Origin of the sequence: Pantoea sp. App145 (genome assembly GCF_047947045.1) — a bacterium.
Taxonomy (GTDB): Bacteria; Pseudomonadota; Gammaproteobacteria; order Enterobacterales; family Enterobacteriaceae; genus Pantoea.
In genome coordinates this window covers 807,220-864,890 of sequence record NZ_CP133290.1, presented here as the reverse complement: position 1 = coordinate 864,890, position 57,671 = coordinate 807,220, and the positions used below count along the sequence as shown (strand labels likewise).

The window sequence follows — 57,671 nt, the reverse complement described above, 5'->3', positions numbered from 1 at the left end:
GAACCGTAAGGATCCTGGAACACCATTTGTACCTTGCGGCACAGATTCCGTGCGATGCGATGGGCCAGTGGCTGGTCATCAATCATCAACTCGCCCTGCCAGTGGGTGAACAACCCGGCGAGGCATTTCAGCACCGTAGTTTTCCCGGAGCCGGATTCGCCCACCAGGCCAAAAATCTCCCCGGCACGTACCGCCAGGTTGACGTCGAACAGCACCTGATGGCGCTGCTCATCTTCGCCAAAACTGAGGTTGAGATTACGTACCCCGATCATCTGTTTCATGTCTCTCTCCTTAAGGTTGCAGCCAGCTGTCCTGGCGCTGCAGTACTGGCAGACGCGGGCGACGCTGGTCCATATCGGGTAACGCAGCCAGCAGGCCCTGGGTATAGGGATGCTGAGCCTGGCCCAGCTCCGCAGCGGCTAATGACTCGACCACGCGACCGGCGTACATCACCAGCACCCGGTCACAAAAGTGGCGCACCAGGTTGATGTCGTGGCTGATAAAAATCAGCCCCAGCCCACGTTGTTTCACCTGCTCATCCAGCAATGTCAGTACCTGCAGCCGCACCGACACATCCAGCGCCGAAGTCGGTTCATCGGCAATCACCAGCTCGGGATCGGTGATCAGCATCATGGCGATCATTATGCGTTGCCCCTGGCCACCGGAGATTTCGTGTGGATAGAGCTGATAAACCCGTTCGGGATCGCGGATGCGCACCACATCGAGCATCGCCAGCGCCCGTTGTCGCGCTTCATCGCGCTGTCCGGGGTGGTGGCTGCGCCACGCCTCAGCAATCTGTTCGCCGATACGCACCACCGGATTGAGCGAATATTTCGGGTCCTGCATGATCATCGAAATACGTTTGCCACGAATGGCGCGCATCTCAGCCGGGGTGGCACTTAACAGGTCCATCCCGGCAAACTGCATACACCGGGCGGTGACCTGCGCGCTACGCGGGTGCAGTTGCAGCAGGGCGCGCCCCACGGTGGATTTGCCGGATCCCGATTCGCCAACAATCGCCAGTTTTTCCTGGCCGAGCTGAAAAGAGACGCCGCGTACCGCCGGGGTGCTGTGGCGTCCATTGACGAAGCTGACCTGCAAATCCTGCACATCAAGCAAGGGTTGGGGGTTATTCGCTACGGGGATCGAGGATGTCACGCAGGCCATCTCCTAAGAAGTTAAACGCCAGACTATTCACCAGAATCGCCAGACCTGGCACCGTCACCACCCACCAGCACTCCAGCATGTAGCTGCGGCCGCTGGCGATCATCGCCCCCCATTCGGGATCCGGTGGCTGCGCCCCGAGACCGAGGAAACCCAACCCGGCAGCGGTCAGGATGATGCCCGCCATATTCATGGTGATGCGGATAATCACCGATGGCAGACACAGCGGGACAATATGCTTCCAGATTACGCGCACAGGGGAAGCGCCCTGCAAACGTACGGCCGAGATAAAATCCGCCTGACGCAGCGACAACGCCTCGGCCCGGGCCAGACGCGCAATCGGCGGCCAGGCGGTCAGGGTGATGGCGATGACCACATGCTCCAGCCCGGGACCGAGCGCCGCAACAAACGCCAGTGCCAGCACCAGGCTGGGGAAGGAGATAAAAATATCGGTGACGCGCATCAGTACGCTATCGACCTTACCGCCGAAATACCCGGCAGTAACGCCGAGCAGCAGGCCAATCGGCCCCACGGTGACCGATACCAGCAACACGATATACAGGGTGATGCGCGCCCCCCACACCAGGCGGCTGAAAATATCACGACCAAATTCGTCGGTGCCAAACCAGTGTTGGGCGCCGGGCGGACTCAGGGCGTTATTCAGGTCCTGAATCAGCGGATGATAAGGTGCAATCCACGGTGCAAACAGCGCCGTCACCAACAGCAGCAGGATGATCGCGCCGCCGATGGCGGTCAGCGGATTACAGGCCATACGCCAGACAAACTGGCCGGTACGGGCTGCCAGACGGCGGCAGCGTTCCAGGCGCTCGCGCGTGGCGCTGGCATAAGGTGTCTCCAGCGAAATCGTCATACTTTGGTCCTCGGGTCGAATACCTGATAAAGGAGGTCAGAAACCAGGTTGAGCAGGACAAAAATCAGGCCGACCACCAGCACGCAGCCCATTACCGCATTCATATCGCCCAGCATCAGGCTGCCGGTGAGATAGGAACCAAATCCCGGCCAGGAAAATACCGTTTCAATCAGCACCGCGCCTTCCAGCAGTGAACCGTAAGCCAGCGCCACCACCGTCAGCAGCTGGACCAGAATGTTGCGAAAGGCGTGTTGCCAGATAACCTGCCACTCGGTCAACCCTTTGACACGCGCGGTCAGAATGAACTCCTGTGACAGCTGCGCCAGCATAAAGCTGCGCGTCATGCGGCTGATGTAAGCCAGCGAGTGGAAGCCGAGCAGCGAGGCGGGCAAAATCAGGTGATTTAGCGCGTTGGCAAAGACCGAGCCGTTACCGGCCAGCAAAGCATCCACCAGCAGCAAACCGGTACGGCGCGGTACCACGCCATCGAGACTGAAATCCACCCGTCCGGCCCCCCCGACCCAGCCGAGATGCGCATAAAACAGCAACAGGCCGACCATGCCAACCCAGAAGATCGGTGTGGAATAACCGGCGAGGCTGATGATGCGCACCATATAATCCACCAGGCCGTTGCGGCGTGCCGCCGCCCAGACGCCGAGTGGCACACCCAGTCCGGTGCCAATCACAATTGCCAGCGTGGCCAGTTCCACCGTGGCCGGGAAGACACGCAGGATATCGTTGATCACCGGTTGCCCGGTCAGCAGCGCCTGGCCGAGATTGCCGTGCAGCAGACCGTTAAGGTAGATACCAAACTGTACCCACAGCGGTTTATCAAAACCGAGCTGGTGATAAACCTGCTGATAAGTGGCGTGATCGGCGTCCGGGCCGACAATCGCGAGCACGGGATCGACTGGCATCACCCGGCCAATAAAAAAAGTCAGCAGCAGCAGCCCCGTGAGGGTGATCAGCACCTGCCATCCACGGCTGCGCAGTTTGCGCCAGTGGCTTCGCGTCAGTTTCATTGCCCACCTCCCGCCAGGCTGTCCGGCGTTTTCCATACGTCACGTAAGAAGGTGGTCGCCGAGGGATGCGGCACATAATCCTGCACCCGGTTGTTGACCACCACTGAATCAACCATCTGGGAAATCGGCATCAGAGCCGGGATCAATTGGTCGTAACGGCGCTGGATTGCGAAGTAATCCTGCTGCTGACGTGCGCTGTCGCGTTCCAGTAGCGCCTGATCGATCATCTGATTCAGCTGCGCATCGTAGAAACTGGTGCGCCAGCCCTGAAAGTTGGTCAGTCGGGCGCTGTCGGCGTTATTCGGGTTGTACACCAGCGAACGCAGGCTGGAGTGGGGATGGGGTTCCACGCCGCTGCCACCACGCCCGACCAGCAGGTTGAACTGCCGTTCGCGCATCGCTCCGTAGATCTGGTTACCGGTACCGGTAATGATTTTGGCGCGGATGCCGCCCTGCATCAGGGTGGATTGAATGGCGATGGCGATATTGAGAAACGGCTGGTCAGCCAATACGCGCAGCGTGGTATCAAAGCCGTGGGGATAACCGGCTTCCGCCAGTAAGGCTTTGGCGCGTGGGATATCCAGTTTGTAGCCGGGGTCTGGCAGAGTGGCGGGCATACCGGCCTGAATCGGGCGTTGATGCAGCTCGCCATAACCGGCCATCAGGGTGTGATTGATCCCCTGATAATCCACCAGGTAACGCACCGCCTCACGCACTTTGGCGTTGGCGAAGTGGTCATCCTTCATACTCATCGCCAGATAATAAAGGGTGCCTTTTGGCACGGCATCGATGGTGAGGTCCGGGTCGTGACGCAGCGCTTTGACATCGGGGAACGCCATATTGCTGGCAATATCGATATCACCTTTTTCCATCATCAGCCGCAGGGTTTGCGACTCCTGTAAATGACGGAACACCACGCGAGCAAGCTTCGGCGCACCGCGCCAGTAGTTCTCCGCGCGATTCATACGCAGTACGTCTTTCGCCTGCCAGACATCAAGACGGAATGGGCCGGAACCGGCTTCGTGGGTGGTCAGCCAGCGATTGCCCCAGTCACCGTTGCTGGCATGGGCCTGCACGGTTTTGCTGTCGAGCACCACCATGCTGCCCAGTGCCGCCAGCGAATAAAGCACCAGTCGCGGATCGTTGGCTTTGGGCAGGCGAATCTGCACGGTACCTGCATCCGGGGCGCTAATCAGCTGGTCCACATTGTCTTTGTTAAAACCGTAGGATTTCCACACTGAGGCTTGCGCCAGATTCAGGTGCAGCACGCGACGCATCGACCACACCACGTCGGCACTGGAGAGCGGGTTACCGGAATGAAAGGTGACATTGTCACGCAGATGGAAGGTGAGTTGCATATTATCCGGGCTGATTTCCCAGCGTTGCGCCAGCGCCGGACGGACGTTGGTCAACTGATGCGGGTCCAGCTCGACCAGGCCGTCATACAGGTTAACCACAATACCCACCACTTCATTGCCGGTCATGGCGGCGGGATCGAGGGTCAGCAGGTTGTTCATATTCATCCCGACGATCAGTTGATCGTCGGGTGTGGCAGCCAGTCCGGCGGGGCTGGCCGTCAGCAGCAGCAACGCGACGCAGCACGTTGTGCAACGGGTAAAGAGGTTCATAAGCAAAGTCCAGCAGGTCAGAGGTTTATTGTTGTTTGCCGTACTGCTTGTGTCGGGTATTACCAGCGATTCAGGGTATGGGTTTCAATCCAACTAAAGTTAATGTCTTCGCCCAGCCCGGGACGGGTCGGCAGATGGACAAAACCGTCGCTGTCCATCGGGTCTGTCAGGCTGTGGAGATAGGCCGGGGGCTGTTCATAATCGAGGAAAGGATGCAGCAGGCCGCGCTCATACCAGCGACAGTTACGGATGGCACCCACCACGGCGAGGCTGGCGGCCCCATTGCCGTGCACTTCGCAATCCATACCGAAGGCTTCGGCGAGGCTGGCGACTTTGAGTGTGGCGGAAATCCCACCGACGCCGTTGGCACCGGCACGTAAAATGTCACAGGCACCAGCCTGTACCCAGTCGGCGCGGCTATGGTGTTTACCACCGAGGCTTTCCGGGCCGAGCACATCAATGCTCAGGTTATTCGCCAGCCAGGCATAGGACGCCATACTTTCTTCTTCCATCGGCTCCTCAAACCAGGTGAAGTTGAGTTTTTCCAGCGCCTTGCCGATGGTGAGGGCGTCGCTGCGGCTATACCAGTGGTAGCCATCCAGCATCAGGGCGATATCCGGTCCCACCGCTTCACGCACGGCGGCGCAGGCTTTGATATCCATCGCCGGGCTGGGGGCAAACGACACCGGTGGCATCCAGGTATGCAGCTTGATGGCACGATAACCACGCGTCACCAGCTGTTCGGCAAAACGGGCGTAATCATCCGGGGTCGATAATCCCCCCTTCAGCTCATCGCCGCACATGGTGCTGCCATAGGCGGGAATTTTATCCCGATAACCACCCAGCAGCTTGTGTACCGGTTGTTGAAGTTTACGACCGATCAGATCCCACAACGCCTGCTCCACCGCCGACAGTGCACGTTCCGTCAGTTGATGGGCGCTGCCGCGTTGCCAGTGCACCAAATCCTGCCACAGCCGCTCACGATCAAAGGCATTTTGCCCGAGTAAAACCTTGCGAAAGAAAGCATTCACCACATGGGGACGGATCACCTCCGCTGGCGCAAAAGCGTAGCCACAATGGCCGTCCTCGCTGGTCAGGGTCAGTAACGCCAGCTGAGCGTCACTTTCTGCGCCGGGATGCGAATGCCCGGCGCTGTCGGATACGCGGCGTGTAGGGTAGGTAAACAGGGTGACATCAATGGCGCTGATCTTCACGGCAACTCCTCCGGTAAACACATGTCCATGCCCGGGAGCGGGCGTTATCAATAAATTAAAACGGTGTTTCATTTCGTAATTTAGTCTTCACCTTTTGTTAACGCATTAGCCAAAGCGCGGATTATTCCGGCGATAAATTGGGCAATTGCATGGCGGGCTGTGAGCGTTTTCACGAAAGGAGGGCGTTTTGTGAGCGGTGACACAGCGGGCGGAATGTAAAAAAATGTGTCGCCAAGGGCTTTTCATTTTGTTGCCGCCAGGTAATAGTGACGCCGCGAAATGCATTAATAATAATCATTATCATTTGTAGGGTTAGATCACATGAAGAAATGGATGTTAGCGCTGGGGTTGCTGACGGTTGCCTGTGGTGCATCCGCCAAAGTCATTACCGATGTGGCCGAGCGGCAGGTCGAGGTGGCACAGGAGTCAAAACGTATCATTCTGGGTGAAGGGCGGCAGATGTACCTGCTGGCAGCCTTCGACACCCAGGCACCGTTCCAGCGTGTGGTTGGCTGGCGTGATGATTTCCACAAAGCGGATTACGACGGCTACATGGCGTATGAAAAACGTTATCCGCAGATTAAGCAGTTGCCGACCTTTGGTGGAGCTAAGGATGGCACTTTTAATGTTGAGCAGGCGCTGACGCTGAAACCCGATTTGGTGCTGATGAATCTCGAATCGAAAGCGGCGACTGACGAAGGTAAATTGATCGAGAAGTTGCAGGCGGTGGGGATTCCGGTGGTGTTTATCGATTTCCGCGAGAAACCGATGGAACATGCCGAGCAAAGCATCCGCATTATGGGTGAGCTGGTCAACAATCCGCAGCGCGCAGAGCAGATTATTGCATTTCGTCGCGCTGCCATTGCTCAGGTGACCGACCGCCTGAAAAATTTTAACGGCAAGCAGCCAAAAGTGATGATTGATCGTGCTGGTGGTTATACCGATGAATGCTGCATGTCATTCGGTAACGAGAACTTCGGCCAGATGGTCGAGCTGGCGGGGGGACGGAATATCGCGAAGGATCTGATTCCTGGCACCTTTGGCACCCTGAATCCGGAGCAGATTATTGCCAGCCAGCCGGATGTGGTGGTGGTCACCGGTGCTAACTGGAAAAACTACAACACCGTCGGCAAATGGGTCGGCGTGGGACCGGGTGCCGATACCCAGGAGGCCGAAGCGCGCCTGCGTACCCTGATGATGCGTGATGCGTTTAAAACCCTGCCGGTGGCGCATAACGGCAATGCCCATGCGATCTGGCATCAGTTTTACGACAGCCCATATCAGTTTGTCGCCATTCAGGCGCTGGCAAAATGGCTGCACCCGGAATTGTTTGCCGATCTCGATCCGGACGCCACTTTCCGCGAGTTCCATGAAAAGTTCCTGCCACTGCCTTATCAGCCAGGTTACTGGGTGACACTGCCCGCGGATCGTTCCTGATAAATCGCAGGCAATAAAAAAGGATTTGGCAGCAACGCCAAATCCTTTTTTTCTGTTCACACATCGGCTGGTAACCGGGTGGTGAACGGGGTGCTCAGCACTCCTCACAAAACGAATCATAAAATGTGCAGAGAAAGATTTCAAGTTTGGCTCAACTACTGTATGGTTGTACAGGTGTTGAGTGTCGGGCGTCGCTTCATTGTTTTCTGATGACTCCCAGGGGCGCGGATTGTCAAATCCCGGCAGGTACCAGGTGGTGCTGGCCTGTGGCTTTCACAATGAGCGCCGCTCAGCACTCCTCACAGATGTGCTCAGGCGTTCGGCGGGTGGAGTCAAAGTCCCGGATGCCGGAAGGCGCGCTCCTGCAGAGGAGAAGGAAAGTGATGGAACTGATTAGATTGCTGCTGGATTTAGTCCGCGTCATCTTGCAGATCATCGTTGCCCTTTTGCAACTGACCGGTCAGGCACACTGATCGGAACTTGAATCAAGGCGGAGCTAACCACTCCGCCTTTTTTCGTGGCTACGCCAGCAGGGCAGCGGCGGCGGCCAGCAACCGGCGATCGTCGCCTGCGACAAATTGCAATTCGATCCCGACCGGAATGCCATCCGGTGTCTGCGCCAGCGGCAGACTAATACCTGGCAGGCCCACCACAGTTGCCGGTTCGCAATTTGCAATCAATTGGCGAAACAGCGCGTTGGCCTGTGCAATTCGCGGCGGCAACAGTGGCACGCTGGGGAAGATCAGGCCATCGAGCTGATGCTGATGAAAAACCGCCTGATAGCGTGCGGTGAGCAATGGTTTCCAGTGGCTTAAGGCTTCCTGATATTGTTCAGCGCTGACGGTGGCGGCATCCGTAAGCAACGCCTGGACATCCGGGCTTTTTACCGCCTGTTTAAGTTGCTCAAAACTGTACTGGCTGCCGCGTTGTTGCAGATAATGTGGCAGATCGCGCAGCATTTCATAGGAGGCCATTGGATAGCCGGCTTTCACCGCCAGTTCCGCCACGTCGGCGATTTCCACCTCAATCAGCGTGACGCCGCGTTCACGCAGGCGCTGCAAGACCGGCTCCGCTGCCTGCACCACCGCAGGTTCACAACCGGACCAGAAATGCGCGCGCGGTACCCCTAACCGCAAACCATCAAATGTTACGGCGGGGAGTTCAGTCTCACCGCTAATGGCGGCATCAAGCGCGATCACCTCGTCGATGCGTTGCGCCAGAATTCCAGCGGTATCGCGACTGGCCGAAATGGGCGCGATGCCCTGTTGCGAATAGCGCAACAGTGAAGGGCGAAAACCGATCAAACCGCAAAATGAAGCGGGCAGCCGGACAGAGGCCCCGGTATCGGTGCCGATGCTGGCAGAGACGATCCCTGCCGCCACGGCAGCCGCGCTGCCACTGGAGGAGCCACCCACCACGCGCCCGGAGAGAAAAGGGTGTAGCACATCCCCCTGAGCAGCGTTCAGCCCGCTGGTGCCGGAAGCCAGCTCATGCATACTGGCTTTACCGATAATAATGGCCCCTGCCTGTTGCAGGCGGGTGATGATCTCTGCGTTGCGGCTGACGTTTTCCTCCGCCAGCAATGCGGTGCCGATACTGGTCGGCATCCCTGCCACATCAATATTGTCTTTGACCACCAGAGGCAAACCGGCGAGCGGTGCTGTGCCGGTGCTTAACGCGGCAGCCGCTGCCAAAGCAGGCTCCGTCGCCAGCCAGCTCAGGCTATTAAGATGGCGTTGTTTATAAGCCTGCAACAACGCCCGATGCAGTCGTTCACCGGATTGCGCCATGATTTACCCCATCGCCTGCGGGCGTTCGCTGCCTTTTATCGTGGCGCGATGCATCACGCGGCGGTAAGCAACATCATCATAAGGGGTGGCCTGATGCATGGTGCAGCGGTTATCCCATATCAGCAGATCGTGAGCCTGCCATTTATGGCGGTAGGTAAAGGTTTCACTGATGGCGTGGGCGTTAAGGCGCGCCAGCAGCGCCTCGCTTTCTTCCGGCTCCAGGCCGACGATCTCTTTCACGATGTCCTGCCCGACAAACAGCGATGGGCGTCCCGTCTCCTGATGGCGGCGCACCAGCGGGTGGACGACATCCGGGGTCGCCGCTTTTTGCTCGGTGCTGAGTGGTTCACGGTCGGCAAAGGCTTTAGCGTAGTAGGTAGAATACGAATGCACGGCGCTCAGCGGCTGAATCAGGCGTTTGGTGTCGTCATCCAGTGCGTCATAAGCGGCAAACATCGAGGAAAATAGCGTATCAGCCCCCACCGGCGGCACTTCCACCGCGTGCAGCACCGAGCCAAAGCAGGGCACTTCGTAGTAGGACCAGTCAGAGTGCCAGTTCCAGCCCTCTTTATGGTTGCCAATGGGTTTGCCGTCCTGTTTCACGTTCGATAACACATACAACTCAGGGTATGGCGTGGTCAGAAACTGGCTCAGCACATGCACCTGAAGTTCACCGAATTCACGCGCAAACGCGACATGCTGTGCTTCAGTCACTGGCTGGTTACGCAACAGCAGCACGGAGTGGGTATTGAGCGCGGTGCGAAGTGCAGCAAATGTCGCCGGATCAATGGGTTGTGTCGCATCGATGTTCAGCACTTCCATGCCGATATGATCTGTTAACGGGCGTAACTCTAACATCGGTAGCCTCCTGAATGTTTACTGACGATAGCTGGGATCGAGTTTGTCCAGCAGACGGATAAAAGCGGGCCACTCGCGCTCACCACGCAGGCGGATATCCCCTTCACATTGATTAAACTGACGGGCGGCTTTCTCGGATACTGCTTCCGGTGGCAGCAGCAATTTGCTGCCGCTGCCCTGTGCCATCAACTGAATGCGCGAAGCGCGTTCAAAGTAGTAAGCGAGCATAAAGGCTTCCGGAATGGTGCGACCGGCCGCAAGGATACCGTGGTTGCGCAGCACCATCACCTGATGCGGACCCAGGTCACGCACCAGCCGGGCGCGTTCGTCGGTGTCCAGCGCCACGCCTTCATAGGCGTGATAGCCGAGGCGATTCCAGAAATGCATCGCGAACTGGCTCACCGGCTGTAAGCCTTCTTCCAGCGCGGAAACTGCCGTGGCAGCGTCAGAGTGGGTATGCAATACGCAGATGGCGTCTTCACGGGCCGCGTGGATAGCGCTGTGGATGACAAACCCGGCGCGGTTGACCTCATAGTCACTCGGTTCCAGCGCATTGCCTTCCAGATCGATTTTGATCAGGCTGGAAGCGGTGATCTCCGGGAAAAACAGGCCATACGGGTTGATCAGAAAGTGGTGTTCCGGCCCCGGCAGGCGCACAGAAATGTGGTTGTAAATCAGGTCATCCATGCCGAAATGCGCCACCAGCCGATAACAGGCGGCAAGCTGAATACGAAGTTGCTGTTCGGTTTGCGTCATGATTATTTCCACCAGATAAAGGTTGTGTCGATCCAGGCCAGCAGGCCATACAGCGCGATGCTGACCAGTGAAGAAACCACCACGGCCGCCCACACGGTCAGCAGATCCACCTGCTGAGTGGACTGGAAGATGGTCCAGCCGATGCCCTGATATGCCCCCAACATCTCAGCAACGATGGCCACGATGATGCTGCGCACCAGGCCAACACGCAGCCCGCTGACAATGTTGGGTAAGGCGGCAGGCAGTTGCAGCTTGCGCATGATGGTGACGCGGCTGGCACCGAAGCTGCGCATCAGGTTGATCATCTGCGGGTCAGCCTGTTTCAGCCCATGCAGGCTGTTGACCAGAATCACAAAGCTGACGGCCAGCACCACCAGCACGATTTTTGACATGGCCCCCATGCCAAACCAGATCAGCGCCAGCGGGATCCAGGCCACGGTAGGCACTGAGTTAATCGCCACCGCCAGCGGCATCAGAATGGCCTCCAGTGGGCGGAAAACCGTCATCAGCATCGCCAGCAGCAATCCGGCCAGCAGGCCCAGCGCGAAGCCGCTGAGTGCTTCCAGCAGGGTCCAGCCCATCGATAACCACAGGCTGCTGCCGCTGCTGATGATTGCCAGCACGATGCTGTGCAGCGAAGGCAAAACAAACGGTTGAATATCAAACAGCCAGATACTGCCTTCCCACAGCAGGATCAGGCTCAGCACGCCGCATATTGGCGGCAGAAGTTGGCGTATCACGGCTATTTTCCCCACCATGCTAATTTTCTCTCACAGCGCTCCACCACGGCATACAGCAGCGCCCCTGTCAGCCCGCAAATGACGATTAACGTCCACATGCGCACCACATCTTCGTTGTACATTGACTGGATCAGCAGTACGCCCAGTCCAACGGTGTCGCCAAACCACTCGCCGACTATCGCGCCGACCAGGCTCAGGGAAATGCCCAGCTTGAGGGCGACGAAAATCGAGGGGGCAGCAGCGGGGAAGTGCAGTACCAGAAAACGTTTCATTCCACTGGCCCCGAAGCTGCGCAGCAGGCTGATATGCAGCGGGTCCACCATTTGCAGCCCGCGTTTGGTATTGAGCGTGACCGGCAGAAAGGTCAGGTAAAAGGCAATCATCACCTTGGCAAACAGCGTATTGCCGAACCAGATCACCACCAGCGCGCCAAAGGCGATCACCGGTACGGTTTGCGAAACGACAAACAGCGGAAACCAGGCGCGATCGATCCAGCTGACGTAGAAAAACAGGATGCCGCAAGCCACGCCAAATGCGGTGCCGAGCGCAAAGCCCAGTAGCGTCTCCAGCGCGGTGCGCCCGGTGCTGGCCAGCAACTGCGCTGCATTCGCCTGGATATCCTGCGCCACCATCAGAATGGACGGCAGGTAGCGCGGGCTGATGGAGAACAGCGTGACGCTGCCCTGCCAGAACAGCAGCACCAGTAGCACCGTGACCAGCAGCGGATGAGTCAGCAGGCGCTTCGTCATGATTGCCCCTCAAGCTGGGTAAAGCGGAACGACTTCATGCTTTCTTCTTCGATCGCATCGAGCAGGCGCTTTTTGATGGCGATAAATTCAGCAGAAGTCACGATATCCGCGGTACGTGGGCGAGGCAGGTCGATCGGTTCGATGCATTTGATGGTGCCAGGGCGCGCGCTCATCACCACCACTTTGCTGCCAAGAAAGATCGCTTCGTCAATATCGTGGGTGATAAACAGAATGGTGCGGCGATGCTGTTCCCACAGCTGGAGCAGCCAGCGCTGCATCAGCGTGCGCGTCAGCGCATCCAGCGCGCCAAATGGCTCATCCAGCAGCATCAAATCGCGCTGAAACAGGAAGGTACGCATCAGGGCGACACGTTGTCGCATGCCGCCGGATAACTGATGGGGGTAGCTCTGTTCAAAACCGCTCAGACCGAAGCTGGGAAACAGCGCCTCGGCCCGTTTGCGCGCGTCCTTACGCGCAATGCCTTCACATTCCAGTGCCAGAATGGCGTTATCCATAATGGTGCGCCACGGCAGCAGCAGATCGCGTTGTGGCATAAACGACACTTTGCCCAGCAACTCGCCATCCTGCTGTGACTGGCCTTTAAACAGGATGGCACCGTCGTTGTCCGGATTGATCAGGCCAGCGATCATGTTAAACAGCGTCGATTTGCCGCAGCCGGAAGGACCAACCAACGTGACAAACTCCCCTTCATTCACCGTCAGGTTGACGCCAGAGACGGCGACCACCGGCTTCTGCGCATCGCCAAAGCGTTTCCATAAATTATCCAGCTGCAACAGGGGCAGTGAGTTTTTGGGTGCAACGGTCATCAGGCTTCTCCGCGCGGGCTTTAGTTGAGGGTTTTGTCTGCTGCCGGGACTTTCTGCCAGAAACTCAGATCAAAGGTTTGATTCACGTCCACCGGCTGCTTCAGCGCGCCGTATTGCACCAGCAGTTTCATCATCTTCTCTGCCTTCGGCATATCGACGTAGCCCAGTCCCGGTGAACCCTGCGGGTACATCAGTGAGGCGATGGTATCGAGCATCGCCACCTGGTGTTTACGGTCGAGACTCGGGTTGGTTTTCATCAGGATATCGATGGTTTCAGCGCGGTGGGTGAGTGCGTATTTCCAACCTTCCAGCGTGGCATCCACAAACGCCTGAACTTTTGCCGGATCTTTTTCCACCATGGCTTTTGAGGTGATCAGCGCATCCTGCTGAGTGGTGACGCCGACATCGTCCGGCGAGATCAGCTTCAGATTGGTCACGCCTTTCTCTTTCAGCGTGTTGTATTCGTTGTACAGGGTGACGGTGGCGACATCGACCTGCTTATCAATAAACGGGTTAAGCGACACTGATTGCGGCAGCAGGGTGATATCGTCTTTCTTCAGGCCAGCGGCACCCAGCGAGGCCAGCAGGGGATACTGCACCCCGGTAAACCACACTGACACCTTCTTACCTTTAAAATCTTTGAAACTGTTGATACCGGAATCTGCATAGGTGACAAAGGCAAACGGGGTGCGCTGCTGCGACATCGCCAGCGCGACAATAGGCAGGCCTTTTTCCCGTGCCGCCAGTACGCTCTCCATGCCGCCCGCCAGGCCGAAGGTATCGGCACCGGAAGCGACTAAAGTCTCAACGTTGATGTTCGGGCCACCGGGATTGATGGTGACATCCAGCCCTTGTTGTTGATAAAAGCCTTTTTCTTTTGCGACATAAAAACCGGCGAACTGTGCCTGCGCCAGCCATTTCAGGCGGACTGAAACTTTCTCCGTGGCAGCCTGCGCGGCGCTGGCGAGCAACGCGGTGCAGAGTAATCCGGTCAGACAACGGCGGGCGAACGGTGAGGTGAATCCTGGCATTGGTTTATCCTCTGGTCTCGGGTGTCAAATAGCCTGGTCATGTCTTAGGTACTTAATCTATGTATACATCTCATCGCTTATAAAATTACGGTGATGCATTACCGGACTTGCAGGATGTGTGCCAGCTTCGATAAAGGTCATTGACCCGCGCCAGAAATCAGCGACAATACGCATTATGTAGTGACGGAATGGATGTATACCTAAAGTAATTTAAGGTATGCAAAAAGGATCATATCAGTGCAACCTGACGAGCAAAAAGCACCATGAGTGAGCAAAAAAGTCTCTCCCGCTTAGCGGGAACATCGCTGGCGGATGGCCTGAAGCAGAGCCTGGAAAAAGAGATCGCCAGCGGTGTGCTGGAACCCGGTAAGCGTCTGGACGAAAAGGAAATTGCCGCACGCTTTGATGTCTCACGCACCCCGGTACGTGAGGCTTTTCGCCTGCTGGCAGCGGATGGGCTGGTGGATCTGAATGGCCGCCAGGGCGTGATGGTCCGGGCGCTCGGCATGAATACGCTGCTGGAGATGTTTCAGGTGATGGCTGAGCTGGAGGGACTCTGCGCCCGACTGGCAGCGCGGCGGATCGCGCCGGATCAGTTGCACCAGCTACGCCAGATCCATCAACAGATGGCAGATCAGGGCACCTCGATCTCACCCGCCGCGTTCTATGAAATGAACCTCAGCTTTCATGAGGCAATCTATGCCTTTGCCCGTAATGAGTTTTTAGCGGAGGAGACGCGTGCGTTGCGTAATCGTGTGGGCGTGTATCGCCGTCGGGTCACCTTTCATCCGGGCCGGGTGAATAAGACACTGGAGGAGCACGGTGCGATTGTCGAAGCCATTGCACGCAACGATGCTGATGCTGCGCACGATGCGATGCGTAAGCATCTGACTTTACTGGGTGACGATTTGGTGGATTTTATCGCGGGTTTCGCCGGATAAATAAATTTGCTTTCCTGGTATGCAAATTGCTTTGTTTTGTATACCTAACACGGAGAGCACAACATGAAACTGAATCTGAATGGCAAAAGCGCGCTGATCACTGGCGCATCAAAAGGGATTGGTGAAGCGACAGCACGGGTGCTGGCTGCGGAAGGCTGCACCTTACATCTGGCGGCGCGCAATGGCGCGGCGATGCGCGATTTGCAGCAGGCGTTAATAGCGGAATATGGCGTCAGCGTCTCGGTGTATGAAAAAGATCTCAGCTCCACAACGGCGATGGAGTCGCTGGCGGCAGAAGTCGGGGCCATCGATATTCTGGTCAACAACGCCGGTGATATTCCCGCCGGATCGCTGGATATCGTTGATGATCAGGCCTGGCGCGCCGGTTTTGATCTCAAGGTCTTCGGCTATATCTCGCTGTGCCGTCTTTATTATCCGCAAATGAAAGCCGCCAAAAGTGGCGTGATCATCAATGTGATTGGCAACTCCGGCGAGAACTGGGACGCCAGCTACATTGCTGGCAGCACCGGCAACGCAGCACTGATGTCGTTTACCAAAGCGCTGGGTGGCCGCAGTCTTGATGACGGCATCCGGGTTATCGGCATCAACCCAGGTCCGGTAGCGACCGATCGCATGCTGAAAATCATGAAGCGCAAAGCGATTGATATGCTGGGTGACGAAGCGCGCTGGGAGGAGCTGTTCGCGCTCTATCCGGGCAAGCGTCCGGCGACTTCAGAAGAAGTGGCGGACCTGGTGGCGTTTATGTCTTCCGATCGCGCCGGTTATATCAGCGGCACCAATATCACTATCGACGGCGGCATTGCTGCGCGTGGATCGGTCATCTAACCGGGAGCGCAGCATGTCAGATATCTATACCCGTAACGCCTGGTTTGATCAGTTATTTGCCACCGAAGGGCTGATCTGGATGGGGCAAAATACCAACCATTTACCTGCACATCCGACGGTGCTGGCGGCGCTGCAAGCGTCGGTGGCGGCCGCCGAGTTTAACGCCTATGCGCCGCCGCTCGGTTTTGAATCGCTGCGTCGCGCCATTGTCAATGACATTGGTGTCGCCGGTGTCGAAGCGATGGTAACCGATGGCGGCGTGAATGCGTTGGCGACGCTGTGCCGTGCGCGCTGCCGTCCCGGCACCACCTTCGTCACCACCGACCCCAGCTGGAAATGGCCATGCCAGTTTGCGCAGCAGATGGGATCGCAGGTGATTCAAATCCCTATCTGGAATGCGGCTTGTGATTATCGCCTGACCCCGGAAGCACTGGCGGCGGTGGTGGATGACAACACCGCCCTGATTTATCTCGTCGATCCGAATAACCCGTTGGGTATTCACTACAGCCGTGAAGAGTTGCAGGCGTTTATCGCCATTGCCCGTCGCCACAATGTACTGCTGATTCATGACTGCACTTATCGCGATTTCGCCCCGGACCATGTTGCTGCGCTGGGACTGGATAGCGAGCAGGTGGTGATGTCGGTGAGCTTCTCGAAATGGCTGGGACTGGCAGGGTTGCGCGTCGGCGCGTTGATCGCCGCACCGCAATTGCTGGCAGAGCTGGCTCCGTACAACGGCGGCGTGCTGGGGGCCAGCGTACCGGCACAACGTGCGGCCGAAGCCGGGCTTCAGGTGAAAGAGGAATGGATGGCCTGCTTACTGGCGGCCGATCACCACAATAAGGCGTTGATTGCTGAAGCGGTCAGGGCAGTACCCGGTTTGTCGCTGCCGGTATATCCCTCCGGTGGCAACTTCCTGGTGATCGATGTCACCGGTGCAGACATTCGCCCGGAAGCGCTGGTGGAGTGCTATCTGCAACAGGGCATTCAGATCCGTCACGGCGGTTATCACACTGCAACCTTTGGCGATCGCTTTATCAAAGTCAGCACCACGGTTCCCGCTGCCTGGGCAGAGAAGTTTGCTGCACTGTTGCCGGAAATGGTGGTGCAGGCCGCGCAACAGCAGGAATTCCGTCAACCCTTCTGAGGATCGAACCATGTTTATCACCACCAATGATGACGTTCAGCTGTGGGTTGAAAGTACCGGTACTGGCCTGCCGATTCTTTTTATCCACGAATTTGGCGGCAACTACGATAGCTGGCAGCCGCAAATCCATGCCTTCAGCCGTCGTTATCAGTGCATCACTTATGCGGCACGTGGCTATCCGCCTTCTTCGGTGCCGATGCAGTTAGAGGCCTACTCACAACAACGTGCGGTGGAAGACGCGCTGGCGGTGCTCGATGGTCTGGGTATTGAGCAGGCACACATTGTCGGTTTATCGATGGGCGGGTTTGCGGCGCTGCATTTTGGTCTGAATGCGCCTGAGCGTGCGCTGTCGCTGACCATAGCCGGGGCGGGTTACGGTTGTGAGCCGGAAACCGAAGCCTATTTTCGTCAGGTCTCGCTCCAGGTGGGGGAAAACTTTGCCAGCCAGGGCGCTAAAAAGTTTGCGCCGACCTATGCGCTGGGTGCCAGCCGTGTGCAGTTCCAGAATAAAGATCCGCTGGGCTGGCAGCGTTTTGCCGATCGGCTGGCAGAGCATGACTCGCTCGGGGCATCGCTCACCATGCGCGGGGTGCAGGCGCGTCGTCCGGCCTTTTACCAGCTGGAGGCACAGATTCAGGCGTTGCAGTTGCCCGTCCTGATTATGGTGGGGGACGAGGACGACCACTGCCTGCAACCAGGCCTGTACCTGAAAAAGCATCTGCCCGCTGCCGGGCTGGCGATCCTGCCGAAAACCGGCCACACCCTCAACCTGGAAGAACCGCAGCTGTTTAATCAACTGCTGGCGGAGTTTTTTGCCCAGGTGGAGAGCGGCAACTGGGGCGAGCGCGATCCGCGCGCCAATCCGGCGCAGATTATGCGTACCGACTGATACCGGCTGGCAGGAGAGATGATGAAAATTGCGGGTGAACGCCTGTGGCAGCGGTTGATGCAAATGGCACAAATCGGGGCCATTCCCGGTGAGGGCGTCAATCGTCAGGCACTGAGCAGGGAAGAGGAGGAGAGCTGGCAGCTGATGCAGCACTGGGCGCAGGAAAGCCAGCTGGAAATCTGCGGCGATGCGGCAGGAAATTTGTTTGTGACTTTACCGGGGGTTGACCGCCAGGCAGCGCCTTTGCTGTTGGGCAGTCATCTTGATAGTCAGCCCACGGGTGGACGCTTTGATGGCGTTTACGGCGTGCTGGCAGCGCTGGAAGTGCTGACGGTACTGCGCGAAAGCGGCTGGCAACCGCGCTGTGATGTGGTAGCCGTCTCCTGGATGAATGAGGAAGGGTCGCGCTTTGCACCCGGTATGATGGGTTCCTCCTGGTTCGCCGGGGCGCGTGATCTGGCGGCGATTCACGCCGTCGCCGACGCCAGTGGGGTGACGGTGGGTGAGGCGCTGGCGGCCATCCGGCAAAGGATGCCGTTGTCGGTCTGGCGCGGCAGCTGGCCCCCTGCGGCTTACCTCGAAGCGCATATCGAGCAGGCAACCGTACTGGAAAAAACCGGAGCCACCATCGGCGTGGTGAGCGGGATTCAGGGAAAAGTCACCTGGCAAGTGACGTTACACGGCGAACGCGGCCATGCGGGTACCGTCCCGATGAAAGAACGGCGTGATGTGCTGCGCAGTTTTACCCGCATTGCTCAGCAACTTTATCAGGTAACTGGCGACGCCGATCCTGAGGTGATGTTTACCATCGGGCGGGTCGAGATGCAGCCCAATGCGCCCTCGGTGATCCCGGATAACCTGACGTTTCGCATCGACTTGCGTCATCCACAGGAACCGATGCTGACAGCGCTGGCAGCGCAAATCGAACAGATCATGAATGCGCTGGCGGCACCCTGCCTGGTGGTAATCTCCCGGCTGAGCGAAGCTGCGCCAAATACCTTTGATCCCCGCTTGCAGCAGATGATCGCCGGGTCTGCCCGCGAGCGGGGCTATCCGGCCATGCCGTTGCTCTCAGCGGCCGGTCATGATGCGCGCTATCTGGCGGCCATTTGTCCCGCGGCAATGATCTTTATTCCTTGCCGGGCGGGGATCAGTCATGCCCCCGAGGAGTGGTCTGAGCCAGAACAGGTGTGTGCCGGGGCACAGGTGTTGCTGGATGTGGCGGTGAAGTGGCTAGGGGGATAACACAGGCCAATTACGGCACGGACCGGTAGCGGCGCGATTTATCGCGCAGTTTTTGCGACTGCATATTGAAAAGAGCGCGAAAAATCGCGCCGCTACGGCTATCCTGTGGATTCTTCACGCAATTTGTACCTGAACAGGATGCCGCAGGAATGTCCCACCCCTCGTCGCAAACCCCCTCAACAGCAGGCAGTCCGCTCTGGCTGGCGCTGCTGGTGGCGCTGACCTTTTTTATGGAAAACCTCGATGCCACGGTGATTGTCACCGCGATACCGCAAATGGCCCATGAGTTTGCCGTTGGCCCGGTGGCGCTCAACGTCGGCATCAGCGCCTATTTGTTAGCGGTGGCGATATTTATCCCGATCAGCGGCTGGCTGGCGGGACGCATCGGGGCGCGTAATCTGTTTGCTGCCGCCATTCTGTTGTTTACCCTGGCGTCGGTGTTGTGCGGCGTCAGCGACAATCTGCCATTCTTCACCTTTAGCCGGGTGTTGCAGGGGATCGGTGGTGCCTTGATGGTGCCGGTTGGGCGTATGGTGGTGCTGGGTGTCACGGCGAAAAAACACATGGTGAAAACTATCGCGGTGATTACCTGGCCTGGCCTGATTGCGCCGGTGCTGGGGCCGCCGTTGGGTGGTTTTATCGTCACTTATGGTCATTGGTCGTGGATCTTCTGGCTGAATATCCCGTTAGGCATACTGGCGCTGCTGGCCACCTTCAGGCTGGTACCGAAAACCCATAACACCTCAGCGCGACCGTTTGATGGCCTCGGCTTTGTTTATACCGCTTTAGCCTGTGTTGCACTGGTCACCGGGCTGGAATTGCTGGGACACAGCGAGCTGACCAGCGGATTGTTGCTGATGGCGGTGGGTATCGTCAGTGCGGTACTGACCTACCGCCACAGCCTGCACCATCCGGCACCGTTGTTGCCTTTCGGCACGCTGTCGATTCCAACCTTCCGCAGTACGGCGATTGCCGGATCGTATTTCCGTGCCTCCATCAACGCCATTCCCTTCCTGCTGCCGCTGCTGTTTCAGTTGAGTTTTGGCTGGAGTGCGGTGCAGGCAGGATCGATGGTGTTGTGGGTATTTGCCGGTAATCTGGCGATGAAGCCTGCCACCACCTGGCTGATGAATCGTTTTGGTTTCCGCCGCATCCTGCTGTGGAATGGCTTGATTAGTCTGCTGGCGATTCTCAGCTGTGTGCTGCTCAGCCCCTCACTTAGCTATTTCGCCATCGCCACCATTCTGTTTATTGGTGGCCTGACGCGCTCGCTGCAGTTCAGTTGCTATAACAGCCTCGGATTCGCCGATGTACCGCAGGAAAAGATGGCGGATGCGTCGGTAATTTTCAGTATCTTCTTCCAGTTCAGCATGAGTGCCGGGATCGCGATTGCCGCGCTGCTGATGCGTATCTCAATGGGATGGCGGGAGAGTAGCGTGCCAGGCCAGGCGGATGTGAATGTGGCTTTTATCGGCGTGTCATTGCTGGTGGCCTGTTCGCTGTTCAATGTCTATCGGCTGGAAAAGAATGCCGGGCAGCAACTGCTGAAACAGTAAAAGAATCGCACCCGGTTGTTGCGGCGCGATTCTTTTTCACAGATTAAAATCCGCTATCAGATGATTAAAACACCAGCTGCACTTTGGCGGCCCGCTCTTTATCGGCGGCCAGATCCAGCGCGCTAACCGCTTCCGTCATTGCAATTTCGGCGGTGAGCAGTGGCAGTGGCTTTATTTTGCCTGATTCCAGCCAGCGCACGGCAGTAGTGAACTCACCGGTAAAGCGGAAAGAACCGCGCAGCTGAACTTCTTTGACCAGCAGTGGGCCGACAGGGTAATTCACTTCAGGGGTGCCCATTCCGAGCTGGACTATGATGCCGCCGGGCCGGGTAAAGCTGACGGCAGATGCGACGGCCGTGGCTGCGCCGGAGGCCTCAAAGCAGACATCAAAGGCACCGCCATTTTCCGTCCAGCCAGCGGTGATGTCCGTTACGCGCGGATCTGCCGTCAGCGAAGCCCCCATTTGCAGTGCCAGCTCGCGACAACGTTCACTGATGTCGGTCGCCATCACCTCGGTCGCACCTGAGGCCAGTGCCGCAGCAATCACCAGACAACCGATCGGACCCGCACCGGTGACCAGCACCCGTTTGCCGGTCAGGTCGCCCGCCTGCCGCACCGCATGGATACACACCGCCAGCGGTTCCGCAAATGCGATGACCTTCGCCGCCACGCTGGCGTCGTAAGGCACACACTGCACCGGATTGACGGCAACATATTCAGCAAATCCCCCATTCACATGGGGAAAAAACTGCGCGCTGCCCATAAAACGCATCGAACGGCACAGATTCTGTTTACCCTCCAGACAAAATGCACATTGCTGGCAGGGCTGCGAGGGGTTGATCGCCACGCGCTGGCCCGGCTGTAAACCACTACCCGCAGGTGCCTGATCGATAATGCCGACAAATTCATGCCCCAGCACCATCGGTGCTTTCAACACTGACATCCCTGCGCGACCATGCTGATAATAATGGATATCTGAACCGCAAATCCCGCCACGTTCAACACGTACCAGTACCTGATCGTCATGCCACTCAATAGCACGGTTTTCACAGTGCACCTGATGTGCGGCGCTGACGACAACCGCTTTAACTGTTTTCTGCTGCATCATGCTTCTCTCTGTACGTTGGATTGGGTATCAAAATGTTCTTCTGCCTTGTCCTGCGATTGTTCGGCGGGCGGCGTCAGTACCTCAATTCTTCCGACCAGCAGCAGATAAGCGAGAAAGCCGCACAGCGCAACGGCGGCGATATACCACATCGCGTATTGGAAATTCTGGGTCCGCTGCAGAATGACGCCAATGATGATGGGACTCACAATGCCGGAGAGATTGCCGAAGATATTCAGGAAGCCGCCAATGGTGCCGATCAGGTGCCGGGGAATGACATCGCTACACACCACCCAGCCAAGATTAGAAAACGCGTTGGCAAAGAAGGCGATAGACAAAATGGCGATGGCGATCACCGGCTGATCCTGAAAGAAGTTCACCAGGGCGATAGAGCAGGTCAGCAGCATACCGGCCATCACCGGTAGTTTGCGCGAGAAGGTACGGGAGTGGCCGCGTTTCAGCAGCATATCGCTCAGCGTCCCCCCGCACAGCACACCGGCCATTGCCATCAGATATGGGAACATGGCACCGATACCGGCTTTATCAATCGACAGGTGCAGCCCTTTCTCCAGATAAACGATAAACCACGTCAGGAAAAAGTAGAGGGTTGAGGAGGCGGCAAACTGGGCAATAAACAGCCCCCAGGTGATACGCTGACGCAGAATATAACGCACCGATTGCCAGTTAACGCTGGGGTTTGGACTTAGCTGACCAGAGGAACCATAACCACCCCCCTGACGAATCACTTCCAGTTCCGCCTGGTTAACACGGACGCTGTGCTGCGGATCGCGATAGGCGATCAGCCAGTAAATGCCAAACACGATACCGATCAGTCCCGAGATATAGAACGACATCTCCCATCCCCACTGGCTGACGATAAATGACAGCGCCGGAGTCAGCAGTGCCAGGCCAATATATTGCGCGCTGGAATACGTGGCCGTGGCGCGGGCACGTTCATGATCGGGAAACCAGGTGGCAATGATTTTGGTATTGGAGGGAAAAGAGGGCGCTTCCGCAACACCAATCAGGGCACGGCAGACCAGTAACATCATAAATGATGCGGTGGCTGTGGTGAAAAAGTGATGAGACGCCAGCCCCATTAACAGTGTGAAGAGGCTCCATAGCACAATGGCGCTGCCGTACAGCCAGCGTGAACCAATGCGGTCGAGCAGGTAGCCGACCGGGATCTGACTCATGGCATAGAACCAGGTAAACATGGAAAACAACAATCCCAGCTGGGTGGCTGACAGGAAGAATTCTCCCTGGATGTGAGAGCCGGCAACGGACAGGTTGGCACGGTCCATATAGTTAATGGCAGTGACAACAAATAGCATTGCCAGAACAGAAAGTCGGGTACGGGTCGGTTTCATATTCAGCCTTTACCGTGAATGGTTTTTATCGGTGAAGTGACGAGGGGTTTATAACGTGGCCAGCCAGCCACCATCCACGTAGATCATCTGGCCGTTAACATAATCGGAGGCGGCAGAAGCCAGATACACTGCGGTGCCCACCAGTTCTTCTGGCTTGCCCCAGCGGCCGGAAGGGTTGCTGCTGCACACCCACTTGTTGAATTCTTCGTTATCGACCAATGCCGCGTTCATATCGGTGAGGATGTAGCCCGGCCCGATACCGTTGGTCTGAATATTGAATGCCGCCCATTCGGCCGCCATGGATTTCGTCAGCAGTTTGATGCCCCCTTTGGCGGCGGTGTAAGGCGCAACCGTGGCGCGTGCCGCTTCACTGGTCAGAGAGCCGATATTGATGATTTTGCCACCGCGATTGCGAGCCACCATACGACGGGCCGCTGCGCGAGCGACCAGGAAAGCACTGGTCAAATTGACATCCAGTACGCGCTGCCAGTCAGCCAGCGCCAGCTCCAGCATCGGTTTGCGGAACTGGATGCCAGCGTTGTTGATGACGATATCAACGGCAATCTGTTCGGCATCCAGCCGGGCGAAAACCGCGTCAATTTCTGCTTCATTGGCCACGTTAAACAGAAATCCGCGTGCCTCGTAGCCCTGTGCCTTCAGAGATTCCAGCGCATGATGCATATGTTCTTCACGGGTGCCATTGAGGATGACGCTGGCACCCGCCTGGGCGAGCCCCTGTGCGTAGGCAAATCCCAGACCGCGGGTAGAGCCGGTGATCAGCGCCGTTTTGCCGCTGAGGTTAAATAAGCTTTGCATAGAAATTTATCCCCTGATGTAACATGACTAACAAGTTGTATGGTGACGTTGTACGTTAAGCGATAATCGACAGCAATTCCGATGGCGAGTAATTGCAGGATGAGTCACATTTTTGCTGAGTCATATTGAGGGTGTGAAACAAAGTTTTCTGTTTAATTTATTGAAATAAATCATAAAATAGTTGATTTAATAAAATGCTATGCCGAAGGGGGAATAATTTTTCCTTGTCAGGCGGGCGCTGAAACGTTAAAACCTGACACATGTAGGACAAGTGAGAGCGCCCGGTGAGTCTTGAAAGTATCCAAAAACATAATGTCGTTGACGTTATTTATGAGCAGATGAAGCAAAACATTCAGAACGGCGTCTGGGAGTCCGGCTGTAAGCTGCCTTCTGAGGCGGAGCTGACCGCAACATTCCAGGTGAGCCGGGTCAGTGTCAGGAGCGCGGTGCAGAAACTGCGTGATCTGGGTGTGGTGGTGACGCATCAGGGAAAGGGAACGTATGTGACCCGCGATCTGGCGCGCTATGATGCCTTCAGTGACAACGCGCCCATCCTGCATCTGTCACAGGAAGAGTTCGACGATATGCGGGTGTTCCGCCAGACTGTCGAGTTCCGCTGTATGGAGTTGGCGGTAAAGAACGCCACCGATGAAGATGTCCAGGCGCTGGAAAAGGCGCTGAATCGGATGCTGATTAGTCGCGACGATTATAAAAAATACTCACTGGCTGATTATGACTTTCATCTGGCGATTGTTAAGGCATCCCACAACAAAGTCTTTATTCACGTGATGGAATCCCTGAAAGGGATCTACGTGCATTATCTTGAGGAACTGAACCGGGTGCTGGGCATTACGATTGAAAGCGTAGAGGCCCATATCAAGGTGTTTATGGCGCTTAAAAATCGCGATGCTGCATTGGCGACGGAGACACTAAACAGCGCCATGACGCATAACGTGCATGCCATCGAAGACGTGCGTCACAACGCTTAAAAAAAGCCCATCGCGGGCTTTTTAATTCATTCAACATGTAGGACATCATACAGGATAAGTGAGGATTTCATGAGTGAGCTGAAAATTACTGACGTCAAAACCATACTCACGGCTCCCGGTGGCATTGATCTGGTGGTGGTGAAAATCGAAACCAGCGAACCGGGACTGTACGGCCTTGGTTGCGCGACCTTCACCCAGCGTATATATGCCGTGGCCGCCGCTATCGAGAGTTACATCAAGCCTTTTTTGCTTGGCAAAGACCCGTCGCGTATTGAAGACCTGTGGCAATCTGCCGCCGTGAGTGGTTACTGGCGTAATGGCCCGGTGATGAACAACGCACTGTCAGGCATGGATATGGCGTTGTGGGATCTGAAAGGAAAGCTCGCAAACCTGCCCGTGTATGAGTTGCTGGGCGGTAGATGTCGTGACGGCATCGCCCTGTATCGCCACTGCGACGGCGCGGATGAGATCGAAGTGGAGGACAATATCCGCGCGCGTATGGAAGAGGGTTACCAGTACGTGCGTTGCCAGATGGGGATGTACGGAGGAGCCGGTACTGATGACCTGCGCCTGATTGCGGGAAAATTGTCGCGTGCGAAAAATATTCAGCCCAAAGTGTCACCACGTAGCCAGACGCATGGCGTCTATTTTGACCCCGATGCCTACGCGCGTGCCGTGCCACGTCTGTTTGATCATCTTCGTAACAAGCTTGGTTTTGGTGTGGAATTTATCCATGACGTGCATGAACGTATCACGCCGATTGCAGCGGTGCAGATGGCAAAATCACTGGAACCTTACCAGCTGTTCTTCCTTGAGGATCCGGTGGCCCCGGAAAATATCGACTGGTTAAGCAAACTGCGGGCCCAGAGCAGCACACCGGTGGCGATGGGGGAACTTTTTACTCAGATCAACGAGTGGAAGCCGCTGATCCAGCATCAGTTAATTGATTATATTCGCTGTCATGTCAGCACCATTGGCGGCATCACTCCGGCGAAAAAGCTGGCGACTTTTGCCGAGTTATACGGTGTCAGAACCGCCTGGCACGGCCCTGGCGATATCTCACCAGTCGGTGTGGCGGCCAATCTGCATATCGATATGAGTATCACCAATCTGGGCATTCAGGAATACACGCCAGTCAATGAGGCATTGCAGGAGGTCTTCCCCGGTTGTCCGGAAATTGATCGTGGCTATGCCTATTTGAGTGATCGCCCGGGACTCGGCGTGGATATCGATCTCAAACAGGCAGCGAAATATCCGGTTTCCGGCGGCATCCCGGATTGGACCAATGCCCGTTTGCCGGATGGCACAGCCGCTCGCCCGTAAAATCCGTGAAGAATCACTGCGACTCTGTCCGGATGGTGTTGCTTGCCATCTGGCTGTCATCCTGGCCGGTTAAATTGATGTCTCGTCGCTGCCCTGTGGCAGCCAGGTTATCCAGACATCTGACCACTACGGAGTTTTCGCTATGGCACTCGCTGCTGTGCAACCGGCCAAATTACAACATACCGTCATCGATCCCAGCGTGCGTATGCGTGAGACCAGCATTGGTCAGCAGTGTGAGATCCTCGCACACAGTTACCTTGAATATTGCGAGCTGGGGGATTTCTCTTACGTAGGTGAGCACTGCTGTATTGCTGATGCGCAAATTGGTCGCTTCACGGCCATTGCCAATCAGGTACGCATTGGCGCACCGAATCATCCGATGGATCGGGCTTCACAGCATCGTTTTACTTATTGCCCGGAATATTATGACAACCAGGCGCAACGCGATGCTTCCTTCTTTGCCAATCGCCGTGCCGATCGGGTGGTCATTGGCCATGATGTGTGGATTGGTCATGGGGTGATTGTGCTGCCCGGCGTCACGGTGGGTGATGGGGCAGTGCTGGCGGCAGGGGCAGTGGTGAGCAAAGATGTGCCACCTTACACCATTGTAGGCGGCGTACCGGCCAGGCCAATTCGCGTGCGCTTTACGCCAGCCATCGCCGCGCAGCTTCAGGCGATCGCCTGGTGGCACTGGCCGCTGGAGAAGATTATGGCGCATCTGGCGGATTTTCAGTCCGGCGACATTGACGCTTTTTGCCAGCGCCACGGTAAGTAGGGCGATCCATTCCACTAACCGCAGGCAATCGCAATATCATCCATTTTTGAGATTGCCTGCGGTGAAAATATGCCGCCCCGTTATTCACATCATCGGCTGGCGCAGCGGCTGGGCTGTCGGCACGGCTTCCGGTTTCAACCCCACATGCAACAGAATCTGGCTGCGATAATATTCATCATTGTCGCGTACCTCATCGCTCAGCAACACGCCAGCTTCGTTAACATTTTTTCCGGCGACCTTCACTTTGTCGCGCGCTGCGCTGCGCATCCACTCATACTCAATATCGATATGGCCGCTATCAATGCAGCGAATGCCTTGCTGGCTGAGATCATAGGCCAGCACTGTCGCGGTAGGGCCAAGTGAAATCAGTACCAGGTCGAAATCACGCCCGTGTGCCAGCACGGCACTGTAAAGATCGTTGTAGAGTGAAAAAGCATTACGATTCAGCGTGGTGATACGTTTAATTTCTGCCGCCCCGGCCAGCAGGTCATTACCCATACCTAAACGCGTGCCACTGCCTTCCACGATTAAAATTTTCTTATTTTCAAAGAGCTGTTTAAATTTGGCAAACATCACTGCGGATAAGGCTTTGTCTTTATAATCATGGTACGGTCTGGTCACGGAGGTATTTCCATACAGATATTTTCTACTTAATAATGGTTCATAACGCAGAAAACAAAATGCTTTATGGAAAAACCAGAACAGGGCCGAACCGAACCGCATATTCCCCGTACCACGAAATGCATCAGGCATACAAATCAGGCAGCTGGGATTGTTATTCACGCCACGCTGCATAATTTCTTTTAAACGAACGGAAAGGCGCTCATCAAAAGCCTGAAAACCAATATTTTTGAATAACGTCATCTCCAGCTCGCCATCGCCATAGCGGCTGATAGACAGGTGATCGTTTTTCAGCAACAGGTCAATGGTCTGCTCGGGAGATAGCACCCTGTATTGCTTTACACGCGCATTAGCCCGCGGGTATTTGAAAGCTGCATGGGTGAGTTTAAACGGAAAGCGTAATTTGCGATAAATTGAATTAGCGCTGATCATCATTAACCTTCTGTTATAGGCGGGCTTACCGCAGAGCAGTCGCGTGACTTATAACATGGCATGTTGTTTATTGGTGTCTGAGGAAACTCTCAAATTAACGGCGTTGCAGGATTTCTTATCATTGAGAAATAAAAACTATGCAGCAGAAAAATAAAAAACCTATAAAATCGTGAGGTTCTATTATTTTACCCAGGATAATCCTTATCGCCATCTTTACCACCGGTTAAATAAATTCATTTGATGAATAAGGGTAATTGCTGCGCGTGGGCACAGTTCTCCGGATATTCCGCTCGGGTTATCGCGGCGTTAAGATAATCCCAGCAATTTCAGCAGCAGGTGCACGAAGTTTTGCAGGGCAAAAATCACCAGAACCGCCCCCCCCACCACGTTAATGAAGTAACCGATTTTCTGGATGTTGATGAGCCTGGCTGAGGTCAGCAGGGCACAACATACCACCACCAGCCACAGACTCATGATCAGGATATGCACTGTGGCTAACAGCAGAAAGTGACTCAATGCCGCCTGTTTACCGGCAAACTGCGACACCACGGTGAGATAAAGCATCACCGCTTTGGGATTCAGCACATTGGCCAGCCACGCATCGAAGAGGGTGGTTTGTCGGGGACGACGGGAAACATAAGGTGACGCCACATTGCGCCCCCGTTTAATCAGCTGTAATCCGAGCCAGAAGAGATAGATGGCTCCGGCGAAACTGAGCAGGGTAAAAATAGCCGGGGAGCGTAATAGCAGGGCACTGATCCCGGAACCAATCAACAGCGCATGGGTATAGATACCCAGAGTGGTCCCGATAATAATCGCTGTCAGGCCGCGGTAACCCGACGTCAGGGTATTGTTAATCGCCAGCGTGAAGCTGGCCCCGGGTGACAAGGCGATCGGCAGGATGGCGATAATAAACGCAACGAGATTCGAATCCATAATGGCAAGCGACGGGCGATAAACTGCTGATGGCAATGTAAAATAATTCTGATGAAAATTCGTGACTAATGCAATGTGGCTAAGCAGGATAGTGATAAGTATCCGCCAATAATCACAAAAAGGATTTTCTATGACCATCGCCTGTTTACATACCGCCGCCAGCAATATCGCTATTTTTGATCAAGCCGCCGCCAGCCTCGGCATGCCATCCACGGCTTTAAACCATCTGGTGATGCCTCATCTGCTGGCCGAAGCCGAGTTGAGTGGCGGTATGACGCCTGAGCAGCAAACACGTCTTACCGCGTTGCTGCATAGCCTGACACCTTGGTTTGATGCGATTCTGATTACCTGTTCTACCCTGGGGCCGGTAGCGGATAGTTTCCACAACGATGCCAACGGCTGCGTTGTCTGGCGCACTGACGGCATGCTGGCCGATGAAGTACACCGTCGGGAAGGTCAATCCGTGGTGCTGTGCGCGGCGGAATCGACGCTGGCAGCGACCACTGCCTTGTTTTGCCCGCCTGCACGGGACGGGCAACAGCCGGAAGTGCGCCTGATCCCCGATGCCTGGGCAACATTTAAAGCCGGTGATCAACTGGGGTATCGGCGACTGATCAAGGAAGCGGTGGAGCTGGCGCGTCAGCAGGGCGCGGTGAATGTGGCACTGGCGCAGGTGTCGATGGCGATTGCGGCGCAGGATTTCAGCGAAGATCAGCGCCCGTTAACCAGCCCGCAGCTGGCATTGCGTTGCGCGATAAATCGAACTGGTTTGTCGCAACCAGGCCAATAACCGCACGGAGCCGTAGCGGCGCGATTTATCGCGCAATTCTGTGCACCGTGCCGGTAAACCCCGCGCAATAAATTGCGCCGCAACAATCCGGTGCGATATTTCACTGCGGGGTTCAATAATCAGTTATCGCCGGGAAATCCCGCAACGTTGCCGATCATGCGGCACGTTCGATCTTTTCACTTTACTTACATACACCATCAACGGTTGTTTGTTAGACTTTCGCGCTGAGAATGAACGTTCACTATAGGGTTAACCATGATGGTTTTTCAGCGGTATGTCATTGCAGGTCTGGCGTTTCTGATTGTCGCCTGCGACCAGAGTGCAGAGAACAAACCCGGGGCAATGGTCACGGAAGTTGGCGTAAAAACGCTGCAAACAGAACCGGTTACACTGACCAGTCAATTGACAGGGCGTGTCACCGGTACCATGACGTCAGATGTACGTCCGCAGGTGGGAGGGATTATCCAGAAACGCCTGTTCACCGAAGGCGATGAGGTTAAAGCCGGTCAGGTGCTTTACCAGATTGACCCGGCCAGTTATCAGGCCAGTTATGACGAAGCGGTCGGGCAACTCAAAAATGCCATCGCAGTAGTCAAAAGCAGCAAGCTCAAAGCCGAACGTTATGCGGCGCTGGTGAAAGAGAACGGTGTTTCCCGTCAGGATGCCGATGATGCGGAAGCCACTTACCAGCAGAATATTGCCTCGGTTGCGCAGTACAAAGCGGCAGTGGAAAGTGCACGTATTAACCTGAATTACACCCAGATCAAAGCGCCGATCAGCGGCCGTATTGGTATTTCATCGGTGACACCTGGCGCGCTGGTGACATCCGAGCAGACCACGGCGCTGGCGACGATTCGCGCCCTCGATCCGATTTATGTCGATCTGACCCAGTCCAGCGTGCAATTGCTGAAGCTCAAACGCCAGCAGGCGTCACTGAACCAGAACAGCGATGAGGTGCCAGTCACGGTGCAGCTGGAAGACGGCTCTACTTACGATCGCACCGGTAAGCTGGAACTGACCGAAGTCTCCGTGGATGAATCGACCGGTACCGTTACACTGCGTGCTATCTTCCCCAACCCGGATCACCAACTGCTGCCTGGCATGTATGTCCGCGCCAGTGTCACTAATGGTGTGAAAAACGATGCGATCCTGGCACCGCAGCAGGGGATTACCCGTGATGCGAAAGGCAATGCCACCGCGTTAGTGGTGGATAAAGACAACAAAGTGGAAAGCCGCGAAGTGGTGACCGATCGGGTGATTGGCAACAAATGGCTGATCGACAGTGGCCTGCAAAGTGGCGACAAGCTGATTGTCGAAGGCACAGGCAAAGTGCAGCCAGGCCAGACCGTGAAAGCGGTAGAAACAGGCACCACCACGACTGATACCCCTGCGAATACCGCCGGAGGAAACTGATTATGTTGGCTCAGTTCTTTATCCGCCGACCGGTGTTTGCCTGGGTGATTGCCATCTGCATCATGATGTTCGGTCTCCTCAGCATCAAAAACCTGCCGATAGCGCAATATCCTGATGTGGCACCACCGCAAATCAGTATTCAGGCGACCTATACCGGTGCGTCAGCGGAAACGCTGGAAAGCAGCGTGACCCAGGTGATTGAGCAGCAGCTGACCGGTCTTGACGGCTTGCTGTACTTCTCGTCTACCAGCACTGCGTCCACCGGCCAGGTCAAAATCACCGTGACCTTCGAGCAGGGCACTGATCCTGATATCGCTCAGGTACAGGTACAGAACAAAGTGCAGCAGGCAGAAAGCCGCTTGCCGGACGCGGTGACCCAGCAGGGCGTGACCGTCGAGAAGGCGCAGAGCGACTTCCTGCTGATCATGGCGCTGTACGATAAAAACAACAAAAGCACCTCAGCGGATGTGGCTGACTACCTGGTCAGTAACATGGAGGACACCCTGGCCCGACTGCCGGGCGTGGGTAGCGTGCAGGTGTTTGGTGCGGAATACGCGATGCGTATCTGGCTGGACCCGGCGAAACTGGCTTCCTATTCATTGATGCCTTCTGACGTGGAAACCGCGCTGGAAGCGCAGAACACCCAGGTATCATCCGGGCAGCTGGGGGCGCAACCCGCCAGTAAAGAGCAGCAACTGGTGGCGACCGTGCGTTCCCGTTCGCGTCTGCAAACGCCAGAGCAGTTCCGCAACATCGTACTGAAAAGCCAGACGGATGGTTCGGTGGTGCATCTGAGCGATGTCGCGCGGGTGGAAATGGGTGATGACGACTACAGCGCCAACGTGCTGGCTAATGGTCATCCGGCCTCAGGTATCGCGATTCAGCTGGCGTCCGGTGCCAATGCACTGTCCACCGCTGAGGTCGTGAAATCTACGGTAGATGAGTTCCGTAGCAGCCTGCCAACCGGTTACGACATCGCCTATCCGCTCGACAGTACCGACTTCGTTAAGATCTCGATTGAAGAGGTGGTAAAAACCCTCGTTGAGGCGATTGTGCTGGTGGTGATCGTGATGTTTGTGTTCCTGCAAAACATCCGTACCACGCTGATCCCGGCGATTGCTGTTCCGGTGGTGTTACTCGGCACCTTTGGTGTGCTGGCGGTGTTTAACTACTCGATTAACACCCTGACGATGTTTGGGATGGTGCTTGCCATCGGGCTATTAGTGGATGACGCCATCGTGGTGGTGGAAAACGTTGAGCGCGTGATGCGTGAAGAACATCTGCCGCCACGGGAAGCGACCGAAAAATCGATGAAGGAGATCACCGGTGCGCTGATCGGTATTGCGCTGGTGTTGTCGGCGGTGTTCCTGCCTATGACCTTCTTCAGCGGCTCAACCGGTGTTATTTACCGTCAGTTCTCCATCACCATTGTGTCTTCGATGGTGTTGTCCGTGATTGTCGCTCTGACACTGACCCCGGCGCTGTGCGCCACCATGCTGAAACCGCACGATCATGAAAGCGGACAGAAAGGCTTTTTCGGCTGGTTTAACCGCAGCTACGAGAAAATCCAGGCGCGTTATCACGATAAAGTCGGGCATGTGATTCACAGCTCGGTGCGTTACCTGCTGCTGTACGCGGTGCTGCTGATTGGTTGTGCCTTTATGTACCTGCGTCTGCCGACCGGCTTCCTGCCGACTGAAGACCAGGGCTACATCATGGTGCAGTACACGCTGGCTCCGGGTGCTACGGAAAACCGCACCAGCGAAGTCCGTCGTCAGATCCAGCAATACTTCGCCACCAAAGAAAAAGATAACGTCAACGTCAGCATGCTGGTGAACGGCTTCAGCTTTGCCGGTAGCGGGCAGAACGCCGGTGTGGGCTTTATCTCGTTGAAAAACTGGAGCGAACGTAAGGGCGCGGCCAATACCGCTGACGCCATTGCCGGACGCGCCATGATGAACCTGTCCGGTATTCGTGATGCGCAGGTGTTTGTCCTGTCGCCGCCGTCCATCTCAGGTTTGGGTCAGTCGAATGGCTTCACCTTCGAATTGCAGGGACGTGGCACCACCGATCGTAACCAACTGCTGAAGCTCCGCGACCAGTTGATTGCACAAGCCAATCAGGACCCGGTGCTGAGCAGCGTGCGCGCCAATACCTTGCCAGATCTGCCGCAGTTGCAGGTGGATATCGATGACGAGAAAGCCCAGTCGCTCGGTCTGACCATCAGTAATATCAACAGCACGCTGAGTACCGCCATTGGTGGAAACTACGTCAATGACTTCACCGATCGCGGCAGGGTGAAAAAGGTCTACATGCAGGGTGATGAAGCGTTCCGCAGCAAACCAGAGGATATCGATAAATGGTTTGTCACGGGTACTGATAGCGAGGGTGACACCACAATGGTGCCGTTCTCGTCATTCTCTTCCTCGCACTGGACTTATGGCCCGGATGTGCTGTCCCGGTACAACGGTCTGTCGTCCTATGAAATTCAGGGGTCGTCGGCAAGTGGCAAAAGTTCCGGTGATGCGATGACGGCGATGGAGAAACTGGCGAGCAAATTGCCACAAGGCACCACCTTTGCGTGGAGCGGTTTGTCCTACCAGGAGCGACTGGCAGGTAACCAGGCGGTATCGCTGTATGCTATCTCGCTGATGGTGGTATTCCTGTGTCTGGCGGCGCTGTATGAAAGCTGGTCGGTGCCGTTCTCGGTAATGATGGTGGTGCCACTGGGCGTGTTTGGCTCCCTGCTGGCGATTACATTGCGCGGTCTGGAAAACGATGTTTATTTCCAGGTGGCACTGCTGACCATCATTGGCCTGTCGACCAAGAACGCCATCCTGATCGTGGAATTTGCTGAAGATAACTACCGCAGAGGGGAAAACCTGGTGAAAGCGGCGATGCACGCGGCATCAATGCGCTTGCGTCCGATCATTATGACCTCGCTGGCGTTTACTGCCGGGGTATTGCCGCTGGCGATATCGACCGGTGCGGGTGCTAACAGCCGTATTGCCATCGGTACCGGCATCATCGGCGGTACCATTTCCGCCACGCTGTTAGCAATCTTCTTAGTTCCGCTGTTCTTTGTGCTGGTCCGTCGCGTATTCCCTGGGATGCCGCATAGCCATGCAAGCCACACTGAAACTGCTGCGAAGACGGGGGAATAACATGTCAGCAAAACTTTTGGTGGTATTTTTACCCTGTTTCCTCGCGGGCTGTGTCTCACTCGACCCGGACTATAAACGTCCGGAAGCCCCGGTGAGCAAAACCATGCCCTCCGGTGAGGCTTATCGTTCATTGCAGGGGGCACAGGCGGCCAATTATCGTGACATTGGCTGGCAGACTTATATCCTGGATCCGCAGCTGCGTCAGGTGGTAGCGATGGCGCTGGATAGCAGTCGCGATCTGCGTGAAGCCGTCGCCAGCGTCAAAGCCGCCCACGCCCAGTATGGTGAGGAACGTTCAGAGCTGTTCCCGACCATCAATGCTGGCGTCAGTGGCACCCGTTCGCGCGCCCTGACGGGAGAAGGTAATCAGACGGCGATCAGCAACAGTTATTCAGCCGAAGGCAGCGTCAGTTCGTTCGAGCTGGATCTGTTTGGTAAGAATCAGAGCCTGACGCGCGAGCAGTATGAAACTTATCTCGGTACGCTGGAGGGCGCACGCAGTACGCGCCTGACGGTGCTGTACAACACGGCGGATTACTGGCTCCAGCTGGCGGCCGATCGCAGCAATCTGGCGATCGCCAAAGATACGGCGGAAAGCGCCCGTCAGTCGATGGAAGTGACGCGCAAGCAGATGGAGCATGGCACCGCCTCAATGGTGGATCTCTCCTCTGCCGAAACCACTTATCATTCGGCGATGGCGGATGTGGCCAGTTACACCACGGATGTCGCGCAGGATAAAAACGCGCTGGATTTGGTGGTGGGACGCAGCGTACCGGATAACCTGCTGCCGCAGGGTATTGATGCGCTGGGGCAGGCATTCCGTGAGGTGCCTGCCGGAATTTCGTCAGACGCGCTGTTGAATCGTCCGGATGTACTGGAAGCGGAACATAACCTGAAGTCAGCCAATGCCAGTATTGGTGCGGCGCGCGCCAACTTCTTCCCCACCATCTCGCTGACCACCAGCGGTGGTGTGGGCAGTTCTGACCTTTCTTCACTGTTTAAAAACGGTGCCGGGATTTGGTCGTTTGCGCCGAGCATCTCGCTGCCGATTTTCACCGGTGGCTACAATATTTCGCAGCTGAAATACACCAAAGCGGAGAAGGAATACTACGTCGCGGCGTATGAGAAAGCGGTGCAAACGGCGTTCCAGGAAGTGGCGGATGCGCTGGCACGGCGTGGCACCATTAACGACGAGTTAACCAGCCAGCGTAATAACGTGACGGCATCGCAGACTTACTACCATCTGGCAGATCTGCGTTACCGCAACGGTATTGATACATACCTGGATGCACTGACCGCGCAGCGCACGCTGTATAGCGCGCGCACCAGCCTGGTCACCACCCAACAGGCGTATTACCTGAATCTCATCACCTTCTACAAAGTGATGGGTGGCGGGACCGCATTGAAAGAGTCGGAACTCAAGCTGTAAAATCCCGTGGGCCGATTAAGTATCGGCCCACGGTGACGAATTCGTACATTTTTTTTGATGGGGTTTCAAATTGACCAGGAAAGACTTTGAAGATTTTTTGCACCAGCGCAAACAGCTGATTATTGCGGCGGCGAAAGTCTGTTTCAGTCGTTCTGGTTTTCATGGTGCCAGCATGGCAGAGATGAGTGCTGAAAGTGGGCTGGGTGCTGCACAAATATATCGTTACTTCAGCAGCAAAGAATTATTGGTGATTGAAACGGTAAAGGTCATCGCGACAGAATGGCGCACTTTTCTGGAAAATAAACTCAGCCAGCAACCGCAGGTGGCGGATATTATTGTCAGGGATTCGGTGTTCTGGCAGGGATGGTCAATTAAGGACCAGTGTTTATTGCTGGAAGTCTATTCTGAGGCTTCACGTAATGCCAGTGTGCGAGACATTCTCGCTGAGCAAGAGCAACAATTAATTGCCATGCTGGATAATGTATTTCAGCAACGGGAACCCCAGGCGACTGCGGAGCAACGTTTTAATCAGATCCATTTTTTGTTACTGCTGATTGATGGTGTGGCCTGTCGTACTTTTGTTGATGATGGTTTAGATCAACAGGAACTGGCGCGTCTGAACACGATTCTCAGTCAGCATTTATTACCTTAATTTATTGTTTAACCACGGTATTGTTCACATCGTTGATAATGCCGTCAAAAAATGGCACAAAAGACGGTGCAATTTCGCGTTGTTTCATGCTGCGGCGGATAATAATGCCGTCAATAATCAGTGACAGCACATATAAGCGGGTATGAATAATATTGCTGTCTTTCTCAGGATGAAGTGCCTGTTCTTTAGCAATAAAATTATCTTTCAGATTTTGCCAGGCATTGGTCATGATTTGCATAATGCGCGGGTTACGCATCGATTCAGACGATATTTCCATTAATAACACAATATCATTTTCCACTTCACGCGGTACCAGCCCGGCGGAAAACAACGGCAGGCGTGCCTGGCCCCCTGATTTGGCAATTTTTTCCAGATCATCATTTAAGCGATCTTTTAAACGTTGTGTGATGTTGAACACCAGCGCTTCGATAATCGACTCTTTATTGGTGAAATATTTATAAATCAAACCCACGCTGACATTTGCCTCACGGGCAATATTCTGGATTGAAGTCTGGTGAAAGCCTTTAAGCCGCATGCATTGTTCTGCTGCGGCAAGAATTTGCTCTGTCCGATTCATTGTGTATGGCCTGCGGAAAGTAAGCGTTTATTTTACGTAATTTCCGCAACGATGGCGAATGATCAATTGTCAAAAAATTTGATTTAACCGAGCAAATCCCCCTACTGGTGTGCAATTTTTCAGTCACTATCATGGTTGCCATAAACTGATTTTGTGGAGGCTGATAATGAACGTGTTACGTGCACAGCGCGACCAGCTGTTTGAATATGGTCCTTTTACCATTCGCCGCCAGCGTCCTGGCGAGGCGTTTGGGCCGCTGGCGATTGTGGACCAGATGACGCTGAAAACCGGCGCACGCGTACCGATGCACAGCCATCAGAATGATGAGATCTTCACTTACGTCTGGCGCGGTTCTTCCCAGCATCAGCATGAAGATGGCGAACGCACGCCGCTTAACGCCAAACGCGTGATGGTGGTGAATGCCGGTGACGGTCTGCGTCATGAAGAATCGGCACCGCTGATCGAAACCGAAATGTTGCAGGCTTACATCCGGCCCGCCAGCGCGGGTGGCGAAGGGCGTGTGCAGCAATTCACCCGGCCAGCAGGCGCGGCAGTGAATGACTGGACATTACTGGCCGGACCGGAAGGCAGTGATGCTCCGCTGACGTTACGTCAGGCGGTGTATGCCTGGGATCTGAAACTGGAAAGAGACCAGCAAATTCAGGTGCCTCAGCGTGAGGGCTTTGCCGTCTGGATCACCCTGCTGGAGGGGGTGGTGCGTATTGGTGAGCAGCGGTTGCATAAAGGTGATGCGGTCAGCGATGCGGCATCGTTGCCGGATATTCGCGGAGAACGTGATGCCACGCTGATCTGTTTCCTGGTGAAAGCCGACGCGCCCGCGGTGCTGAACGGTACCGTCAGCGGGCAATAGTTTATTAAAACCCACGCGATAAATCGCGTCGCTACGGAATGTGCAGTTATTAGCACCAATGCCAACAACCGCAACCTAACGTAGCGGCGCGATTTATCGCGCTGTTATAACACCTCTCATTTTCACATCCTGTTAACGATCCGTGACCCGCCTCTTAGTTTTGCAGCGTCGAGCCGTGCAATATTCTGACATATCGTAATACTAGATATATCTAATTATTCGTTATCGCACCGTCATCCACGCCATCAATGCAGGGAGAAATCATGGATCTGGGCATACGCCGTAAAATCGCTTTTGTCTGCGCGTCGTCACAGGGGCTGGGGCTGGCATGTGCACAGGCACTGGCGGCAGAAGGGGTGCGCGTCACGCTGAACGGACGCCATGAAGCCAAATTGCAGGACGCTGCTCAGCGGTTACGTGAGGAAAATCCAGCGGCGGAAATCAGCTATATCTGCGCGGATTTAACCACCGAGGCCGGGCGTAGCAGCATCATCAGCGCTTTACCGCAGGTCGATATCCTCGTTACCAACAATGCCGGGCCGCAGCCCGGAGCGTTAACGGACTGGGAAGCGAGCGCGTTGCGTGAGGCAATGGAAGCCAACTTTATTCCAGCGATTCAGCTTATCCGCACCTGGCTGCCTGCCATGCAGGCACAGGGCTTTGGCCGCATTATCAATATCACTTCGGCGATGGTGAAAACGCCGCATTACATGATGGGGCTCTCCACCTCAGCGCGTGCGGCGTTAACAGCGATGTGCAAAGCCATCAGCCAGGACGTGATGCGTGACAATGTCACGATAAATAACCTGCTGCCGGAGCGGATCGATACACCACGCCAGGAATTTATGCTGCAGCGCCTGATCGCCAAAGAGGGTATCAGCCGTGAAGAGGCACGCCAGAGGAATGTGCAATCCATTGCCGCCAAACGCTACGGCACACCGGCTGAATTTGGAGCCGCCTGTGCGTTTCTGTGCAGCCAGCAGGCCGGGTTTATTTCGGGTCAGAACCTGCAACTGGATGGCGGCTCCTATCCGGGGTTGATCTGATGACTGAGCTGATTCATCAATTGCTGGCGTTTGAACAGCAGCGGCAACGCGCGCTCATCGAAGCGGATTTAACCGCGCTGGAAAACATGCTGGCAGCGGATCTTATCCATATCCACAGTACCGGCATGGTGCATACCAAGGCGCAGTTTCTGGCGCATGTGAAACGGATGGGGGGCTTTGTGTCCATTCAACGTGAGCCGCCAGATATCCGTGTCGAAGGTGATATCGCCATCCTGACTGGCAACACCCGTAACCGGGTGCGACGGCTGGAAACCGGTGAAGAAGCAGAGCGTTATGGCTTCTCGACACTGGTACTGCGCCGCACCGCCGGTGGCTGGCAAATTCTGCTTTCGCAGTTAACTCCTCATCAGGTCTGACAGCAAAGGAAAACAGCATGAAACTGGTACGTTTTACCGAACAGGGCCGCACCCGCATTGGCAAAGTAGTGGGTGATCAGGTAATAGACCTCTCTGGCGTGCCTGGCGTGGGGGATTCCATGCGCCAGCTGCTGGCAGGATTAACGCCGCTGCGCCCACGACTGGCAGCGGCACGTTCACCGGCCTTTGCCTTAACGGCGGTACAGCTGGAAGCGCCGATTCAGGACGCGCAGAAATTTCTCGGCATTGGCATGAATTACCGCAAACATGCGGAAGAAGCGCGTCAGGCAGGCATGCCGATTCCGCAAAGCCAGCTGTGGTTTAACAAACAGGTTTCCTGCATCAACGGACCGTTCGCACCGGTGGTAAAGCCAGATGCCAGCGACAAAATGGATTACGAAATCGAACTGGGCGTGGTGATCGGCAAACGCTGCCGTCACGTTAAAGCCAGTGAGGCGGCAGGCGTGATTGCCGGTTATCTGATCGTCAACGATGTCTCGGCGCGTGACTGGCTGCATAAATCACCGACCTTCACACTGGGTAAATCCTTCGATACCCATGGCCCGATCGGGCCGTGGATCACCACTGCCGATGAAATCCCCGATCCCCTGCAACTGGAGATGAAGTTGTTTGTGAATGGCGAGCTGCGTCAGCATGCCGACAGCGGGGACATGATTTACGACATCTATGCCCAGATAGCCTATCTCTCGACGGTGATGACGCTGGAGCCCGGCGACATTCTGGCGACTGGCACGCCCTCCGGCATCGGTGCGCCGACCGGACGCTTTTTACAACCCGGCGATGTGATGCGGCTGGAGATTGCAGGCCTCGGTCATATCGAGAATCCCGTGGTTGCCGAAACCCGCCAGGAGGCATGATGACCCGTGACAACTTTCGTGATTACCTGATGCCTGCGGATGCCGAACGTATCGGGCTGGCGCGCGGTGTCGATCTGCAAACCTATGGTGCGCGGATGCTGGCCACTGACAAAGCGCAAAAACTCAGGGCGCACTGGCAGGCAATGCTGGATGAAACTTTTCGCGGCATCACCAGCAATGGTGAAGTGCAGCCGGATCTGTTTGCCCTGCGCGATGAAGGGTTTGCGGTGGAGGCGGCAGTCAGGGCGGCACAGGCATTATTTTCCACGCTGGATAGCGTGCAACAGCAGCAGGTGAGTTATGCCATCGACGCCAAACAGTGGCGTGGCTGGTACAACCCGGAAATTCCCTTCAATGATTATGGTGTCCGGCTGGATGAAACCGCCGCATCAACCCACGAGGCGTTCCGGTCATTACTGCAAAGCTGCACCAGCGCACGCGGTTTCCGCAAAGTGCAGCAGGTGATGGATGCCAACCATTTTCTCGGCGAACTCTACGATCTCACCCACATCATGAATCGCTGGAGTTTCCACTTTTTACTGTTCGGCACCCCTTCGACCACGCAGCCGTGGGGCTGGTCGATTTACGGTCATCACGTGGCATTTTGTTGCTTTATCAGCGGCAGGCAACTGGTGATTGCGCCGACCTTTTTTGGCGTCGAACCCAATGTGATCGAACGGGGTGATGCCAGCGATTGTGTGCTGTTCCGTGAAGAGGAGCAGCTTGGTCTGGCGCTGATGCAATCCCTCAGCGCCGGGCAGCGCCAACGCGCCACCATTTATTCGTTGATGGAAGACCCATTGATGCCTGCTGAACGCTTCAATTTTGCCGATCAGCGCCATCTCGGTGGCGCGTTTCAGGATAACCGGGTGATCCCGCTGGAAGGGGTGTGCGTGGCGGAGTTTACCCCGGCACAGCGCGCCAGCCTGATGGCGCTGGTGGCGGTATTTCTCGATTTTCTGCCGGATGGCCCGCGAGCCTGGCGTCTGCGCCAAATCGAAGATCATCTGGAGGAAAGCTGGTGGAGCTGGATTGGCGGCCACGGTGATGACGATGTGTTTTATTACCGCCTGCAAAGCCCGGTGGTGATGCTGGAGTTTGATCATCACAGTGGCATGTGGCTGACCAATGCACACCCGGCGCGTTTCCACATTCACACCATCACCCGCATACCTAACGGCAACGACTACGGCAAGGCATTGCTGTCGCAGTTGCAGAAGTAATCTCAGGCTGCAAAGCCTGAACTCCTGTCGTACCGGGTGACGTCGTTTTGCCCGGGTAACCCCAAGTGTCAATTGACCGTTCCCTTACGGGACGCGGGCGGCTTCGCTGCGCGATAAATCGCGCCGCTACACATTATTCGAGGTTATCAGGCAATGCATGTTCAGAAAAAAACCAAAATTGCTGCATTAACCGTAGTGCCTCTGGCGTTGTTCTGCGGTAACTGCTTTGCGGAGGCATCACCTGCATCGGACTCCGACAGCTTTAACGACTGGCTCACACAAGGCAATATCTCGGGCGAGCTCAAAACCATGACCTTCTTTAAAGAATTTAGCGGCACTCTGCCCAATAAACGCACCAGCTCGGCCGGAGGGGATATCCAGTACCGCAGCCCGCAGGCGGCGGGATTTAGCGTGGGACTGGGGGTCTATGGTGCCTATAACTTCGGCCTGAATAATGACGATGCGGAAAAGACCGAGATCTATCTGCCATCCGAAGACGTGACCGTGCTGGGCAAGGCCTTCCTGCGTTATCAGGGATATGGCTTTGATCTCCAGGGCGGACGTATTGGACTGGACACGCCCTTTGCCAATGAAGGTGAAGGCTGGACCATGATTCCGGCGTTGTATGAAGGGTTTGGCGGCAGCTATGCCCTGAATGACACGGGCGACTTCCGGCTGAATGCGTACCGCATTTATCGTTTCAAACCCGAAAGTTCGGATGAATTTGGCAAAGGCGATGCCGGTGCTCCTGAAATTGAAGACACCAGCATGCCATCGGTGGACAGCAACGGCTTCACCACCGTGGGCCTGCGCTATGGACAGCAGTGGAACACCCTTGCTGAAGCCTGGTATTACAACTTCGATAAACGCGCCCAGCTGGGCTATGGCGGGGTGCAACTGCCGGTCTCCGCGCTGAAGTTTGGCAACTGGACGCCGTACTGGGGGGCGCAATATCTGCATGAATGGGACGCCAGCGATCAGGCGTATCCCTATCACAACATCGATACCGACCTCTATTCCGGGCGCATCGGCATGAAAACGCGCCATCACGATCTCTATTTCGCCGCGACTTACGTGCCACGCAAAGAGGATGCCTTCCTGAGCGGCGGTTTCTTTGCCCCGTATAGCTACGGCATTTATGACCACACCCCGCTGGAGAGCGGGCAACCGCTGGTTTCGATGGTCACCACCAACCAGCCCGGTAAGGCTTTTGCTTTACGCTATGCGTACCACGACGAAAAGTACCTCGGGGTGTTTGGGCTGACGCGGCTGGAACTGGAAGATTCCAGCGGCATTTACTATCCGCTGCCTGCCGAGAATATCAACGCGGCCTTTATGATTCTCGGTTACAACGTCACGCCACGCCTGCATCTGGAGTTCGAGTTTGACTACGTCCATTCCCCTAATGAGGTGACGGGCAACTATCACGCCGAGCGCCTGCGTCTGGTGTATCGCTTTGGCGCGAAAATGGCGGATGAGGATTATTAATCAGGAGGCAATATGGCTAAACGCGAAAGCATTTATATCGACGCTTTTCCCCATGCTAATCCGATCCCGGCTGCGTGCCGGGTGGGATCGATGCTGTATTCCGGGGTGATTTATGGCCGGGACCCGCAGACGCAGCAGGTGCCCGCCGATTTGGGCGAGCAGTGTGCACTGATGTTCCGGCATATGGAGAGTATCGTCTGTGCGGCAGGCGGCAGCATGGAAGACATCATCAAGGTCACGTTATGGATGCAGGATAAAACCCAGCGCGAAGTGGTGAACCGCTACTGGCTACAGGTTTTCCCGCAGCCACATTCACGTCCGGCACGCCACGCGCTGGAGGGACACTTCAGCGGTAATACCTTAATTCAGTGCGACTTTATTGCCGTGCTGGCATGCTAATCCCCTGCTAGCGGGCAGTATTTGTATCTGCCCGCCGCTTTCTCTATATTGCCTGTGAGTCATATCCATCTGGACTATATCGGAAATTTCGATATATTTAAATTCAGTGAGATTTGTGTGGTTATTCAGGTAACAGCGCGGGGGCAGACATGGTCGGACAGAGCGAATTGGACACGCAACCTGCGGGTGGCAAAACGGGCCGCCGAGCGCGGGCCTTTGATTATGGCGAATTACGTCTGTTGTTGCTGGCAATTATCGCCAAACAGCCCAGCCATGGTTACGAACTGATTCATGAAGTCAACGAACGGCTGGGCGGCACCTATAAACCCAGCCCGGGCGTGCTCTACCCGGCCTTAACCTGGCTCTACGATCGCGGCTACGCCGAAATCGATTTAGAGAAAGGTGGACGCAAACGCTACAGCATTACCGACGAAGGGAACGCGTTCCTCAGCGCCAATAAAACCGTGATTGATATGCTGGTGGCGCGCGTGGTGCCGAAGGGGCAAGGGCACGGCAAGTCACCGCAGGCGATTGTGGAGGCAATGGACCATCTGAAACGTGCACTCAGCCTGCGCGCCAAAATGGAACCGGTAGCAGAGCAGGTGGTGACGCGTATTGGAGAGATTATCCATGTCGCGGCCAACCAGATCGAAGCCCTGCTCAATGCACCCATGCTCAGCGACGCGGCGGCAAAATGTGTGGCCGATATCGTCACCCCCAACGGTGAGCGCTTTCTGCGCCGCCTCGGCAGTCATTTCCAGCATCGCACACCGGTGGTGATGGATGAAAACAGCGGCCACTTCCGCATGAGTATGGGCGAAGTGCGGATGGAAGCGCTGGACGGCATCTTCCGTGTCACCTTAACCGCGCTGAATGACGAAAAACTGATTGAGATGCAACATATTCTGGTGCGTCATCTGGAAGAGGCTGCGGTGCGGGAAACGCTGGACGTGGTGTGGCAACCAGCCTGATTGAGAGGAAAATCAACTCGCGGGTAAACAGGGCGCTCTGCGTCCTGTTTATTATTGCTATAACTTGTTAATGCAAGGAATTTAAAGTGAACTGTGCAGCATGATAATTAATGTATAGTCGATAACACTCCCTTTCACCGCATTAATCACTGGCATGGTAAGTCACACTTAATCAACTTCAGTTAGTTGCACATTTATTTTCTAATATTAGAATTCACAGCCGCCTTCCTCTCTTTGCCTGACTTTCCTGATAATGAGGATAATTAAATAATTTTTCATGGGGCCTCAGTCATGCAGACAATGCGAGAGAAAAAATATATCTCCCTCATCCGGTGTGGGTTGCTGATGCTGGCGCTGCTGACCCAGTCAGCGATGGGGGAAAACCCGCCTCAGGACACGATGTCGCTGGACCGGGATATCTGGATTAATCCTGGACTGCCAAATGGCGCAATCACGCCGCTAATAACATCAGATATGGTATTTTATACAGATGAAGATCTATCTCAGGAGGACGCTTATTCTGCCAGACGTCCTCTAAGTGTCTTATCTAGCCGAGAGTTAGTATCAGTGTCGCAGATTCATGACAATTTGTCAGCCCTGTCACAGCTCATTTTCCTGAAAACCGGTGAGTTGAGCGGCTATTTAAACCCAGAGCATGAAGATAAAATCAATTTAATGAGTGATAAATATGCCTCAAAGAGATTACGTGAAGGGGGGTATTATGCCACCCATATTCCTGTGGCATATCAGCTTTATAATTATAATAACCAGGACAGCTACCCTTTGTTAAATTATATGAAGAGAAATGAAATCTATGATTTACCGGCGGGAAATAAATTTTTTGCCGGTATATTCAGTGCCTATTTCAGGTTTAACGATGGCTTCCATTATTTTGAATCCTTCCCCGTTTTACAGGGTGGCACGATTCATTATGTTCCGACACTAATAAATACCACTGCCACGGGCGGCAATATTACCGGAGACGTGTATCTGTCTGCCGACAACAGCTCCCCGAAGGGAGGCTACGATTTGATCAAAACGCCTGTCTCAACCACCGTAACGATCAACTTCACCGGCAGTGATGATCCAGTGGGTCTGCAACTTTCCGTTGAGGATAAAAGTTTGTACGGTGATTATGTTGTCCATTCGAGTAAATCCCGCTTTTTGCTGCAACCCAGCACCGGCGTTTACCGTGAAGTGTATGAAACAGGCACACCCGGCATTGGCTATCGCCTGACCGGAAAAGGCGGAAAGGACCTGAGCCTGAAGGGAGACGGGGTTAAGATCCGCATGGACACCTCAGAAAAATCGGTGACCGTACCGGTCGAGCTGTGGTTTGTGGCCACCGGGGATATCAATCCCGGCACTAAAGCACTGCTCGACCATTTCGAGCTGGGGCGTCTGGTGCTGATAACCGGCAAAGGCAAAAATGCGGTCATGCAGCTGGCACCGGAAGGGAGCCTGACGTACAGCGGTAAGGTGGATACCAGCGTACCAGCTTTAGGTTGTGATCCAGGCTCGTAATGCTGGAACTCATCGTGCCAGATTAGCGAAAATCCGCCGCCAGGGCCGAGGTTGCTTTCACCAGCAGCCCCACATCACTGCCTACCGCGACAAAAGTGGCACCCAGTTCCAGATAACGTCGGCAAAGTTTTGCATCGGCACTCAGAATCCCCGCCGCCTTGCCATGTGACTGAATGCGCACCAGCGCCGCTTCTACCGCCTGCTGTACCTCAGCGGCGGCGGGTTGTCCCGGATAGCCCATATCTGCCGCCAGATCGGCCGGACCAATAAACACCCCATCGACACCCTCAGTGGCGGCAATCGCATCCAGCTGCGCCAGACCTGCACGGCTCTCAACCTGCACCAGCAGACAAATCTGCGCATTGGCGGTGGTCAGATAATCCGGCGTACGGTTAAAGGCCGAAGCCCGTGCCAGCGCCGCACCCACACCACGCATGCCGTGCGGCGGATAACGTACCGCTTTCACCAGCGCCTGCGCCTGTTCTGCACTCTCCACCATCGGGATCAGTAGCGTCTGCGCGCCAATATCCAGCAGCTGTTTTATCAGCCAGGGGGCATCCATCGGTGCACGTACCACGGCATGTGCCGGTGCTGCCGCCAGCGCCTGGAGCTGGCTCATCAGTAACGGCACATCATTGGGCGCGTGCTCGCCATCCAGCAGCAGCCAGTCAAAACCGGCAGCGCCGCAGATCTCGGCGCTGTAGGGGCTGGCCAGTGCCAGCCACAGGCCAATCTGCGCCCGTTTATGTTGCAAAGCCTGCTTAAAACCATTGATCGGTGCGGACATCGTTACCTCACGCAAAGTAGCAGCTGACCGAGCCATGACGGCCATAGTCAGCATGGATGGTATCGCCATGACGGGCTTCAATCGGGCGGATAAAGGAACCAGCCAGCACAATCTGTCCGGCGGCGAGGTGGTCGCCATACTGCGCCAGCCGGTTTGCCAGCCAGGCAATGCCGCGAGCCGGATGGTTCAGCACCCCAGCACCCAGCCCGGTTTCCTCAACGGTGGCGTTACGCGACACAATCGCTCCCAGCCAGCGCATATCGACGTTTTCCGGGGAAAATAGCTGGCTGCCCAGTACCACACCGGCATTGGCGGCGTTGTCGGAGACGGTATCGACGATGGTGCGTGCTTTACCACTGGCGGCATCGCTGCGCACAATGCGGGTATCCAGAATTTCCAGCGCGGGTAACACGTAAGCAGTCGCCGCCAGCACCGCTTCGACATCCACATCCGGTCCCTGTAACGGTGCTTTGAGTACAAAGGCCAGCTCCGCTTCAATACGCGGCTGAATAAAACGATCGGCGGGAATGGTCGCACCATCGTCAAACACCATATTGTCGAACAACACGCCGGAGTCGGGGGTGTCGATATTCAGGGCGTATTGCATCGCTTTCGAGGTCAGGCCAATTTTCCAGCCAATCACCTTGCGCCCCCCCTCAATCTTTTGCCGGACCCACGCCTGTTGCACCGCGTAAGCATCGTCCAGCGTCATCGCCGGGAAGCGCAGCGATAGCAATCCGGTCTGGCTGCGGCTGCGTTCGGCATGGTCGAGCGCCTCCACTGCGGTTAATAATTCGCTCTGGCTCAGCATCATCACACCTCATCCTCAACGACGTTGCGCAGGGTGCCGATACCTTCGGCATACACGTCAATCACATCGCCCGGTTTCAGCCAGATGGGGGGATCAAAACGCGCTCCGGCCCCGGTGGGGGTGCCGGTAAAGATGATGTCGCCGGGATTGAGCGGAATAAAGGTGGAGATATAGGCGATGATCCAGCTAAACGAGAAGGTCATATGACGGGTACGATCGTCCTGACGCAGCTCGCCATTCACATGGGTGGTTAAACGGATATCGGCCAGCTGTGCGGCATCGCTGAACGGTACCAGCCACGGGCCGATCGCTCCGGAGCGATAGAAGTTTTTACCCTGGGTCACGTTAAATTTGCTGTGACGTACCCAGTCGCGCACCGTACCTTCGTTACCGACGGTAATGGCGGCGATATGGTTCAGCGCCTCACTTTCAGCAATGCGGCGACCGGCTTTGCCTATCACGATCACCACTTCACCTTCGTAATCGAGTTGCTCGCTCTCGGCGGGGCGCAGCAGCGGCTGCTGATGCCCGGTCAGCGATTCGGCGAAGCGCACAAACATCGACGGATAATCCGGTACCGTCTGCCCGTCTTTATATTCCGCGTTGCGGTTGGGATAGTTGACGCCGATGCACAGGATTTTACCTGGCTGGCTCAGCGGCACTTCGTACTGAATATCGGCCAGCGCGTAATCCACTGGCAGATTTTGCGCCTCTGTCGCCAGGTACACCAACGCCTGGTCGGCAATCACCGCATCCAGCGTTGGCCAGCGTGCGCCAAAGCGTGGCGTAAGATCGATCACACCGGAACCGCTGATCAAACCATATCCCTGCACCTGGCCCTGGTGGGCCGAAAAACGGATAAATTGCGGTCGTTCCACGGGTTTTCTCCTTCTTTTAGCAAAAATACGGCGAGCAGAAGCCCGCCGCTCTCAGCATGGTGGCTGAGCAGTGTTCAAGACACAGGAGGGTTTACGGCGTTGACGCAGCGCCGTGGCGCGTTATGCCAGGTTAAACATGCGCGCGGCGTTGCCACCCAGAATATTGGCTTTATCCTCAGCGCTGATATCCAGACCTTCGATGGTTTCAATGCCTTTGAAGAACCAGTCTTTACGGATCGGATAGGAGCTGCCGTAGAGGATATTTTTGCCGCCGATCACTTTCACCGCGGCTTCCAGCTGCGCTTTACCCCATTGCGGCGCACCGGAGGTGTCGAAGAAAATGTTGTTGCCGAGCTGCGCCCGCAGGTTGCCGGTGCCGGTCTGGAAACGATCGACGGCATCGTTGAACTGATGTTGCGGCGGAACCAGCATATCGGCGAAGGCATAAAACGCGCCGCCCAGCATTGAGTGGATAAAGCGCAGGTTCGGCAGCTCATCGAACATGCCGCTGAACAGTTCGCGGCCGACCGCTGTCGCCTGGTCAATGCAGCGGCCAAACTGACGACGCTGGTTGGTGTAAGGCAGCACCGAGTTGAAATCCACCGGCAGCGGCGTGTGGTGCACCACCACCGGGACGCTCAGATCATTGAGGAATTTCAGGTACGGGCGGAATGCCGCGTCGTCGAGGTAAATCTGGCCGTAGTGAGCTACGATCTGCGCGCCACGGAAGCCCAGCTGATTCAGGCAACGATCCACTTCGCGCAGGCAATCTTCCGTGCCCCACGGTGGCACTACCGCCAGCGCCGACATGCGGCCCTCGCTGCGTTGCACGTATTCGGCCATGCGGGTGTTGACCTCTTTACAGGTCTCCAGATCCAGCCATTCCTGCCACACCGGCAGACGGAAAATGGCGTGATCAACCCCGGCTTTTTCCATATCGGCCAGCTGGCTTTCCAGCGTGTATTGCCCTTCAGCGTAGTTCAGGTTAACGAAGCCTTTCGGCTGCTCAATAATCAGCTGGCTCAGTTCTTTGCCTTCAATTTTCTCTACGCGGGTATGCACGCCATATTGTTTCGGCACGCAGTCGAGAAATGAATTCAGCAGCTTCTTGTCAGAAAACAGCTCGCCTGGCAGCCAGTGCATATTGGCATCGATGATCTTGCTCATAGTCAGTTCCTTTCTGTCACAGTTATTTATGGGTGGCAAAAACCGATGAGTATTTCGTCGGTTGGTCGGTCTCTTTTTCTGTCGGAATGCGCATACCGGCTTTGGCGTGGTATTCGCTGAAAATCGACAGGGCTTCTTCGTGGGGAAAGATTTTTTCGATGTCGTCGAACGGCTTACCGCCGCTGCGCTCCTCGACGATACGGCGTACCACTTCCGGGCCTTCGCCGCGTGACGCCAGCACCAGCCAGTTCACTTTTTCTCGCCGTTCCAGCTCGTAAGCCTGCAAGGCGGCAACCGGGTCGCTGATGCTGGCGAGTTTCTCCGCCACCACGCGCGCATCGACAAAAGCCTGGCAAACGCTGTTGCCACCGCGCGGATACATGGCATGCGCGGCGTCACCGAGCAGGGTGATGCGGCCAAACGACCATTGCGGCAAGGGGTCATGATCGATCAACGGGAACAGATAACATTCGCGGGCGTTGCGGATCATGGCGCTGACATCGAGGAAATTGAGCTGGCAGTCATCAAACACGTGTTCGATCTCTTTGACGCCGGTTTCCTGGTTCCAGTCTTCTTCGGTTTGCGGTTTCTCGTCCTGTTCAATCACCCAGTTCACCAGCTGATTGCCCTGACCATCGACGTTGTTCTGAATCGGATAGACGATCAGCGTGCCCTGACGAATCGGGTCGCCGATGTGCAGAATGCTGCCGCCGGTTTTGAACGGCGGCATCACGGTGACGCCGCGATACAGCGTCAGACCGGAGAAGTGGCTGCGGGCGGATTCCGGCAACAATTGGCTGCGTACCACCGAACGGATACCATCCACGCCAATCACCACATCGGCACGCACGCTGTTCGGCGCATTGGGGTTTAAGCGGGTATCAAAATGGACGGTCACGCCGCTGTCATCCTGCTCGAAATGGCTGCAACGACAGCCGAGGGTGATGGCGTCAGCGCCCAGGCGTTGCTGGACCGCTTTGTACAGCATCATTTGCAGATGGCCGCGATGGACAAACCGCTGGTCGTATTCGTAGCCCATATGTTTGCCGCACTGCTCGCCGAAGATTTGCTGACCGTAGCCGGTGTAAAAAATCGATTCTTTGGCTTCTACCGAGATATCAACAAAGGCGTCGTACAGGCCCAGTTCGGTGATTTCTTTTACCGCGTACGGCTTGATATCAACGCCGACGCCCAGCGGTTTAATCTCGGCTACCGCTTCAAACAGGCGGGGGCGAAAGCCCTGCTGATGCAGGCGCAGAGCGGTTGCCAGTCCGGCCGGGCCAGCACCAATAATGACGATATCCAACATGATGACTTCCTCTTGTTATTCAGCGTTCAACTATGACTTTTCAGGGTGTTGGTTTTGAGATCGTGATGGGTCTGGCGATGTACATCGCGCAGCCAGATCGGCAGCCCTGCCAGACACACCACCAGCCCGGCGATCACCAGCAGCGCCAGCGACTGTGGGTTTTCACTGCTTTGCGCGGCGATAAACAGCGGTGGGCCTAAGAACACGCCGACCAGCGTCAGCTGGGTGATCAGCCCACTGGTGGCCCCAATGCTTTCGCGTGAGGGCGCCACCACCGGGGCCAGTGCCCACATGCCCACCAGCAGGCCACTGCCAAACATAAACACCCACGAGGCGGCGATAGAAACCATAAAGCCGAGCGGCAGGGTGTAGATCGCCAGAGCGGGCGCGCCGGTGAGAATCAGGCCGACCACGCCAATCGCGGCGGCTTTCACGCCCCGGTTCAGCATCGCGCCGACCATCAGGCAGCCGATGCCGTTGCACACCATTGCCACCACGTTCCAGTGCGCCACTTCCAGCACCGGCACGCTGTAGCGTTTGGCAAGATAAGGCGCGAGGGTGGAGATAATGCCGGTTTGCAAAAAGGCGTCAGCACCGAATGAAATGCCCAGCAGATAGATCAACGGGCTTTTCAGCACTGCACGTAAACCCCGGGTACGGGAGAACTGCGCTTTCTCCTCGGCGGTACGGCGCGGCAGGCTCACGGTGGCGACAAACGCCAGCGCCAGGGTGAGAGCCGAGTGCGCCACAAAGGCGGCACGCCAGCTGCCAAAATGTTCGGCGAGGCCCGCCGAGAGAAACGGCAGCAGGAAACTGGCGGGAACAAACGTAGACCACAGCGCCATCGCCATATTGCGCTGCTTGCCGGTGGTGATGCGGATCAACAGCGTCACCGCTGCCACGGCGGTTAACACATAGCCGATACCGGTGATGATGCGTCCGGCCAGCAACAGATTGAAGGCCGGGGCGGCGACGACGCAGATATCGCCCGCGACAATCACCACCGCACCTGCCAGTAACACCACCCGGTCACCGATTCGGTCAACGATGTAGCCCGCCAGCAGTGCGCCGAGCGCCACCATCAATGACGGCAGCGACATAATCAGCCCGATCTGGCTGTGTTCAAATACCTGGAACTCTTTAGCGATGGAACCTAACTCGGTGACGGCTTCACTGACGGTCATCGCCGCCATCACGCCAAGCGCATAGGCGACCAGAATTCTGACCAGCGGATTTTGAATGAATGTACTCACGATCCTTTCTCCCAATGGCTGATTTCATAACGTGCTCAGGGTTTACCGGGTATGGCCGGTAGGCCTAACCATCATTGGCAAGGGCGAGAAAGCGCTCCAGCGTAGGCGGATCGACGGGGATTTCCGGCTGAATAACCGGGACGTGGGCGAAGGGCGTCGCTTCGGTAAACCATTTGTTTTGCGCCGGTAATCCCCACTGATCGGCGCGTTTGGGATCGGCCAGATTCCAGCCGAGGGCCGGTTCAATATCGATGTGCTGGTAATGGGTATTAAACAGCTCGATACGGTGTCCATCCGGATCGCGGAAGTAGACAAACAACGCGCCGCTGATGCCGTGGCGGCCCGGGCCACGTTCGAGCTGTGGTGCGTACCCCAGAGCCCCGGCCACATCGCAGGCACGGATCATGTCGTTGGTATCGGGCAGGGTGTAGGCGAAATGGTGCAGGCGCGGCCCCGGCCCCTGGGTAAAGACGATATCGTGCGGATTACCCTTGCGTTGCAGCCAGACGCCCCACAAATGCTGATCCTGCTCAACCTGAGACCAGGTATATTCACTGACGCGAAAACCCAGCGGTTGATAGAACGACCATGCCTGGCGCACATCACTGGTCTGGAGCTGATAATGATCGAGACGCTGGGCGCTGGCACCACGGTAATGCTGATACTGTTTCAGCATCCGCTCACAAGGTGCCATGGACGCGCAGAACTCCAGCGGCACCCCGACATTATCAGTGACATGCAGGGTCAGGCCCTGATAAGGCAGCTCCACCAAGGCAGTTTCCCGGCCCTGTAAGGCAAAATAGCCTTCCGCTTTGTAGATATCGTCATCGCTGCGCACCCGCATACCGATGCGAGCACAGTGAACATCCGACGATTTTTTTAACACCAGGCTGTGATGGCCGCGTTCTTCCAGTCCGCGCAGATACACGCTGGAATCATCCTCGTCACTGACCACCAACCCGATGAGATCGGTATAGAACTGTTTGCTGACCTCAAGGTCGCGAACGTTCAGGACAACATGACTGGCACGCGTCACGTTGAAAGGTGGCTCCAGAACCAACTCGTCGATCTGTGGCATGGGTATGTTCTCTCTTTCAGATTAAACCAAGGGTAGCGCTGTTGTAATAAATTTAGATATATCGTGTTAATAGATATATCTCATAATGTTGCCGCGATAGGAGATCGCGCGCACAGTTCGAAGGGAAAATTGTAGCGGCGCGATTTATCGCGCATTTTTTACGGCAACGCGCTCTGGCTCAGGCGTTTTGTATCGCACTGTATCTGCGTCGCTGACCAATACATCGCGAGGCAAAAAACCGGGTTGCAAGAAACAACCTCAATACATCGGCATGGTGTTATGTAGGCGTTGTCACTCATCAATCAAATTTCTGGAGATACCGCCATGTTTCGTAAACCCTTGCTGGCTACATTGATCACCGCGACTGCCCTGTTTGCTGCCACCCATGCCGCTGCGGCAACCCCGACCGAAGCCGATTATGCGCAGGCGTTTCATACCATCCATCAGGTGAAAGCCGGGGTGCTGAACGTCGGCTATGTCGATATTGGTCCGCGTGATGGACAGCCGGTGATTCTGCTGCACGGCTGGCCCTACGACATCAACAGTTATGACCGCGTCGCGCCACAACTGGCAGCGCGTGGTTATCGCGTTATCGTGCCGTATCTGCGCGGTTATGGTTCCACCCGTTTTCTCTCTGCCAGCACGCCGCGCAATGGACAACCCTCAGCGCTGGCTGCCGATACGGTGGCGCTGATGGATGCGCTGGGCATTAAACAGGCGGTGTTTGCCGGTTTTGACTGGGGCGCACGCACGGCGGATATCGTGGCGGCACTGTGGCCGGAGCGGGTCAAATCCCTGGTTTCCGTTAGCGGTTATTTGATCAGCAGCCAGCAGATTGGTGAAAAACCGCTGCCCCCGCAGGCCGAGCTGCAATGGTGGTATCAGTTCTATTTCGCCACTGAACGTGGCCGTGAAGGTTATGCGAAAAATACCCATGATTTCGCCAAATTAATCTGGCAGCAGGCGTCGCCGGGCTGGAAATTCAGCGATGCCACCTTTAACCAGAGCGCCCAGGCGCTGGATAATCCGGACCAGGTGGCCGTCACCGTCAGCAACTACCGCTGGCGTATCGGGCAGGAGAAAGGCGAACCGCAATATGCGGCGTATGAGAAAAAACTGGCCACTCTGCCAGTCATCAGCGTGCCGACCATTACCATTGAAGGGGATAACAACGGTGCGCCACATCCGGCCCCGGCAGCTTATCGGGCCAAATTCAGCGGCAAATATGAACATCGCACCTTTAGCGGCAATATCGGACACAATCCACCGGCAGAAGATACGCAGGATTTTGTCAAAGCGGTGGTTGATGCCGCAAAGATGTGATTTTGTGGTAATAATTTGTTTTCGGACCGGTATTTTGTACCGGTCTTTTTTGCATTCATCCTTTTAAGCTGACTGATGACAGGGGGTTGTTTTGGAGCATATTGATCACATCCTGGTTGTTGATGATGACCGGGATATCCGCGAACTGGTCACCGACTATCTGATCAAATCCGGCTATCGCGCCACCGGAGCCGCCAATGGCCGGGAAATGCGTGCGCTGCTGGCGGCCAATGCGATTGATCTGGTGGTGCTGGACATTATGATGCCCGGCGACGATGGCCTGACCTTATGTCGTCAATTACGCAGCGATCCGCAGCGTAATCTGCCGATTCTGATGCTGACAGCACGCAGTGAAGACAGCGACCGCATTCTTGGGCTGGAAATGGGCGCGGATGATTATCTGATCAAACCCTTTGTCGCCCGTGAACTGCTGGCGCGGATCAAAGCGATTCTGCGCCGCACCCGTGCTTTGCCGCCGAATCTGCAAATCACCGAGACCGGTCGCTTGATCGCGTTTGGTGACTGGCAGCTGGATACCTCGGCGCGTCATCTGCTGGATAACGAAGGGGTGATTGTGGCGCTGAGCGGGGCAGAATATCGCCTGTTGCGCGTGTTTCTCGATCACCCCCAGCGGGTATTAACCCGTGACCAGCTACTGAACCTGACGCAGGGACGTGATGCCGAGTTGTTCGAGCGTTCCATCGATTTGCTGGTCAGCCGCCTGCGTCAGCGTTTACGTGAGGATGCGCGCGAACCCGCCTACATCAAAACGGTGCGCAGTGAAGGCTATGTGCTGGCGTCGCCGGTGATGATTAAAGAGGTCAATCTATGAGGCTGTGGCCGCGTTCGTTGTTGTCCCGGCTGGTGCTGATCGTGCTGGTGGGACTGGTGCTGGCGAACGGGATGACGGTGGTCAGCCTGATGATTGAGCGCATGAGCAGCGCCAAAACCGTGATGCTCGGCAACCTTGAATATGACGTGGCGACCAGCGTGGCGATCCTTGATCATCTCTCCCCGGCAGAGCGGCCGGGATGGCTGGCAAAACTGGAACGGGGCAACTATCGCTATGAACTTTCGCCAGGCCAGGCTGGCCCCTGGCCTGACAGCTGGCGCGCGCGCGATGCCATCCGTTCGCTGCAGGAGACGCTCGGCGGGCACTATCCCTTAACCTTCAGCAATATCCCCGGGCCGAAGTTGCATATTCAGGCCCATATCACCTTGCATGATGGCGCACCGCTGACGCTGGATCTCTGGCCACGCATGCCTGCCATTGCCCGCTGGTTGCCGGTGGTGTTGTTTGCTCAACTGGTGCTGCTGGCATTCTGTGCCTGGATCGCGGTGCGGCAAGTGGTGCGACCTTTTATGCGTTTCACCCAGGCAGTTGAAGGGCTGAAACCCACTCACGCCAGCATCATGCCGGAAAGCGGTCCGGCAGAGGTGCAGCAGGCGGCACGTGCCTTTAACGCCATGCAGCTGCGCATCCAGGATCATCTGAAGGAAAGGGCGCAGATTCTGGCCGCCATTTCTCATGATCTGCAAACTCCCATCACCCGTATGAAGCTACGGGTAGAAATGTCGGAACAGCCGGAACTGCGCGATAAGCTGCTGGGTGATTTAGATAATATGAGCCGGCTGGTGCGCGAAGGCATTGATTATGCGCGATCGGCACAGATACCGGATGAAACGCCACAGCGGGTGAGCCTCAATGCGTTCCTCGATAGCATCGCCTGTGATTATCAGGATGTCGGCAAAGCCGTGACCTTTTTGCCCTGTAGCGGCAAAGATAACTTCAATGTTCGTCAGCAGGCGCTACGGCGCATTATGACCAACCTGATTGATAATGCGCTGAAGTTTGGTCATCAGGCCGAGGTGTTACTGCTGAACGGCGCGGATGGCAGTATGGCGATCCACGTGCGTGATAACGGGCCAGGTATCCCGGAAGCGGAGCTGGACGCGGTGCTGGAACCTTTCTATCGCGTCGAGAATTCACGTAATCGTCATACCGGGGGTACCGGCCTGGGGCTGGCTATCGCCGCGCAGCTGGTCAGCCAGATGGCCGGAAGCCTGACGTTAAGTAACCGGCCGCAGGGTGGGCTTGATGTGCAGATCCTGTTGCGTGAGTAAAAAAGTCCTCCTTTTGTAGCCTTATGTATCAACACCACCCCCGGATATTTACTGAGACAAAAAGGGGGGATTGCGGAAACGTCGTGAACACATCAGCTGGGTTAAATAAGCGCACTGCCAGATAACGCAGTGGTTCATTTCACTCCATCACATTCACGAGGTTTCCGATGAAAAAGTTTCTGTTTAGTACCCTTGCTGCTGTCACGCTTACCGCTTCTTTTGCCTCTCTCGCCGCGCAGGAAAATCCCGCGGTCAACACCGTGGTGCTGGTGCATGGTGCCTTCGCGGATGGCAGTAGCTGGAATCGGGTGATTCCGCTGCTGCAATCTCATCACGTCAAGGTGATTGCGGTACAACTGCCACTGACCTCCTTACAGGATGATGTTGCCGCCACCCAGCGTGCCATCGACCGCGCCCCGGGCAATGTGGTGCTGGTGGGGCACTCGTGGGGCGGTACCGTCATCACTGAAGCGGGCAATAATCCGCGTGTGAAGGGCCTGGTATATGTCGCCGCCTTCGCGCCTTCCGCCGGACAATCGACCGGGGATCTGGCCGGAAGCTACCCATCCCCGCCAGGCAGTGCCGGTATTGCCAAAACGCCGGATGGTTTCCTTTACCTGCCTGCGCCAACGGTGGCGCAGGATTTCGCCCAGGATTCGCCCGCCAGCCAGCAAAAACTCCTCACCGTGACCCAGGGGCCGATTCGCGCTGCGGCCTTTGGCGACAAAGTGAGCCACGCAGCCTGGACGCAAAAACCGAGCTGGTATCTGGTCAGCACGGAAGACCGGATGATTAACCCGGATCTGGAGCGGGCGATGGCGCAGCGCATTCACGCCAGCGTCAGCAGTGTGGCGGCCAGCCATACCTCAATGCTGAGCCACCCGGCTAGTGTCGCTCAGGTGATTACCCGTGCCGTTGACGGCGTGAACGCTCAATAATCACTGTCTGGAGGTGAGCCATGTCGTTAATTATTGCGTTTCTGGCGGGGATGCTGACGTTACTGAGTCCCTGCACATTGCCGGTCATACCGTTTGTTTTTGCCAGTGTGCGCGGCAAAAGAG

General features: G+C 55.9%; 55 protein-coding genes (2 of these 55 only partly in view). 29 read left to right on the top strand and 26 right to left on the bottom strand.

The window, feature by feature from the left end; translation table 11 throughout:
* The 6 genes in view from RCF31_RS03850 to RCF31_RS03825 are tightly spaced (at most 59 nt apart) and all read right to left on the bottom strand, a layout consistent with a single transcriptional unit that may run on beyond the window.
* Positions 1 to 272, bottom strand: partial view of an ABC transporter ATP-binding protein gene (locus RCF31_RS03850; protein ID WP_416413207.1) — the 5' end (the start) only. It extends 490 nt beyond the left edge of the window; only the first 272 of its 762 coding nucleotides appear in the window; the start codon lies at positions 270 to 272; its stop codon lies beyond the left edge, outside the window.
* Between the two features lie 19 nt (positions 273 to 291).
* Positions 292 to 1,158 (bottom strand): ABC transporter ATP-binding protein, encoded by an 867-nt coding sequence (locus tag RCF31_RS03845; RefSeq protein ID WP_416412562.1) that lies wholly within the window; start codon positions 1,156 to 1,158, stop codon positions 292 to 294.
* Positions 1,130 to 2,035, bottom strand: a complete 906-nt coding sequence (locus RCF31_RS03840; RefSeq protein ID WP_299452773.1) for an ABC transporter permease — start codon at positions 2,033 to 2,035, stop codon at positions 1,130 to 1,132. Before RCF31_RS03840 ends, RCF31_RS03845 begins: the two co-directional genes overlap by 29 nt.
* Positions 2,032 to 3,057, bottom strand: coding sequence for an ABC transporter permease (locus RCF31_RS03835; RefSeq protein WP_416412561.1), 1,026 nt, complete (start codon positions 3,055 to 3,057; stop codon positions 2,032 to 2,034). The genes RCF31_RS03840 and RCF31_RS03835 overlap by 4 nt, the downstream gene beginning before the upstream one ends.
* The gene (locus tag RCF31_RS03830) at positions 3,054 to 4,685 is read right to left on the bottom strand and encodes an ABC transporter substrate-binding protein (protein WP_416412560.1); all 1,632 of its coding nucleotides are present in this window, start codon (positions 4,683 to 4,685) and stop codon (positions 3,054 to 3,056) included. The genes RCF31_RS03835 and RCF31_RS03830 overlap by 4 nt, the downstream gene beginning before the upstream one ends.
* A 59-nt stretch (positions 4,686 to 4,744) precedes the next feature.
* The gene (locus tag RCF31_RS03825; protein WP_416412559.1) at positions 4,745 to 5,899 is read right to left on the bottom strand and encodes a mandelate racemase family protein; all 1,155 of its coding nucleotides are present in this window, start codon (positions 5,897 to 5,899) and stop codon (positions 4,745 to 4,747) included.
* Between the two features lie 321 nt (positions 5,900 to 6,220).
* Here RCF31_RS03825 and RCF31_RS03820 point away from each other — a divergent pair, with 321 nt between their 5' ends.
* Positions 6,221 to 7,336, top strand: a complete 1,116-nt coding sequence (locus RCF31_RS03820) for an ABC transporter substrate-binding protein (protein WP_416412558.1) — start codon at positions 6,221 to 6,223, stop codon at positions 7,334 to 7,336.
* Positions 7,337 to 7,857: 521 nt separating this feature from the next.
* Here the strand turns inward: RCF31_RS03820 and RCF31_RS03815 are convergent.
* Genes RCF31_RS03815 through RCF31_RS03785 form a run of 7 tightly spaced genes read right to left on the bottom strand, consistent with a single transcriptional unit; the run spans position 7,858 to position 14,087 of the window.
* On the bottom strand, positions 7,858 to 9,126 hold the full coding sequence (locus RCF31_RS03815; RefSeq protein ID WP_416412557.1) for an amidase family protein: 1,269 nt from the start codon (positions 9,124 to 9,126) through the stop codon (positions 7,858 to 7,860).
* A gap of 3 nt (positions 9,127 to 9,129) precedes the next feature.
* A complete protein-coding gene (locus RCF31_RS03810) occupies positions 9,130 to 9,984 on the bottom strand; it encodes a TauD/TfdA dioxygenase family protein (protein WP_416412556.1) in 855 nt (284 codons plus the stop codon).
* A gap of 18 nt (positions 9,985 to 10,002) precedes the next feature.
* Entirely contained in the window at positions 10,003 to 10,740 is a 738-nt protein-coding gene (locus RCF31_RS03805) for a class II aldolase/adducin family protein (RefSeq protein ID WP_299452792.1), read from the bottom strand.
* Positions 10,741 to 10,742: 2 nt separating this feature from the next.
* On the bottom strand, positions 10,743 to 11,480 hold the full coding sequence (locus RCF31_RS03800; protein ID WP_299452794.1) for an ABC transporter permease: 738 nt from the start codon (positions 11,478 to 11,480) through the stop codon (positions 10,743 to 10,745).
* A 2-nt stretch (positions 11,481 to 11,482) separates the two neighbouring features.
* Positions 11,483 to 12,229, bottom strand: a complete 747-nt coding sequence (locus tag RCF31_RS03795) for an ABC transporter permease (protein WP_416412555.1) — start codon at positions 12,227 to 12,229, stop codon at positions 11,483 to 11,485.
* Complete coding sequence (locus tag RCF31_RS03790) at positions 12,226 to 13,056, bottom strand: ABC transporter ATP-binding protein (RefSeq protein WP_313683418.1); 831 nt, start codon at positions 13,054 to 13,056, stop codon at positions 12,226 to 12,228. The genes RCF31_RS03795 and RCF31_RS03790 overlap by 4 nt, the downstream gene beginning before the upstream one ends.
* Positions 13,057 to 13,076: 20 nt before the next feature.
* Positions 13,077 to 14,087 carry an ABC transporter substrate-binding protein gene (locus tag RCF31_RS03785; RefSeq protein WP_416412554.1) on the bottom strand — a complete coding sequence of 337 codons (1,011 nt, stop codon included), beginning with the start codon at positions 14,085 to 14,087 and terminating at the stop codon, positions 13,077 to 13,079.
* Between the two features lie 263 nt (positions 14,088 to 14,350).
* On the opposite strand from RCF31_RS03785, the gene RCF31_RS03780 reads away from it, so the two are divergent.
* The 6 genes from RCF31_RS03780 (at position 14,351) to RCF31_RS03755 (ending at position 20,711) form a co-directional block, all read left to right on the top strand.
* Positions 14,351 to 15,028: a GntR family transcriptional regulator gene (locus RCF31_RS03780; RefSeq protein WP_299452802.1), complete on the top strand. Its 678-nt coding sequence runs from the start codon at positions 14,351 to 14,353 to the stop codon at positions 15,026 to 15,028.
* Positions 15,029 to 15,091: 63 nt separating this feature from the next.
* Positions 15,092 to 15,874: an SDR family oxidoreductase gene (locus RCF31_RS03775; protein ID WP_416412553.1), complete on the top strand. Its 783-nt coding sequence runs from the start codon at positions 15,092 to 15,094 to the stop codon at positions 15,872 to 15,874.
* 13 nt (positions 15,875 to 15,887) lie between these two features.
* Positions 15,888 to 17,021: a pyridoxal phosphate-dependent aminotransferase gene (locus tag RCF31_RS03770; protein ID WP_416412552.1), complete on the top strand. Its 1,134-nt coding sequence runs from the start codon at positions 15,888 to 15,890 to the stop codon at positions 17,019 to 17,021.
* Between the two features lie 10 nt (positions 17,022 to 17,031).
* Complete coding sequence (locus RCF31_RS03765) at positions 17,032 to 17,910, top strand: alpha/beta fold hydrolase (RefSeq protein ID WP_416412551.1); 879 nt, start codon at positions 17,032 to 17,034, stop codon at positions 17,908 to 17,910.
* An 18-nt stretch (positions 17,911 to 17,928) separates the two neighbouring features.
* Entirely contained in the window at positions 17,929 to 19,155 is a 1,227-nt protein-coding gene (locus tag RCF31_RS03760; RefSeq protein WP_416412550.1) for a M20 family metallo-hydrolase, read from the top strand.
* Positions 19,156 to 19,304: 149 nt separating this feature from the next.
* On the top strand, positions 19,305 to 20,711 hold the full coding sequence (locus RCF31_RS03755) for an MFS transporter (protein WP_313683413.1): 1,407 nt from the start codon (positions 19,305 to 19,307) through the stop codon (positions 20,709 to 20,711).
* Positions 20,712 to 20,775: 64 nt separating this feature from the next.
* Here the strand turns inward: RCF31_RS03755 and idnD are convergent, their stop codons facing one another.
* The 3 genes from idnD to RCF31_RS03740 are packed head-to-tail and all read right to left on the bottom strand — an operon-like array spanning position 20,776 to position 24,002.
* A complete protein-coding gene (gene idnD, locus RCF31_RS03750; RefSeq protein ID WP_416413206.1) occupies positions 20,776 to 21,816 on the bottom strand; it encodes an L-idonate 5-dehydrogenase in 1,041 nt (346 codons plus the stop codon).
* Positions 21,816 to 23,186 (bottom strand): MFS transporter, encoded by a 1,371-nt coding sequence (locus RCF31_RS03745; RefSeq protein WP_416412549.1) that lies wholly within the window; start codon positions 23,184 to 23,186, stop codon positions 21,816 to 21,818. The genes idnD and RCF31_RS03745 overlap by 1 nt, the downstream gene beginning before the upstream one ends.
* Positions 23,187 to 23,234: 48 nt before the next feature.
* Positions 23,235 to 24,002, bottom strand: coding sequence for an SDR family oxidoreductase (locus RCF31_RS03740; protein WP_416412548.1), 768 nt, complete (start codon positions 24,000 to 24,002; stop codon positions 23,235 to 23,237).
* A 284-nt stretch (positions 24,003 to 24,286) separates the two neighbouring features.
* Between RCF31_RS03740 and RCF31_RS03735 the strand changes: the two genes are divergently transcribed.
* The 3 genes from RCF31_RS03735 to RCF31_RS03725 all read left to right on the top strand — a co-directional run bounded on the left by RCF31_RS03735 (position 24,287) and on the right by RCF31_RS03725 (position 27,089).
* Positions 24,287 to 24,991, top strand: a complete 705-nt coding sequence (locus RCF31_RS03735; RefSeq protein WP_416412547.1) for a FadR/GntR family transcriptional regulator — start codon at positions 24,287 to 24,289, stop codon at positions 24,989 to 24,991.
* Between the two features lie 69 nt (positions 24,992 to 25,060).
* Positions 25,061 to 26,314 (top strand): enolase C-terminal domain-like protein, encoded by a 1,254-nt coding sequence (locus tag RCF31_RS03730; protein WP_299452826.1) that lies wholly within the window; start codon positions 25,061 to 25,063, stop codon positions 26,312 to 26,314.
* A 142-nt stretch (positions 26,315 to 26,456) separates the two neighbouring features.
* Complete coding sequence (locus RCF31_RS03725) at positions 26,457 to 27,089, top strand: DapH/DapD/GlmU-related protein (protein ID WP_416412546.1); 633 nt, start codon at positions 26,457 to 26,459, stop codon at positions 27,087 to 27,089.
* Between the two features lie 84 nt (positions 27,090 to 27,173).
* On the opposite strand, the gene RCF31_RS03720 is transcribed toward RCF31_RS03725, so the two are convergent.
* Together RCF31_RS03720 and RCF31_RS03715 are read right to left on the bottom strand one after the other, a co-directional pair.
* On the bottom strand, positions 27,174 to 28,142 hold the full coding sequence (locus RCF31_RS03720) for a GT-D fold domain-containing glycosyltransferase (protein ID WP_416413205.1): 969 nt from the start codon (positions 28,140 to 28,142) through the stop codon (positions 27,174 to 27,176).
* A gap of 306 nt (positions 28,143 to 28,448) precedes the next feature.
* Positions 28,449 to 29,078, bottom strand: coding sequence for a LysE family translocator (locus tag RCF31_RS03715; RefSeq protein WP_416412545.1), 630 nt, complete (start codon positions 29,076 to 29,078; stop codon positions 28,449 to 28,451).
* Between the two features lie 130 nt (positions 29,079 to 29,208).
* Between RCF31_RS03715 and RCF31_RS03710 the strand changes: the two genes are divergently transcribed.
* From RCF31_RS03710 to RCF31_RS03690, 5 genes are all read left to right on the top strand, one after another.
* Positions 29,209 to 29,868 (top strand): glutamate racemase, encoded by a 660-nt coding sequence (locus tag RCF31_RS03710; protein WP_416412544.1) that lies wholly within the window; start codon positions 29,209 to 29,211, stop codon positions 29,866 to 29,868.
* A 255-nt stretch (positions 29,869 to 30,123) separates the two neighbouring features.
* The gene (locus RCF31_RS03705; protein WP_299452835.1) at positions 30,124 to 31,281 is read left to right on the top strand and encodes an efflux RND transporter periplasmic adaptor subunit; all 1,158 of its coding nucleotides are present in this window, start codon (positions 30,124 to 30,126) and stop codon (positions 31,279 to 31,281) included.
* Positions 31,282 to 31,283: 2 nt separating this feature from the next.
* Positions 31,284 to 34,445 (top strand): efflux RND transporter permease subunit, encoded by a 3,162-nt coding sequence (locus tag RCF31_RS03700; RefSeq protein WP_416412543.1) that lies wholly within the window; start codon positions 31,284 to 31,286, stop codon positions 34,443 to 34,445.
* 1 nt (position 34,446) lies between these two features.
* A complete protein-coding gene (locus RCF31_RS03695) occupies positions 34,447 to 35,874 on the top strand; it encodes an efflux transporter outer membrane subunit (protein ID WP_416412542.1) in 1,428 nt (475 codons plus the stop codon).
* 70 nt (positions 35,875 to 35,944) lie between these two features.
* Positions 35,945 to 36,526, top strand: coding sequence for a TetR/AcrR family transcriptional regulator (locus tag RCF31_RS03690; RefSeq protein WP_416412541.1), 582 nt, complete (start codon positions 35,945 to 35,947; stop codon positions 36,524 to 36,526).
* Position 36,527: 1 nt separating this feature from the next.
* On the opposite strand, the gene RCF31_RS03685 is transcribed toward RCF31_RS03690, so the two are convergent.
* The gene (locus RCF31_RS03685) at positions 36,528 to 37,103 is read right to left on the bottom strand and encodes a TetR/AcrR family transcriptional regulator (protein ID WP_416412540.1); all 576 of its coding nucleotides are present in this window, start codon (positions 37,101 to 37,103) and stop codon (positions 36,528 to 36,530) included.
* Between the two features lie 166 nt (positions 37,104 to 37,269).
* Between RCF31_RS03685 and RCF31_RS03680 the strand changes: the two genes are divergently transcribed.
* The 9 genes from RCF31_RS03680 (at position 37,270) to RCF31_RS03640 (ending at position 45,880) form a co-directional block, all read left to right on the top strand.
* Positions 37,270 to 37,974: a pirin family protein gene (locus RCF31_RS03680; RefSeq protein ID WP_299452845.1), complete on the top strand. Its 705-nt coding sequence runs from the start codon at positions 37,270 to 37,272 to the stop codon at positions 37,972 to 37,974.
* Between the two features lie 263 nt (positions 37,975 to 38,237).
* Positions 38,238 to 39,020, top strand: a complete 783-nt coding sequence (locus tag RCF31_RS03675) for an SDR family oxidoreductase (RefSeq protein ID WP_416412539.1) — start codon at positions 38,238 to 38,240, stop codon at positions 39,018 to 39,020.
* Entirely contained in the window at positions 39,020 to 39,397 is a 378-nt protein-coding gene (locus RCF31_RS03670; protein WP_416412538.1) for a nuclear transport factor 2 family protein, read from the top strand. Before RCF31_RS03675 ends, RCF31_RS03670 begins: the two co-directional genes overlap by 1 nt.
* 17 nt (positions 39,398 to 39,414) lie before the next feature.
* Positions 39,415 to 40,275: a fumarylacetoacetate hydrolase family protein gene (locus tag RCF31_RS03665; protein ID WP_416412537.1), complete on the top strand. Its 861-nt coding sequence runs from the start codon at positions 39,415 to 39,417 to the stop codon at positions 40,273 to 40,275.
* A complete protein-coding gene (locus RCF31_RS03660) occupies positions 40,272 to 41,498 on the top strand; it encodes a DUF3500 domain-containing protein (RefSeq protein WP_416412536.1) in 1,227 nt (408 codons plus the stop codon). The genes RCF31_RS03665 and RCF31_RS03660 overlap by 4 nt, the downstream gene beginning before the upstream one ends.
* A 153-nt stretch (positions 41,499 to 41,651) precedes the next feature.
* Positions 41,652 to 42,986, top strand: a complete 1,335-nt coding sequence (locus RCF31_RS03655; RefSeq protein ID WP_416412535.1) for a hypothetical protein — start codon at positions 41,652 to 41,654, stop codon at positions 42,984 to 42,986.
* Positions 42,987 to 42,998: 12 nt separating this feature from the next.
* Positions 42,999 to 43,385 carry a RidA family protein gene (locus tag RCF31_RS03650; RefSeq protein ID WP_416412534.1) on the top strand — a complete coding sequence of 129 codons (387 nt, stop codon included), beginning with the start codon at positions 42,999 to 43,001 and terminating at the stop codon, positions 43,383 to 43,385.
* Between the two features lie 149 nt (positions 43,386 to 43,534).
* Entirely contained in the window at positions 43,535 to 44,356 is an 822-nt protein-coding gene (locus RCF31_RS03645; protein WP_416412533.1) for a DUF2218 domain-containing protein, read from the top strand.
* A gap of 291 nt (positions 44,357 to 44,647) precedes the next feature.
* A complete protein-coding gene (locus RCF31_RS03640) occupies positions 44,648 to 45,880 on the top strand; it encodes a hypothetical protein (RefSeq protein WP_416412532.1) in 1,233 nt (410 codons plus the stop codon).
* 22 nt (positions 45,881 to 45,902) lie between these two features.
* Here RCF31_RS03640 and hpaI read toward each other — a convergent pair whose 3' ends face one another.
* From hpaI to hpaD, 7 genes are all read right to left on the bottom strand, one after another.
* Positions 45,903 to 46,667: a 4-hydroxy-2-oxoheptanedioate aldolase gene (gene hpaI / locus RCF31_RS03635; protein WP_416412531.1), complete on the bottom strand. Its 765-nt coding sequence runs from the start codon at positions 46,665 to 46,667 to the stop codon at positions 45,903 to 45,905.
* 7 nt (positions 46,668 to 46,674) lie between these two features.
* Entirely contained in the window at positions 46,675 to 47,478 is an 804-nt protein-coding gene (hpaH, locus tag RCF31_RS03630; protein WP_416413204.1) for a 2-oxo-hept-4-ene-1,7-dioate hydratase, read from the bottom strand.
* Between the two features lie 2 nt (positions 47,479 to 47,480).
* Complete coding sequence (locus RCF31_RS03625) at positions 47,481 to 48,356, bottom strand: fumarylacetoacetate hydrolase family protein (protein WP_416412530.1); 876 nt, start codon at positions 48,354 to 48,356, stop codon at positions 47,481 to 47,483.
* A 120-nt stretch (positions 48,357 to 48,476) separates the two neighbouring features.
* Positions 48,477 to 49,523 carry an amidohydrolase family protein gene (locus RCF31_RS03620; RefSeq protein ID WP_416412529.1) on the bottom strand — a complete coding sequence of 349 codons (1,047 nt, stop codon included), beginning with the start codon at positions 49,521 to 49,523 and terminating at the stop codon, positions 48,477 to 48,479.
* A 22-nt stretch (positions 49,524 to 49,545) separates the two neighbouring features.
* On the bottom strand, positions 49,546 to 50,832 hold the full coding sequence (locus RCF31_RS03615; protein WP_416412528.1) for an FAD-dependent monooxygenase: 1,287 nt from the start codon (positions 50,830 to 50,832) through the stop codon (positions 49,546 to 49,548).
* Positions 50,833 to 50,858: 26 nt separating this feature from the next.
* Positions 50,859 to 52,085: an MFS transporter gene (locus tag RCF31_RS03610; protein ID WP_416412527.1), complete on the bottom strand. Its 1,227-nt coding sequence runs from the start codon at positions 52,083 to 52,085 to the stop codon at positions 50,859 to 50,861.
* A gap of 64 nt (positions 52,086 to 52,149) precedes the next feature.
* Positions 52,150 to 53,163 carry a 3,4-dihydroxyphenylacetate 2,3-dioxygenase gene (gene hpaD / locus RCF31_RS03605; protein ID WP_416412526.1) on the bottom strand — a complete coding sequence of 338 codons (1,014 nt, stop codon included), beginning with the start codon at positions 53,161 to 53,163 and terminating at the stop codon, positions 52,150 to 52,152.
* A 324-nt stretch (positions 53,164 to 53,487) separates the two neighbouring features.
* Here hpaD and RCF31_RS03600 point away from each other — a divergent pair, with 324 nt between their 5' ends.
* The 5 genes from RCF31_RS03600 to RCF31_RS03580 all read left to right on the top strand — a co-directional run.
* A complete protein-coding gene (locus RCF31_RS03600) occupies positions 53,488 to 54,486 on the top strand; it encodes an alpha/beta fold hydrolase (RefSeq protein WP_416412525.1) in 999 nt (332 codons plus the stop codon).
* Positions 54,487 to 54,577: 91 nt separating this feature from the next.
* A complete protein-coding gene (locus tag RCF31_RS03595; protein WP_299452887.1) occupies positions 54,578 to 55,318 on the top strand; it encodes a response regulator in 741 nt (246 codons plus the stop codon).
* A complete protein-coding gene (locus RCF31_RS03590; RefSeq protein WP_416412524.1) occupies positions 55,315 to 56,610 on the top strand; it encodes an ATP-binding protein in 1,296 nt (431 codons plus the stop codon). Before RCF31_RS03595 ends, RCF31_RS03590 begins: the two co-directional genes overlap by 4 nt.
* Positions 56,611 to 56,777: 167 nt before the next feature.
* A complete protein-coding gene (locus RCF31_RS03585; protein ID WP_416412523.1) occupies positions 56,778 to 57,548 on the top strand; it encodes an alpha/beta fold hydrolase in 771 nt (256 codons plus the stop codon).
* Between the two features lie 20 nt (positions 57,549 to 57,568).
* Positions 57,569 to 57,671 carry the 5' portion of a cytochrome c biogenesis protein DipZ gene (locus RCF31_RS03580; RefSeq protein ID WP_416412522.1) on the top strand. Its footprint extends 1,085 nt past the window's final position, so only the first 103 of its 1,188 coding nucleotides appear in the window; the start codon lies at positions 57,569 to 57,571; its stop codon lies off the right edge, out of view.

What these genes read in the sequence shown, in the direction of transcription:
- RCF31_RS03840 (WP_299452773.1), bottom strand. Translation starts at nt 2,035, where the DNA reads ATGACGATTTCGCTGGAGACACCTTATGCCAGCGCCACGCGCGAGCGC.
- RCF31_RS03835 (WP_416412561.1), bottom strand. Translation starts at nt 3,057, where the DNA reads ATGAAACTGACGCGAAGCCACTGGCGCAAACTGCGCAGCCGTGGATGG.
- RCF31_RS03830 (WP_416412560.1), bottom strand. Translation starts at nt 4,685, where the DNA reads ATGAACCTCTTTACCCGTTGCACAACGTGCTGCGTCGCGTTGCTGCTG.
- RCF31_RS03820 (WP_416412558.1), top strand. Translation starts at nt 6,221, where the DNA reads ATGAAGAAATGGATGTTAGCGCTGGGGTTGCTGACGGTTGCCTGTGGT.
- RCF31_RS03815 (WP_416412557.1), bottom strand. Translation starts at nt 9,126, where the DNA reads ATGGCGCAATCCGGTGAACGACTGCATCGGGCGTTGTTGCAGGCTTAT.
- RCF31_RS03810 (WP_416412556.1), bottom strand. Translation starts at nt 9,984, where the DNA reads ATGTTAGAGTTACGCCCGTTAACAGATCATATCGGCATGGAAGTGCTG.
- RCF31_RS03805 (WP_299452792.1), bottom strand. Translation starts at nt 10,740, where the DNA reads ATGACGCAAACCGAACAGCAACTTCGTATTCAGCTTGCCGCCTGTTAT.
- RCF31_RS03795 (WP_416412555.1), bottom strand. Translation starts at nt 12,229, where the DNA reads ATGACGAAGCGCCTGCTGACTCATCCGCTGCTGGTCACGGTGCTACTG.
- RCF31_RS03790 (WP_313683418.1), bottom strand. Translation starts at nt 13,056, where the DNA reads ATGACCGTTGCACCCAAAAACTCACTGCCCCTGTTGCAGCTGGATAAT.
- RCF31_RS03785 (WP_416412554.1), bottom strand. Translation starts at nt 14,087, where the DNA reads ATGCCAGGATTCACCTCACCGTTCGCCCGCCGTTGTCTGACCGGATTA.
- RCF31_RS03780 (WP_299452802.1), top strand. Translation starts at nt 14,351, where the DNA reads ATGAGTGAGCAAAAAAGTCTCTCCCGCTTAGCGGGAACATCGCTGGCG.
- RCF31_RS03775 (WP_416412553.1), top strand. Translation starts at nt 15,092, where the DNA reads ATGAAACTGAATCTGAATGGCAAAAGCGCGCTGATCACTGGCGCATCA.
- RCF31_RS03770 (WP_416412552.1), top strand. Translation starts at nt 15,888, where the DNA reads ATGTCAGATATCTATACCCGTAACGCCTGGTTTGATCAGTTATTTGCC.
- RCF31_RS03765 (WP_416412551.1), top strand. Translation starts at nt 17,032, where the DNA reads ATGTTTATCACCACCAATGATGACGTTCAGCTGTGGGTTGAAAGTACC.
- RCF31_RS03760 (WP_416412550.1), top strand. Translation starts at nt 17,929, where the DNA reads ATGATGAAAATTGCGGGTGAACGCCTGTGGCAGCGGTTGATGCAAATG.
- RCF31_RS03755 (WP_313683413.1), top strand. Translation starts at nt 19,305, where the DNA reads ATGTCCCACCCCTCGTCGCAAACCCCCTCAACAGCAGGCAGTCCGCTC.
- idnD (WP_416413206.1), bottom strand. Translation starts at nt 21,816, where the DNA reads ATGCAGCAGAAAACAGTTAAAGCGGTTGTCGTCAGCGCCGCACATCAG.
- RCF31_RS03745 (WP_416412549.1), bottom strand. Translation starts at nt 23,186, where the DNA reads ATGAAACCGACCCGTACCCGACTTTCTGTTCTGGCAATGCTATTTGTT.
- RCF31_RS03740 (WP_416412548.1), bottom strand. Translation starts at nt 24,002, where the DNA reads ATGCAAAGCTTATTTAACCTCAGCGGCAAAACGGCGCTGATCACCGGC.
- RCF31_RS03730 (WP_299452826.1), top strand. Translation starts at nt 25,061, where the DNA reads ATGAGTGAGCTGAAAATTACTGACGTCAAAACCATACTCACGGCTCCC.
- RCF31_RS03725 (WP_416412546.1), top strand. Translation starts at nt 26,457, where the DNA reads ATGGCACTCGCTGCTGTGCAACCGGCCAAATTACAACATACCGTCATC.
- RCF31_RS03720 (WP_416413205.1), bottom strand. Translation starts at nt 28,142, where the DNA reads ATGATCAGCGCTAATTCAATTTATCGCAAATTACGCTTTCCGTTTAAA.
- RCF31_RS03715 (WP_416412545.1), bottom strand. Translation starts at nt 29,078, where the DNA reads ATGGATTCGAATCTCGTTGCGTTTATTATCGCCATCCTGCCGATCGCC.
- RCF31_RS03710 (WP_416412544.1), top strand. Translation starts at nt 29,209, where the DNA reads ATGACCATCGCCTGTTTACATACCGCCGCCAGCAATATCGCTATTTTT.
- RCF31_RS03705 (WP_299452835.1), top strand. Translation starts at nt 30,124, where the DNA reads ATGATGGTTTTTCAGCGGTATGTCATTGCAGGTCTGGCGTTTCTGATT.
- RCF31_RS03700 (WP_416412543.1), top strand. Translation starts at nt 31,284, where the DNA reads ATGTTGGCTCAGTTCTTTATCCGCCGACCGGTGTTTGCCTGGGTGATT.
- RCF31_RS03695 (WP_416412542.1), top strand. Translation starts at nt 34,447, where the DNA reads ATGTCAGCAAAACTTTTGGTGGTATTTTTACCCTGTTTCCTCGCGGGC.
- RCF31_RS03685 (WP_416412540.1), bottom strand. Translation starts at nt 37,103, where the DNA reads ATGAATCGGACAGAGCAAATTCTTGCCGCAGCAGAACAATGCATGCGG.
- RCF31_RS03680 (WP_299452845.1), top strand. Translation starts at nt 37,270, where the DNA reads ATGAACGTGTTACGTGCACAGCGCGACCAGCTGTTTGAATATGGTCCT.
- RCF31_RS03675 (WP_416412539.1), top strand. Translation starts at nt 38,238, where the DNA reads ATGGATCTGGGCATACGCCGTAAAATCGCTTTTGTCTGCGCGTCGTCA.
- RCF31_RS03670 (WP_416412538.1), top strand. Translation starts at nt 39,020, where the DNA reads ATGACTGAGCTGATTCATCAATTGCTGGCGTTTGAACAGCAGCGGCAA.
- RCF31_RS03665 (WP_416412537.1), top strand. Translation starts at nt 39,415, where the DNA reads ATGAAACTGGTACGTTTTACCGAACAGGGCCGCACCCGCATTGGCAAA.
- RCF31_RS03660 (WP_416412536.1), top strand. Translation starts at nt 40,272, where the DNA reads ATGATGACCCGTGACAACTTTCGTGATTACCTGATGCCTGCGGATGCC.
- RCF31_RS03655 (WP_416412535.1), top strand. Translation starts at nt 41,652, where the DNA reads ATGCATGTTCAGAAAAAAACCAAAATTGCTGCATTAACCGTAGTGCCT.
- RCF31_RS03650 (WP_416412534.1), top strand. Translation starts at nt 42,999, where the DNA reads ATGGCTAAACGCGAAAGCATTTATATCGACGCTTTTCCCCATGCTAAT.
- RCF31_RS03645 (WP_416412533.1), top strand. Translation starts at nt 43,535, where the DNA reads ATGGTCGGACAGAGCGAATTGGACACGCAACCTGCGGGTGGCAAAACG.
- RCF31_RS03640 (WP_416412532.1), top strand. Translation starts at nt 44,648, where the DNA reads ATGCAGACAATGCGAGAGAAAAAATATATCTCCCTCATCCGGTGTGGG.
- hpaI (WP_416412531.1), bottom strand. Translation starts at nt 46,667, where the DNA reads ATGTCCGCACCGATCAATGGTTTTAAGCAGGCTTTGCAACATAAACGG.
- hpaH (WP_416413204.1), bottom strand. Translation starts at nt 47,478, where the DNA reads ATGCTGAGCCAGAGCGAATTATTAACCGCAGTGGAGGCGCTCGACCAT.
- RCF31_RS03620 (WP_416412529.1), bottom strand. Translation starts at nt 49,523, where the DNA reads ATGAGCAAGATCATCGATGCCAATATGCACTGGCTGCCAGGCGAGCTG.
- RCF31_RS03615 (WP_416412528.1), bottom strand. Translation starts at nt 50,832, where the DNA reads ATGTTGGATATCGTCATTATTGGTGCTGGCCCGGCCGGACTGGCAACC.
- hpaD (WP_416412526.1), bottom strand. Translation starts at nt 53,163, where the DNA reads ATGCCACAGATCGACGAGTTGGTTCTGGAGCCACCTTTCAACGTGACG.
- RCF31_RS03600 (WP_416412525.1), top strand. Translation starts at nt 53,488, where the DNA reads ATGTTTCGTAAACCCTTGCTGGCTACATTGATCACCGCGACTGCCCTG.
- RCF31_RS03590 (WP_416412524.1), top strand. Translation starts at nt 55,315, where the DNA reads ATGAGGCTGTGGCCGCGTTCGTTGTTGTCCCGGCTGGTGCTGATCGTG.
- RCF31_RS03585 (WP_416412523.1), top strand. Translation starts at nt 56,778, where the DNA reads ATGAAAAAGTTTCTGTTTAGTACCCTTGCTGCTGTCACGCTTACCGCT.